The following is a 56684-nucleotide window of genomic DNA, read 5'->3' as shown; positions in this document are numbered from 1 at the left end:
GACGTACTTCCTCAGCTCGCGCGGACAGGGCTGCCAGTCGCACTCGGCGGGCAGCAGGGTGGTCGACAGCTGGGCTTCACCGGTCATGGCGGCAGGACGCGCCCCGTTTGGAAATGGCACCGTGCGGCCGCTGGCTGCGGCCAATCCGATATGGTGCCCGAGCGGCCTTTCGAAAACGTGGACGCCGGCCGGCCTCGGACGGCGGCAACCGTGGGTCGTTGCCCACAGGCGGACGGAAACCGTTGACTCCGTCGCCGAGCGCGGCTCGAATGGCGAGCAGAGCTGCGGACGATCCGCGGCCAAAAGCCTTTTGAAGGGCACAACTCAAAGGGAGCCTTACGATGAAACGGACCATTGCAGCGCTCGCTGCCTCGGCGGTTCTCGCCGCCACCGGCCTCGCTTCAGCGCAAGACCAGCAGTTCATCTCCATCGGCACCGGCGGCGTCACCGGCGTCTACTATCCGACCGGCGGCGCCATCTGCCGGCTGGTCAACCGCGACCGCAAGGAACACGGCATCCGCTGCTCGGCGGAATCGACCGGCGGCTCGGTCTACAACATCAACACCGTGCGCTCGGGCGAGCTGGAGTTCGGCGTCGCCCAGTCCGACTGGCAGTACCACGCCTACAACGGCACCTCGACGTTCGCCGACCAGGGGGCGTTCGAGAAGGAGCGCGCGGTGTTCTCCGTGCATCCCGAGCCGTTCACGCTGCTGGTGCGCGGCGATTCCGGCATCGGGTCGTTCGAGGACCTGAAGGGCAAGCGCGTCAACGTCGGCAATCCCGGCTCCGGCCAGCGCGCCACCATGGAAGTCGTCATGGATGCCTACGGCATCGAGATGGGCGACTTCGCGCTGGCGACCGAGCTGAAGGGCTCGGAGATGGCCCAGGCGCTCTGCGACGGCAACATCGACGCGATGATCTACACCGTGGGTCATCCGGCCGCCGCCATCCAGGAAGCCGTCAACTCCTGCGACGTCAAGCTCGTCGACGTGAAGGGCGAGGCCATCGACAAGCTCGTCGCCGACAACCCCTACTACCGCGTCGCGACCATCCCGGGCGGCATGTACAAGGGCAACGATCAGGACACCACCACGTTCGGCGTCGGCGCCACCTTCATCACCTCCGCCGATGTGTCCGATGATGTCGTCTACGTCGTCGTCAAGGCGGTGTTCGACAACTTCGACCAGTTCAAGCAGCTCCACCCGGCCTTCGCCAACCTGAAGGAGGAGGAGATGATCAAGGACGGCCTCTCCGCGCCGCTGCATCCGGGCGCCGAGAAGTACTACAAGGAACGCGGCTGGATGTAAGTCGCCTGAGCGACGGGCGCGGTCCGGAGGGGATCGCGCCCGTCGTCGTCTGGGGGCCGCCGGCGCGCGGCCTGTCAGCCTGATATCCATCGTTTCTGAGGGGGCGCGGCGATGACGGTCGAGCACACCACCCACCGCGTCGACGCGGAGTCGCTGGTCGCCGCGACCGATACCGGGGCGCGCTCGCCGGAAGGCTGGCAGCGCTGGGTGATCCCGGGCATCGCCTTCGTCTGGGGGCTGTTCCAGCTCTACGTGGCCTCGCCGGTCCCCTACATCGTCTCCCAGGCGACGGGCCTCGCCCTCGTCTACAACAACACCGAAATCCGCATCATCCATCTCACCTTCGCGCTGGTGCTGGCGGCCTTCGCCTTCCCGCTCCTGAAGGCGAGCTCGCGGCGCAGGATCCCCTGGTACGACTGGCTGCTGGCGGCGCTCGGCGCCAGCGCCTGCCTCTATCTGCTGGTCTTCAAGAACCAGATCTCCGACCGCGCCGGCCTGCCCACCGACTGGGACCTGATCATGTCGACCATCGGCATGGTGGTGCTCGGCATCTCGGTGTTCCGCTCGCTCGGCCTGCCGCTCTTGATCGTCGCCTCGGTGTTCGTCCTCTACGTCTTCTTCGGCTCGGCCGACTGGATCCCCGGCACGCTGCAGTGGAAGGGCGCCTCCTACGGCAAGGCGATGTGGCACTTCTGGATGCAGACCGAGGGCGTCTTCGGCGTAGCACTCGGCGTGTCGGCCACGATGATCTTCCTGTTCGTGCTGTTCGGCTCGATCCTGGAGAAGGCCGGCGCCGGCAACTTCTTCATTAAGATCGCCTTCGCGCTGCTCGGCCACCTGCGCGGCGGCCCGGCCAAGGCCGCCGTCGTCGCCTCGGCCATGAGCGGGCTCTATTCCGGCTCCTCCATCGCCAACACGGTGACCACCGGCACCTTCACCATCCCGCTGATGAAGCGCACCGGCTTTTCCGCCGAGAAGGCCGGTGCCGTCGAGGTGGCGTCCTCCACCAACGGCCAGCTGATGCCGCCGGTGATGGGCGCGGCCGCGTTCCTGATCGCCGAGTTCACCGGCACGCCCTACACCGACCTCATCAAGGCGGCGATCCTGCCGGCGCTGATCTCCTACATCGCGCTCGTCTACATCGTGCACCTGGAGGCGCTGAAGCTCGACCTGAAGGGCATGCAGCGCCCGCCGAGCCATCTCCGGCTGATGACCAAGGTCATCGGCTTCCTCACCGGCTTCATCGGCCTCGCCGTGCTGGCCGGCCTCGTCTACTACGGCCTCGGCTGGATCCGCGTGGTCTTCCCCGGCATGACCATGTGGGCGGCCGCCCTGATGGTCGCCGTCGCCTACCTGGTGCTGCTGTGGATCGCCGCGCAGCGGCCCGACCTGGAGGTCGACGACCCCAACGCGCCGATCGACGAGCTGCCGCCGGCCGGCGCCACCGCGCTCACCGGCCTCTACTACCTGCTGCCGATCGTCGTGCTGATCTGGTGCATCATGATCGAGCGGCTGTCGCCGGCGACGTCCGCCTTCTACGCGACGGTGGCGATGATCGGCATCGCGCTCACCCAGCGGCCGCTGAAGGCGCTGTTCCGCGGCACCGGCAACTTCGGCCGCGAGACCCTCGCCGGCGTCCACGACTGGATCGCCGGCATGATCGCCGGCGCCCGCAACATGATCGCCATCGCCGTGGCCACCGGTGCCGCCGGCGTCATCGTCGGCACGGTGTCGCTCACCGGCGCCCACCAGGTGATCGGCGAGTTCGTCGAGTTCGTCTCCGGCGGCAACCTGATGCTCATGCTGGTGCTGGTCGCCGTCATGAGCCTGATCCTCGGCATGGGCCTGCCGACCACCGCCAACTACATCGTGGTGTCGTCGCTGATGGCGCCGGTGATCGTCTCGCTCGGCGCCCAGCAGGGCCTGATCGTGCCGCTGCTCGCCGTCCACCTGTTCGTCTTCTATTTCGGCATCCTCGCCGACGACACGCCACCCGTGGGTCTGGCGGCCTTTGCCGCCGCCGCCATTTCCGGCGGCGACCCCATCAAGACCGGTATCCAGGGCTTCACCTACGACATCCGCACGGCGCTGCTGCCGTTCCTGTTCCTGTTCAACACCGAGCTCCTGCTGATGGACGTCGGGCCGCTGAAGGCGATCTTCGTGTTCGTCGTGGCGGTCACGGCAATGCTCCTGTTCGCGGCCGCCACCCAGCGCTACTTCCTGGCCCCCACCCGCTGGTGGGAGGTGATCGCGCTGCTTCTGGTGTCGTTCACCCTGTTCCGGCCGGGCTTCTGGCTGGACCAGGTCGAGCCGCCCTACGAGGTCGAGCCGGGGATCCAGATCGAGGAGGTGGCGGCGTCGCTGCCCGAGGGTGCGCTGCTCAGGGTGACCATCGAGGGCACCGACTTCAACAACCCCGACGACCGACCGAAGAAGACCTTCATGGTGCCGATGGGTCCCCCGGCCGACGGCGCGGACCGGATCGAGGCGGCCGGGCTGACGCTGATCCCCGACGGCGACCGCATGACCCTCGACGAGCCGTTCCCGGGCACCCGCTTCGCCCGTCTCGGCCAGGAGTTCGACTTCTACGCCGCCGAACCGGTGGTGGTGGAGAGCGTCGCCGTGCCGGCCACCCGCATGCCCAAGGAGATCTTCTACATCCCGGCGCTGCTGCTGCTCGCCGTCGTCGTCTGGTCCCAGCGCCGCCGCCAGACGAAGCCGGCGTTCTAAACATCTCGCCCACTCCAGGAGGAGGCCGGCATGTACAGGAAGATCCTGCTGCCCATCGACCTGAACGACGTGACCACCGGCAGGAAGGGGCTGGCGACGGCAGCCGCGCTGGCCCGCACGTTCGAAGCCGAGCTGCACGTGCTCAGCGTCGTGCCCACCGTCGGCATGTCGATCGTCGGCGGCTTCTTCCCCGAGGGCTTTGAGGAGAAGGCGCTGGCCAAGGTCAAGCTGGCGCTGGGCGCCTTCATGGACGCGGAACTCCCGGCCGACATCGCGGCGGTCGGCCACGTCGCCCACGGCTCCATCTACGAGGAGATCCTGCACGCGGCGAAGGCGCTCGGCTGCGACCTCATCGTCGTCGGCGCCCACCGGCCGGAGCTCAGCGACTACCTCCTCGGCCCCAACGCCGCCCGCGTCGTCCGCCACGCCGCCCAGTCGGTGATGGTGGTCAGGGAGTGAGGCCGGGGTCTGCCATCGCCCCCCTCACGCGGAAAAGATCAATCGGACCACGGTACGGTCTGCGGACGTCCGGGTTTCCAGCCGGTCGGGGTAGATTCCCGTCAGGAACACCGAGATGCCGCTGGCGAACGCCTGTTCTTCGTCCGGGTGCCGGCGGCTGATCCGGGATTCGGCGATCCGGATGAGCGGTCCCGCATAGATCAGCTCGACCACCAGGTCGACGGCGTCGAACGTCAGCGTGCAGCCGTCGAACCGATCCACGTCTCCGGATGCCCGCAGCTGCGCGAAGGCTTCTGCCGCCGTCGCCTGGCAGGTCTGGGCGACGTCCGGGGGGACCTTCCAGGCTGCGCAGCGGGCGGGAATGCTCTCCAGGAAGCTCTCGACCGAACTTGCGTCGCCGCCGGTGGCCGTCGCGCTCCGGCGCGTTCCGATGCGGAAGAGCATCGTCAGCACGAGCGCCGAGAGCACGCAGAGCGAGAGCGACCCGCCCGTGAAGGTCTGCAGCGCCTTCGGCAGGTGCGCGAAGTAGTCCGGGAAGACCTGGTGGCTCATGCCGAGCAGCAGGGAGATGCCGATGGTGAACGTCGCCCGCGAATCCAGGTCGCGCGACAGCATGATGCCGACGCCGCCGGCGATCATCATCGAGCCGGTGAAAACCAGCATGGCGCCGGCAACCGGCAGCGGCAGGGCGAGGAACAGCGTGCCGACCTTCGGGATCAGGGCGAAGGCCACGAGGATGACGGCCGCCGAATAGGCGATGTAGCGGCTCGTGGCGCGCGCGGAATTGGAGACGCCGACGAGGCTCGGCGCGGTGTTGAGGCCGATCGCGCCGAGCAGGCCGGCCAGCGCGCAGCCGATGCCGTCGGCGAAGGTGCCGCGTTGAAGCGCCCCGATCGAGGGCCGCTTCCAGTCGGCGTCGTTGATCTTCTCGCAGGTGGTGATCACGCCGATGGTGCGCAGGGTGGCGGCAATGGCCGCGGCCAGATAGGCCGGGACGAGGTCGAGATCGAAGGCCAGCCCGAGATGCGTGACATCGGGAATGCCGATCCAGGGAGACCGCACGATCGACGCCACCTGGGACGGTTCGATCAGGTTGCCGGCGATGGCGATCGCCGTGCCCAGGACGAGGCCGGCCAGCGACGCGAGCAGCCGGACGATCCCCTTGCCCCAGATGCTGATTCCGATCGCCGCGGCGAGCGTCGCGACCGCGGCGGCGATCTGGGCGATCGAGATGTCGTGATGCCGGGTGAACTCGGGAACGGCAAGCACGTGCGACATGCCGACGAGGCCCAGGTCGATCCCGACGACGGTGACGATCAGTCCGGAGACCGCAGGCGGAAACAGCCAGCGCAGATCCCTCAGGCCAAACGAGAGACCGGCCTGGACCAGGCCGGCAAACACCGTCATCCCGAACACGAGGGGAAGGCCGCCGGTCTGGGCGGCCAGGACCGAAGGGGCGAGATAGATCGCCGAATAGACCGGGATCGCGAGATAGCCGGAGCCGACGGGCGAGGCCTGAAGCGCCGACGAGATCGCCAGCGCCACCAGCGCCAGCGAGACCATAGCCAGGGCGGTCTGGTTCGATGCGCCCGCGGCATTGGCCACGATCACGACGAGCACCAGATACACGGAGGCCAGTGCCGCATGCTGCAGGCCGAGCGCGAGCAGCGGACCGAACGGCGGTCGATCGTCGACCGAATAGATCAGGTCGGCAGGACGCCGAGCCATATGTCCCCCTTCGTGCCTTCTCGATCCGGCAGATCGGCCCGAAGGCCGGGCAGAATCAGGCACTCCGCATCCGAGTGGCTCCCCGTCTGGCTTCGTCGGACCGGGCGGGGAACCCACCAGCTCCCAGAGCTTGAGAAAGAGCACGCAGGTCCGGCCGCTTCAAGTCCGCGGTCGCCGCGGCTCCGGGGGCTGGCCAACCGCGCCGGGGCCCGGGCAGCGGCGGCCCCTGGCGCAGCAGTGGACGTTCCCCTTCAGGCTCCCCATAGTCGCGTGTGCGACCAGCAATGAGGCCCGCCATGCCGTCCCCCCACGTCTTTCCCCGCCACACCAAGGCCGAGATGCCCGTCGCGGTGGCCGGCGACGGCTGCTTCCTGATCGACCGGGAGGGCCGGCGCTATCTGGACGGCTGCGGCGGGGCTGCGGTGTCGTGCCTCGGCCATTCCGACAAGGTCGTCGTCGAGGCGATCAAGGCCCAGCTCGACGCGCTGCCCTATGCCCACACTGGCTTCTTCACCACCGAGGCGGCCGAGGACCTGGCGGCGGCGCTCGCGGCGCGGGCGCCGGCCGGGCTCGACCGGGTCTATTTCGTCTCCGGCGGCTCGGAGGCGGCGGAGGCGGCGATCAAGCTCGCGCGCCAGTATTTCCTGGAGAAGGGCGAGCCGAAGCGCGCCAACGTGATTGCCCGCTGGCAGAGCTATCACGGCAACACGCTGGGGGCGCTGGCGGCCGGCGGCAACCAGTGGCGCCGCCAGCAGTTCGAGCCGCTGCTCACCGGCGCCATGCACCATGTCGACGCCTGCCATTTCTGGCGCTGGGCGGAGCCGGGCGAGAGCGCGGAGGCATACGGCCGCCGCGCCGCCGACGCGCTGGAGGCGAAGATCCTCGCCCTCGGGCCGGAGACGGTCGCCGCCTTCATGGCCGAGCCGGTGGTGGGCGCCACCATGGGCGCGGTGCCGCCGGTGCCGGGCTATTTCAGGCGCATCCGCGAGATCTGCGACCGCTACGGCGTGCTCCTGATCCTCGACGAGGTGATGTGCGGCATGGGCCGCACCGGCACGCTGTTCGCCTGCGAGCAGGACGGGGTGGTGCCCGACATGATCCTGATCGCCAAGGGGCTCGGCGCCGGCTACCAGCCGATCGGCGCGACGCTGGTCGCCCGTCCCATCTACGAGGCGATCGAGGCCGGCTCCGGCTTCTTCCAGCACGGCCACACCTACGGCGGCCACCCGACGGCGTGTGCGGCCGGCGGCGCGGTGCTCGCCGAGATCGAGCGGCGCGATCTGCTCGCCAACGTGAATGCCGTCGGCGCCCATCTCCGCGCCGGCCTGGAGGAGCGCTTCGGCCAGCATGCCCACGTCGGCGACATCCGCGGCCGCGGCCTGTTCCTCGGCATGGAGTTCGTCGCCGACCGCGACACGAAGGCGCCGTTCGATCCGAACCTGAAGCTCAACGCGGTGCTCAAGAAGGCGGCGATGGCGAACGGGCTGATGGTCTATCCGATGGGCGGCACCATCGACGGCCGCCTCGGCGACCACGTCCTCATCGCGCCGCCGTTCATCCTCACCGAGGGCGAGGCCGACCAGCTCGTCGACCGGCTGGCGACGGCACTGGATGAGGCGCTGAAGACGGTCGGTGCCTGAGCGGCACGGGCGCCTGGAGCATTTCCCGTTCGGATCCAAGCGATCTGAACGAAAAGGAATTGCTCAAGGAATTGAATCTGGAGCCATTTCTTGTCGATCAGGGGGTTCCACCCGATCGGAAAAGGCTCTGGGAACAACGATGCCCGGCAGCTGGGTCCGGCCGGCTCAGAACGGCCAGTGCCAGACCAGCAGGACGATGGCGCCGGCGATGACGACCGCCTCCAGCGCCGGCGCGATCGACGGCCAGCGCGACCACGTCATCTGCGGGATCGCCGCCTGGGCGGCGCCGCCGCCGACGATCATGCAGCCGAGCGGCCAGTACCACTTCAGCACCGTGAAGCCCCAGATCAGCAGGGCGATCGTGGCGAGGTTGGCGAGATAGCCGATGACGGCGCTCACCGGCCCGCGGGCGAACGCGCCGTCGGCCATGCCGGCCACCGACAGCCGGCTGCAGAAGGTGCCCAGCAGAAACACCACGACAAACAGTCCGGTCATCGCAACCATCTCGTCCCTCCCCGTTGGGGGGCGAGCATAGCGCATTTCCGGGTCGGGACGAGCGGCTCCGATCTGCAATCTAAGGCTGCATAGTGCGCAAGGCCGTGCGCACCGGAAGGTCGCCCTCCGGTGCGCACGCAAAAGCGCAAAAAAGCGCAGCCAGACCCCCCGATAGCGCAGTTTGGTGCACGCGCACTCAGACCCTGCGCGTGCGCACCACGAACGCCAGCGTCAGGGCGAACAGCAGGTGGCCGGCGAGCGACGCCCAGGTCAGCGGGATGAAGCCGAGAAACGGCGGCTGGCCGGCAAAAAGATGCGCCATGATGTAGAGCGCGAAGATCCACAAACCGACCCCGTAGGCGAGGGCCGTGAGCCACCACGGCAGCCCCGGGAGGATCGCCCGCTGCAGCGGCCGCGCGATGAACAGGTAGCCGAGCGGATAGAAGACGACGCCGACGACGGCATGGATCACCTCGGCGATCGCCCGGCTCTGCAGGCCGAACACGCCCTGCACGAGCGCCGCCGGTTCCAGCGGTCCGCCGACCAGGAACGGCGTGATGCCGCGCGCCCAAATCTCCCAGACAATGTCGGCGGCGATGCCGGCGAGGATCGCGGTGACGAAGGTGGCGGCGGTGAGCGCCGGGAACAGGCCCGGCCCGGGATGAAGAGACGACGTTGCGCTGTGGGACGCCATCGGGCGGGTTCCTCTGGTGGAGCGGTTCCAGGCGGCGGGAAGACCGGTGCGCCGTCCGGAAACGATGCCGTTCTGCGGGACCGTGACAGGCGGAGCGGTGCTGAACGGCAGGGGTGGAAGGAAGCCGGGGCGTCCGTCGGGCGTCCGGGCGGATCAGACGGAAGAGCAACGCGAACACGGCCCGACCCTATCATGGACCGGCACCCCGGAAGAGCCGTCGCATCAGTCGGCACGGCCGCCCGAAGCCGGACTGCGCGTGCCGGATAAGTCCTCTCAACCAGTTGATTTCGAAACCGTTTCGGTAACATCGGCCTGGTCCGGGGAGACGATGGCATCGCGGATTGACGGGAAAGTTACGGCCCGTGAGGGACGGCCTGCGGCAGGGCGAGCCCGGCCGCCCAGCCGTCGGCGGGCCAGACGGGGCGGCCGGGACGGCGCGGGCGCCGGGCGATGCCGTGATGCGTCTTCGACCAGTGGTGCGGCCGGCGGACGAGCTCGACCATGGCCAGGGCGAGGGCGGCGGCCATCACCAGCCAGTAGGCGGGAAGCTCGATGAGCCGCCACCGTGCGATCGCAAGCCCGCGCCGCCGGATCGCCCTCAGGGAGAGGGCGGCGGTGGCGGAGTAGCCGAGCGCGAACACGGCGGCGTTGAAGGCGCCGAGGGCGGTGGTCCAGGCTCCTCCGTCGCCGACGAGCGGCAGGACGCCCGCCAGGTGGGCGGCGATGAAGCAGAGACAGAGCGGGAAGGCGAGAATGGCGAGCAGGCTGCCCAGGATCAGCGCCTGGAAGACCGCCATCTTGGCAAGCGCCCGACGCTGGCCGAAGTGGCCTGGACGCCGCATGTGCACCAGCCACGTCTGCATCCAGCCCTTCAGCCATCGGGTCCGTTGTCGCAGCCACGCGCGCATGTGGAGCGGGGCCTCCTCGTAGGTCGTCGAGGCGAGCACGCCCATCTCGTAGTCGAACCGGGTGAGGCGGACGCCGAGGTCCGCGTCTTCGGTGACGTTGTACGGATCCCACGCGCCGAGGCGCAGAAGGATGTCCCGCTTGAAATGGTTGGAGGTGCCGCCCAGCGGAAAGAACAGCCCGCGGGCGGCCAGCCACGGCAGCAGCACGTCGAACAGGCACGCGTACTCGATGGCGAACATGCTGTAGCGCGCAACTTCGGTTGGCAGCGGCGCGCAAGTTTGGTTGGCAGCAACTTTTCAGCTTTCGGGGTGCGTTCGAAGGCCGTTTGAAGGGCTTGGCCGGTACCCCAGGTTTGCGTGGAGGGTGAGGCCGACCTCCCGGCCGCCGCAGTCACGGCAGCGCAACTTGGGGACTAGGTCAGGGGCAAGATAGGAGTGCCCCGGACCCAGGCGGCTGATCAGGGCATCGAGGTCGAGCTGGACGTGCCGGCCGCAGTCACGCCGGCCACAGTGGGCGGAGAGCCCGCAGCCCTGCTCACGGAGGTCCCCCAGCGTTGCCAGTCTGATTGACCTGGACATCGGCTTCCCTCTCCAGGCGTTCACATCCGAGGCGATGGTACGCCTCGATCAGCTCGCAGCCAACGAACTCACGGTTGGACCGGAGGGCGGCCACGCCTGTGGTCGCTGAACCGGCGAAGGGATCGAGGACAGGTCCGGCCGGACAGACCTTGAGCAGTTCCTCCATCAGCGGCAGAGGCTTGCCGGTGGTGTGGAGCTTCTTGCCGCCGGCCGTCACGCCAAAGGTGAAGACCCCGGGTCGGGTCGGTCCCTTCCGGTCGTGCCACTTTCCCTTTGACCCCCAGATGACGAATTCGGCCTGTTGCCGGAATTTGCCCATCTGAGGACGTCCCGCGAGTGTCTTGTCCCAGGCGACGATCCCGCGCCAGGTGAAGCCGGCGGCCTGCATCGCGCTGGTGAGAACGGGAAGCTGCCGCCAGTCGCTGAACAGAAGTGCCGGCGCCGAGGGCTGCAGGGTGCGGTAGGCTTCGGAGAGCCAGAGCACCGTCCACCGCAGGTAAGAATATTGATCCCGGCTTTCACCTGCGAACTCGGGGTAGAGCCACGGCTTCTTGATGTATTTCGAGTTGGCGCTGTTGGCGGTTCGAGCGCCGATGTGCACTCCGCCGGAGCAATAAGGCGGGTCCGTCACCAGTGATCCGAACTGTTCGGGTGGCTGCTCGGCGAGCCAGGCAAGTGCGTCGGTATTGTGAAGCTGCCAGCGCATTTCGCGTCTCCATCCGGGAAGACGCTCTTGGCGTTCGGGTCGGGCTCACTGGCCCTTGGAAATCCTGAAAGTTCGATCGTGCCTCAACTGGCGACCTTGCTGATCACCAACTCATTGCCAGTCGAACCCCTCGGGGCCACGTGATAGGTGACCTGGAGGGGCTCCATATCGAAGGCGGAGAAGATATCCCTCACTTCGGGGCGGTCGTTCAACGAGAGCAAAACCGATCCTTTGAGCGACGCAAAGAGCTCGGCCATCTCCCCGTATTCCTCGCGCCGAAAGGCGCCGCGGCCGTACTCATATTCGATCCCGTAGTAAGGCGGGTCGAGATAGAAGAGCATCCCCGGCCGATCATAGCGGCGCATGAACTCTTGCCACGGCAGGCGCTCGACAACCACGCTGGCGAGGCGCTCGTGAATCGCCTCCAGGGTTGAAGCAAGGTCGAGCACGTTGAACCTGGCACTCTGATTATTCCGGGCTGCAAAGGAGCGGTTGATGACCTTCCCTCCGTATGCGAGCCGCTGCAGATACAAGAACCGGGCGGCGCGCTCCAGATCCGTGAGGGTATCGGGATCCGTCTTCATCAGGCGCTCAAACTCGCGCCGTGACGTCACCTGAAACCGCAGCATCTCCAGAAAATGCGTGTAGTGCCGCTGCAGCACGCGAAAGAACGTGGCGACGTCTCCCGACGCATCGTTGATCGCCTCAAACCGCGGCACGAGCCGGCGGCGGAGAAACACGCCGCCCATGCCGACGAACGGCTCGGCGTAGCCGGTGTGCGGAAGAGCCTCCATCCGCTTGATCAGGCGGTTGGCAACGTAGCGCTTGCCACCAAAATACCCGGCGGCTGGTGCCACCGGCTCGACGTCGCGGAATTGATCGTTGAGATCTTGAGTCATTATCGCCCGTCCTGAAGCTCGCGGCTTTCGGGTGTGGGCTCGACTGGCCTCAAGTGGGTGACCGTGCCGCATCGGCGGCACTTGATTTCTACGGCTGCGCGGACGTCCCCGTCCACACGAAACAGCAGCGCGGCGCAGCGGCCGCATCGTACATCCTTCAACGGAACCTTCAGAGATTGCGGTCACCTTCGCCCGGCTGCCTAGCAGCAGCGGGAGGGTGGCGTTATCTCGTATCGCGTCAGGCGGGGTTCAGACGGCCAAGTTGAGGCCCCGCAGCCGGGTTTACGCCCGGCCCCTCCCACCTACTCACATGGGCCTCATGAGGCCTCCCTCGTCTGGCATTCGATGGTCATCGACCAGCCGTCACCGGCCGGATCGACGTCGTGCATCACGGTCGACGCCTCCCAGGCGATCGCGTCCACCACGGGTCCATAGCCGGAGGGCTCAACCGGCGCGCCGGCGACGGCCGCGGGGTCGCCGGGCGCTTCGAAGCTCGCCGTTCCGGAGTACCGGCCGAGCTCCTGCGCAAGCGCGCGCGCCCCGAGCTCGGCTTCTCCCCTGGACGCGAACGGGTGCATGGGCAGCGCCAGGCCGGCACCACGGCCGGTCTCGAACGGCGCCTGAACGAGCTTTCCAGTTGCCGGATCGAACCATCCGCCCTCGGTGGTCTTCACGGCGCGGCGCTCCTCGATGTCGCAGTCCCAGCCGAAGGACGGCCCGCGCGTGACACGGATCGGCGGCAGCGCGGCCTCCGATGCCGCTTTGCCGGCCCCCCGCTTGAGGACGACGAGCCGTCCCGCCTGGGGCTTCATCACGGCGCCAATGTCGTCTGCGAGGTCGGTGCCGAAGTCGAGCGCCGTCTGGTTCCAGCGCAGTCGATATGGGATCTCGATCTGGTCGAGCTCGGGCGCGATCGCCGCAGGCACGCCGGCCTCGGCCGCCAGCGCCCGGAAGATCGCGCCGGCCGTCCCCAGACCGCCGGCCGCGTCATAGTGCTTCGAGCGCGTTCGCTTCATCTTGTCGACGAAGTCCGCAGCGCGGCACACGATGAACATTTCCTCGCCTGAGTCCGGATCGCCGCCGCCGCCGAACCGGCTGACGGTGTAGCGGCCGATCATCGGTGCGCCATCGTTCCAGCCGACATGGATCACATACGGCGCGCCCTTCGGCGGCGGGTTCTCCAGGCCCCCCGAGAAGCGGATCACCGCCTCGTCCGATTCATAGCCGGCGCTGTCGGTGATCGAGACGCCCAGGAGCGTGCGGCCCCACTGCGGCACGAGATCATTGCCGCTGGCTCCGTAGACCTTGAGGACCGGCTTGCGGATCATTCCCAGGGCCTGACGATCGTCGACGGCACCAACGCAGGCGGCTCGGGCACCCGGATGAACGTGCCGCGCGGGATCGACGGACCCAGATCGGCCAAGCCCGGAGTTGCTTCCAGGAGCGCCTCGACCACGCCACCGGCTTCCGAGCCGTAGAGCGCGCGTGCGATCCGATCGAGCCGCTCGAAGTCCTCCACGACGACGTAGTAGCCGAGATCTGCCATGACGCCCTCAGATGTGCAGGAACTCGACATAGGCGGAGACCTTCCGCCCGATGCCGGTCCACGGGTGGAAGCGTTCCTCGTCGCTGGATACCGACGTCAGGCAGACCTGGCCGACCAGGCGGCCCAGATAGTTCGCCTCCATCCTGAAATAGTTGACCGTGTCCTGCTGCTGGAGGTGCAGCTTCAGCCACTCCAGCGCATCCAGGCCGCCGAAGACGAGGGGCACGGTCACGACTTCCAGACTGACGATCGTGTCCCCTGGACCGGTCTTCTGATGATCCATCCCCTCGAAAGTCGGGCGGGAAACCACGCGGGCCTCGCGTTCGTCCGTGAGGCGCTGGGGGGTGAGGCCGATCACCTTCAGCTTGGCTTTGCCGAGCGAAATCCGGGCGGTCATGCGAGCCTCCCGGTGTCATGAAGCGCCCCGGCGCGCGCTGAACGGATGGCGCGGTTCTGCTCCCGTACGGTCGCCCGAGCCGTCTTCATCGGCGAGCCGGAGCCGTCGATCCGGTTGTGGATGGTCGTCGGCCCCTGGATGGGCGGCCGCCCAGCGGGCGCCGAGATCGGAGACGGACCGGCGTTCCCGGAATAGCTGGGTGTGATCGTAGGTCCGGCCGAGAAGGAGAAGATGGAGGCCAGCTCGTTGGCGATCCGTCGGGCGATCGACACCGACTCCTTGCCGCCGGCGTCGAGTTCGGCGTTGTAGGCGTTCATGGCTTCCCGCCCGGCCGGTCCGATGCTCCCCTGGAGGGCGGCGGCCGTTGGCTTCGCTCGCGGCATCGGAAAGGCGGGCTTCGGCGGGTCGATCCCCGAGATCGGGGGCGCGGGCCCGTCGCTCGGCGGGACGCCCCGGGCGGGGCCAGACGGCGTGTCGGGGCCAAACGCCCAATCGAGGACGCTCATCGCCGGGTCGGTCCAGAGCCGCCGATAGGTGTTCGACCAGGCATCGGTCGTCGCGCCCACCGGACCTTTCTGCGCGTAGAGGTCGAGCACGCCGGCCGTGGTGTTCAGTGTATCGGTCACGCCCATGCGGTCGAGGAACGCGCCGAAGGCGTATGCCGCGTTCGAGGCGGCGTTGCCAAGGCGGCCGATCGCCGACGTGGCATCCTCGGTCACGATCTGGAAGCGCTTTTCGGTGGACCCTCCTGCCGCCGACATCTGCCCCATGAGGACCGATCTCTGGTCGCCGGCCGTGGCAAGTGCCTGGCCCGCCTGACGCGAATCCTGCTCGGTGAAAATGCGAGGGAGGATTGTCGGATCCTTGGCAATCGCCTTGCGCACCACGCCTACCGCCGCCTCGACTGGATCGCCGCCAGTCTTCACGGCGTGGTTTACCGCGCCCCGAAGGTCGAGGCCCTCGTCCTTGAAGGCATCCTGCGTCGAGGTTGAAAAAATCTTGGTGTAGAAGTCCTTGAGCCGGGTGTAGGCCTCTTCGGACGTGCCGGACTGCGCCCTGACAATTTGCAGATCCGCGGCCACCTTCTGGAGCCCCTCAATGCCGGTGTAACCGAGATTGAACCCGGCCTGCGGCAAGAGAGACGGCAAGTACCGCGCCATGTCGGCGATCTCGAACTTGCCAAGGTCGCCAGCGCCGATCACGGTGTCCGCGATCGCCATCGTCTGGCTCGGATCGATCTTCATCGCGACCGTCGCCGATTCGATTGTCTTTGCCATGTCGGCGGATGGCGCGCCGGAGGCGATCGTCGATTTCAAGGCGGATGGGAGAAGGCTCAGGGCCTTGGGCATCGTCTGCCCGGCCGCCACAATCTCCTCCAGGGCCGCGACCGCTTCGTCGAACTTGATCCCCAGCTGCAGGGCCATCGCCCGCACCTGGCGGGTCGCCGCTTCGGTTTCGCTTTGGGTCGCCCCGGCGTTGAACCCCAGGTAGGTCATCCGGCGCTCAGCCTCGGCATAGTGCTCGTAGGATCGACCGGCGACGATCGCCCCGCCGGCAACCGCCGCACCCGCGACCACCGGCGCGCCGCCGGCAATTGGCACGAGAGCGCCGATCGGAGACCGGTCGTAGGCGGCCTCCGCAGCGCGTGCAGCCGAACTCGGCCCCGCCTTCACCTTTCGGCGGGGTCCGTTGTTCGTGTATTCGTCACCGCCGACACCGCGCGCGCGCCGGGCCCTATCCAGCCGGTCCCCGACCCCGTCGGCGGCTTTCCCGAGGGACTTCAGCTCCGCTTCAGCCTCGTTCAGCTTCAGCTTGTTGAGTGCCTTGAAGCCGCTCGACGTGCCGTCGAGCTTGGTGCCGACCTGCTCCAGGGCGCCCCTGAGCGAGTCGACCTCGCCCTCGATCCGGTCGGTCTTCAGGCGGTTGAAGGCTTTGAAGTCGGAGCTGGTGACCTTGATCTTGCCGCTGACCTGCTGGGCGGCCGTGCGAAGCGAAGCCAGCTCGCCGGCGACGCGATCGGTCTTGAGGCGATCGAGGGCCTTGATCTTTTCTGCCGGATCGCGGAGCGCGGCCGCCGCCTGTTTGGCCTCGCCGGAGACCTTCGACAGATCGTCCTGAAGGCCGCGCGCCCGGCTGCGGGCGAGCCGGTCGGCCGCCTTCTGGACATCCTTGAGGTCGCGTTCCAGGCGGGCGGCGTCGCGGCCCTCATAGTCCAGCCGAAGGCGCAGCGCGACGTCGAGATCACTCATGGCTCAAGTCTCATCCCGCCGGCGAAGCAGCCCCCAGGTTTCACGGTCAACCTCGCGGGCCTGGTGAAACCACATGAGCAGTTCGTCCCAGGGCATGGCGAGGCAGCGATCCAGGCCGGTGTTGAGCGTGGAGGAGACCCGCGCGACCACCCCGCGCCACTCGTTCAGGCTGACGAAGAGGCGCTCTCCGTCGGGCGGAATACGCGGGGCAAAAAATCGTAACAGGCTCCCGTCACCGCATCGCCGTCCTCGTCGTCGAGACCGCGCAGCACCGATGCCGGCAGCCCGGTCATCTGGGAATAGATCTCATAGCGGGACACGTTGCCGCCGGCCGAGCGGGCCAGCAGATCGGCAACCTCATCGGTGACCAGACGCCGCACTGTGACCGACGTTACGACCGCGCCGTCCCACCGGAAGGTGTGCACGATCGGGATCACCTTCTCGCGCTTGGTGGCATCGACGAAGTCGAGCCTCGCCACGTCCGCGTCGGCCGGCTTCGCCTCTGATGTCTCGCCACCGCCGGCGTTCTCCAGATCCGGCCAGAGTTCCTCCGGCGGCAGCGGGATCTCGCCCACGTCCACCGTCGGCGGCGCCGGTGGCTCCTTCGGCTCGATGATCTGCTTCGGCTTGTCGCTCACGGTGCCCCCTTTGGGTGGTCCAGAGCGTTTCCAGGCGAAGTGGGAACCGGTTCGCCGTCCGGAAACGCGACAGAAAATGAGTTATGGCGTCTGGGTTTTCGGGCCGTATCAGGCGGCCGTCAGGCGGTTGTGGTCGGCCGTGTAGTCGAGGCCGTTCATGATCAGCGTGTTCGTCTCGATGTCGAAGCGATGGATCACCTTGCCGTCGACCAGGTCCTGGTACTGCCACATGGAACTGACGGAATATTCGGTCTCTCCGCCGCGCTTGCCCCGGATCTGCGGCTGGCGGACGGTGCCGACCAGCCCTTTCAGGATGACCACGCGGCCGCGATTGACGCCCTTGGTGATGTCGCGAAGGCGCTCATAGTAGTAGAACGTCGTCCAGTCGCCCGGCTCGCGGCCGAACAGCGAGCGGACGTCCTCGTGGGCGCCGGTCAGGGTGAAGCGGGCCTCAAGCCCCTCGATCTCGCCCGGATTGTCGAAGGCGAACCAGCCGCCGCCGGTGACGATCGTCTCCTTCGCCCGCGACAGTTCGGGCAACTGGACCGCTGCCAGGCGGAGACGCTGGTTGATGGTGTCGACGTACCAGTTGGCACCGTAGATCATCCGGTCCATGGCCGGTCTCCTTCCAGGTTAGGCGACGACGCGGATGTTCGGATCGCCGAGCGCCTCGAGGGCGGCGGCGATGTTGTCGGCCAGGATGTCGAAGGCTTCCGGCATCGGCTCGGTGTAGATACCAAGGTCGATCAGCTCCGGCGTCTCCTCGAAGCGGAGCTTGATCCGGAGCCCGCCGTCGCGCAGGAGCGTGTTCGGATTGAGCGACCGGTCCCAGATCACCTCGTAGCCGATGATCGCGGTGATCGCCTGGCGCTCGGCGCAGGCCTCCGAGGCCGCCTGGAAAAGCAGCGTCGCGAGATGCGGCCCCAGATCCATGGCGTTGTAGCCGCGAAGAGACCGGATAAAGGCCTTCTCGATGGAACGGCGGGTGCGGATCCGCTTGAGCGACCGGTAGCCGACGACGGTCGGATCGGTCGCGGTCGTGAACGGCGCCCACAGCAGCTTGTTCTCGATGACGGTGCCGACGCCTGCCTGGGCGAGGACGTTGGATTCCGAGGTCGGGTCGCCGTCCCGGTGGCCGATCTTCTGGGACGTGCCCCGGATGCCCCGCAGCGGGCGGTTCCACGCGGCCTTGTAGGGGTTCCCGACCTCCGCGTCCCGGCGCATGATCGCAGCCGCCCAGTGTGGCGACAGCGGCCTCACGACATCGCCGCCGAGCCACACCTTGGCCTGCGGATAGATCATGCCGACGTTGAGGGAGGTCGCGAAGTCCTCGGCCGCCTGCATCGCTGCTTCCCGCGTGGTGCCGTCGGTGTCGCCGAGCGCGAAGCAGTCGATGATCTTGGCCGAAATCGCGTCGAGGGCGGTCATCACCGGGTTCGCGGCATCACCTGGCCGCTGGGAGGTGTAGCCGGGCGAGATTGCGAGAGCCGGTTCGATCCCAAGTTCCGACTTCGCCTCCAGGAGCGCCCAGGCGCCGGTCTTCAGCGCGGCGTCGCCGACGATGTGGGTGAGCTGGGCCTCTTCGTCCAGATCGTCATCGGCGCGCACGAAGATGATGTCGGTGTTGATCCCCTCCGAGGCGATCTGGGTGATCGTGTCCTTCGCGACGCCTTCGCCCAGGAGCGCGATTGTCTCGCTGTCGGAGGTCGAAATTGCGTAAGGCCGGTGCTTCTCGATCGAATTATCGGCATGCGGCGCCGGCAGGCACATGCCGGTGTAGGTCACGCGCGCGTCGATCGAGGCGACCGTTCCGGTCAGATCCGAAAAGACGCGTGTGCCGACGTTCGGGGTGGTAGCGGCCATGATGAGATCCCGACGGGTGGAAACAGGTCGGGATCACTGTCGCCGGGCGCGGTGCCGGCGGCGGGGCTGACGGCTGTCAGCCGCTCATTGCCAGCGGACGAAGTCGCATTCCAGCAGGTTGAATTCCCCCGCCGGCTGCACCTTCGCCTCAACGGAGCCAAGCCGAGTGTGTCCACCGCCAGAGCTTGCCGCAACCTGGAACAAGCCCTCCATCGTTTTCGTCACGTAGTCGGGATGAAGAACGTCTTCGGTAAGTCCGGCAAGGATGCCCAGGCAAATACGAAAATAGGTGTCGGGATCGACACGGCTAGAGACCGTCGTGCGGATGGAATGACCCCTAGCCTGGACGAAAACGTATTCCGCAGCTTCCGCCTGGCACGTGACATCATCGTAGCAGAACGTCTTCTCGTCGCTCTCTCCGGGATCCACAAACGGGCCCGCTGGCGTCAACGGCTCCCCGAGCACGGTTTCAACACCCTTCGAAGCCGCGAGGATGTTCTCCCGCGCGCCCGCAAGGGCGGGCTGCACGATCAGCAGCAGGGCGAGAACGACGATTGCGCGCATTGAATCCTCTGCCAAAGCTGAAGCACGACCAGAGCACCATCACAACGGCTCTGAGCAATGTCCCGCCGATCACCGCACCTTGCCCGAAGAATGTCTTCTACGGAATTCCAATGATGCCGCGCGCCGCACCAACCGCAATTCCAAAAATTTGACCAACAGTCTGGTTTATTGTGGCGGTCTCAGTAGTCGCTTTCAAGCGTTCTCCGAGTGACGTCGTGGGGCCGCGAATGCCCTCTGGCACGACCTGAAGAATTAGCAGCGTTTTTGTCGTCAACTGCGCACCATGGGACAGATCGAAGGGGTCTCCTGAGAGAAATCCTTCGCGATTGAGGAACTCCCCCGCCTCGATCACGAATTCTTCCTGATCCTGTGTCAGCACTTCGTCGAGCCCAAGCGCCGGGAAGGCCGCTCTGATTGCATCATCCAACTCAAGCGGGCCGGGTACTGGAAACGCTTCCAATAGACGCGTGAAAATGTGAGCAACGACTAGATTAAAACGGTCAATGTTCGTCAGCTTATCGACCAAATTCATACCCCCGCGCACATCGCCGCCCGCCCCAAAACACTGCTCAAACTCACTCAACCATTTTTCCAGGGGCGCTTTTCCAGCTCGGTGATCCGAAGCAATTGGTCCACGACAAAATAAAGTTTCGGATCGCTCTGATGCCACTGTCGGTAAAGATCCAGCGTCTGTTGGATCTCAGGCTTCGACCGAATGGCTTCCGGGATGCAAGCGTCAACGTCGTCGAAAGTGGCTATCTTGTCCTTGTTTTTTTGGCATTCCGATAGGAGATGCTTGAGGCGCTGGCTGCCGGAGCCGGCCCCACCATCTGAGTCTCCAACTGAAGCCAGGACGAGTGACAGAAGGCGCCCGCCCATGAAGGAATTGTCGGACTCCGTAACCTCCGAAACAAAATCTTTTTCTGCGTTAAGTTGCCGAAGGCGCTTAGCAACGGCGATCCTGAGCTCATCATCTTGGGACCATGTCCCTCCATCGAGATGACCACTGGGTTTAGTCGCAAGATGAAACGCTGCCTCTGCCGTAAGGGCCGCCAAACCCCTAGCCTCTTCAGACAATGCACGCGCCTTTTCCAAGGTCCTAAACACAGTTTCAAACCGGCCATCCGACATACCCACCGAGAGTTTCTCAATGCGGTCGCGACCGAGAACCACCAGGACAAGAACGCTTAGAGTGATACCGAAAATGGGTCCGCCAAGCTGGTTGCCAAGCAACGCGATCGAGACAATGGCGAGAATGGCGAGAACAGTGAGAGCGCTTTCTAAATGAGTGTCGAACCACGTCTTCATGCTGAGCCTCTTCACGCGCCGTATGGAATCGCTTGGCGTACAGCTCCGCAGCAGGTCGGTGCTGCGCTGACTGGCTGACGGCACTAGAATGCGTTGATGGTGGCGGGTCGATCAAGACCAACGGTCGTCATCGGCGAAGTCGACCGGGATCGGGTCCTCGGCGAGAACGGCGTCGCAGGCGGTGCGGATCGCCGAGCGATGGGCAAGGATCTCCGGCGGCACCGGCGTCCCGTCCGACGGATCGGCGGCCCGGGTCACGTACCAGTCGGTCAAAGCGAGGCGACGGCGGGCCTCCTCGCGGACGTGGTTGGCGGTGACAGTCGGCTGCGGCGGCACGTAGTCGCCCACACCGGAGCCATCCCACATCTTGCCTGGCTGAAGAAGCGCCTGCCACTGGGCCTCGGTGATCTCCGTGCAGCCGTCCGGTTGATGGCTGTCGTTGACGCCTTCGAGCCAGAAGCCGCTTGGCCGGCCATCCTCGAAGAACTTCGCATAGATCCTCATCAGCTATGCCCCACTGCAAGCCAGTAGACGGGATCTCCCGCGCCTCCGATCGAGCTGCCGTTGTCGTGCAGACGGGCGACCTGAAAGCTGCCGCCGCCGACGCCGTACGGCGTAGCGGTGACCTGCGCGTTTGTCACCGCGATGGGGAAAACACCCAAGACGGCGGCAAGGGCGAAGGGAAAGGCGAAGGCGTCCGCCGCGCCATATCCCCAGAAGATGGTGAAGCCATTGGCGAACTTGATGCCGCCAGGGTGTCCGGGCGAGTACCATACCGGGTTGCCGAACTTGCCGGCCAGGACAGTGGACATCCAGCCTAGGCCCGACGCATAGATGTCGCCGCCTGCGTTGATCTGGAAGTTGTGGCCGGTGCCCTGATGGGCGAAGATTTGCGTGCCGTCGCCGCCGATATAGCGGTTCCAGACCGCAACACCGGTCTTGTGCAGGGTGTCGACCGGATTGGCGCTCTGAATGGCGAAGTTGCCGGTCAGGGTGCCGCCGGCCAGGGGGAGCCTCGCCGCGATAGCCGAGTTTGCCGAAGCGAGTGCCGTCGTCACGGTCGCGGCGAAGTTCTCGTCGTCGCCAAGCGCTGCCGCGAGCTCGTTGAGTGTATCGAGCGCGCCAGGCGCGCCACCCAGCAGCGCATCGACCGCCGACTGGATCGCCGCCTCGATCTCCAGCGTCGTCATCGTGCCGATGATCGCCGGGGTGATCGCATGCGGGTTGTCCAGATCGGCCAGGTGGTCGGCGAGCCCGGCTGCCGTGGCGAAATACGCGGCGGCATGACCCTCGAGCTTCAGGGCGTTTGGCGCCACGCCGTCCTGGACGATCGTCTCTATCTGGTCCTGGGCTGTCGCAATGTCCGCCTGCAGGTTGGCGAGATGCGGGGCCACCGTCGCCTGGATGTAGTCGAGCGAGGCCTGGATGCCCTGGGCGACGAGAGCTGAGAACGAGGCCTCCAGCTGCTCGCGCGCGCGCAGCCGGGAACCGATATCCCCGATTACGCCGTTCCAGACGTCCGGGGAGAGTTCCAGGTCGCCGCCGGCGTGATAGTCGTCTTCCTTACTCGGGATCGCAGCGGTCAAAGGCTTCCTCCCCATAGGCGTCGAGGATCTTCTGGACGACGGTCCCCTTCATGCGGATCTCGTTCAGCGGGCGGTGCCTGACCGGCCCCACCTCACAGACGCGCATGAGCTTGACCAGGTAGTAGGTGCCGGGATCGATCTGCATGGGGTCCCCTAAAGCGCTGCGATGAAGGCGTCCTGGACGAACGGGACGATCACCGGGTTGTCGGTTGTTGACTGGAACACCATCCGCGCGGCGGCCGTGGAGGCGACGGTGTAGGTGGAGAGGTAGCGCCGTCGCTCCGGTCGGTCGGGATCGATGCGGATCTCGGTGGTGTCGGGATCCACCTCGACGCCGGCGACCATGATCTTCGGCACAAATGTGTGGTGCGCCGGGTCGAAGGCGTCGACCGTGTAGAGAGTCTGGATCGTCGTGGTGCTGAGGCCGAACGCGAACTCTTCGGAGATCGCCTTCATATCTCCCCGGTTGCGGGAGGCGGTCCACCGGCACCACGCGTCGACCTGGATCATCGGCGCCAGGTCCTGGGTGCCCACCATCACCAGCCGGATTTCGGTCGACGCCGGCAGGCCGACCAGCGCGTTTGCCGCCGGATTGCCGTCCTCCAGCACCCGCCATTCGCTCTGGCCCGCCGGCTTGATCTCCCACTGGAGCTTTGTTCCGCCCGGTTCCCAGCCGCTGTGGAGCAGGTCGAGCTCGGTCATGCCGTCGGTGAGCACAACCGGGTTGAACGGCACGACGGTGCGCGGAGAGCGGAAGCGCGCGGCGTAGAGGATGAAGGCGAAGTCCTGCTCCAGATCGCCCTGGGCGAATGCACCGTCCGTCAACCGGAAGAGCGTGCCGTTGGCGAACTTGTTGCCGGTGGAGACGCCGAGGGAATGGGCGCCGGTGGTGACCGTCACCCAGGCGTATCGCTTGCCCGCCTCCAGCATGGTGAGTGCCAGAGGGATGTTGTTCCAGCCCTGGACGATGGTCCCGTGTGCGAGCGTCGCCGTGGCGATCACCTTGTCGACTTGGGGCGCGGCACTCGGCGTCGTCTCGACCAGCAGGAGATGGACGTCGCCGTCGGCCGCCACGCGCGAAAAGTAGAGCGACAGGGACGTCGCGATCATCGGTTGGGCGACCAGGAACGTCTGGCTGAAAATCGAGCCGTTCACGCCGACGGCGACTGTCTTGTATTCCCAGTAGGCCTCTTCGATCACCTCGCGGCGGATCTGCCGGATGCCGTAGAGCGAATGGTCCGGCAGCCCTTCCCAGTCGCCGTAGTACTCGACGACCTCGAATTCCTCGCCGTCGTGGCGAAGCATGGTGCCGATCTGGGCATCGGCAAGCGCTGCCCAGCCCGCGGTGTTCTCGCAGACCTGGACGGTCGGACCGTAGGTCACGCGGATGCGCGGCACGGTCTTCATGATCGCCTCGACCTCAGTGTGGGCGAGCTGCGAGATGGCGATGGTGGTGTCGATCGATCCGTTCGCGATCCGGGCGACCTGGTCGAAGGCCGGCATCATCCGCTCGCCGGTCCACATGATGTCGGCCGAGGACGGCGCGGTCGGCACCAGCTGACCGGTGTTCGTCTGGCTGAAGCCGTAGCGAATGCCCTCGCTCACCCGCGCCAACCAGCTGCCGTGCCCAGTGTCCCAGCGGTCCGGAACCAGGCCGTTGTCGTAGACGTAGGACCGCATCTCGTCGGGCAGGTCTAGCAGCAGCCGCGCGGCGCCGATGTCGCGTTGCATCTGCCGGATCGTCTCGCGGCGCGGGATCTCCGTCACCTTGTCGTTAAGGTTGGTGATCTGGGTTTCGATCACGGCCGTGCGCAGGAAGAGCGCGTCCAGATCCACTTCCAGCGTCGTCAGCCGCCCCTCGACCTCATAGAGCGTCTTGACCCGGGTGGAGGCGCCCGGCTCGATGCCGCCGTCGTCGGGGATGCCCGTCGCTTTCAGAAGCACGTAGGCAATGCAGGCGTCGGTTTCCGCCACGGCCGGCTTGACCGGCACCGGGTTGATCTCGCCTGCCTGCACGACGACGGTTACGCGCCGGCGGATCCGCTTCGGCGTCGGTCGCATGACCACCACGGAGTTCTCCGGGTCCTCGCTGGTCTGAAACGGCCGGTTCTCGTTCTCCGTCACCTCCTCGCCGCGCAGCAGGATCGCGACCCAGCGCTGATCGGACGTCGCAATCGGGATGTGGAGCTGCAGGTTGAGGGTGAGTGCCTCCTCCTGGGCGTAGACCTCCCGGCCGGCGACGTAGCGCCCCGGCGAGATTGTCACCTCCTGGGCGCTCGCCTTGGCGACGGTGAAGGCCGCCCAATGGTTCGGGTAGCCGATCGCGTCGGCGACCAGGTCGTCGATCGCCCCCTGTGCGAAGAGACCGACACCCGTAAAGTCGGTGTGAGAGGCAATCTCGGCGTCGTCGAAGTTCATGCGGCTGGACATGTGGCGCGTCCTCTACAGTCGCGTGCGATCGACGAAGCCGCCGACGTGGTGGCCTCCATCGAGCGGGATGGCATCGGAAAGCTGGATGCGGCGGCGCCAGGCGAAGGAGACCGAGTAAAGGGTCTCCGGAGCCTTCGAGATCGTCATGGCGAGCTTGGCGCGCCGGATCGGCTCAAGGTCGACGGAGCGCAGGGAAGCCCGCCCAATCGCCGCCCTGTTGATCTCGAAGGGGTGTGGAGGCCGCTTCAAAGGCAGCTTCACGAGGTAGTGGGCGGTGAACGGCGGGTGCGCGATCGGGCACCAACCGATGCCGGACCGACCGATCGCGAACCGCGTCGGATGCGACACCACCCGGACGATCTCGGCGTCGACGAACGACAGATAGCGCTTCAGTCCCTCGCGCGTGCCCTTGAGGTCGGCCAGCCGCTCGCCCGGATAGACCACGGACCGGCCGCCGCACTGGGCGATCATCTCGCGCTTACTTTCCTCGGGCCAGTCGTCGAACCAGAGGTCGACCGAATAGTGCGCGGCCAGGAACGGCAGGAACGCGGCCGGCGTCTGATACGGATCGAGGATCTCGCGGATCGGCACGTCAATCCGGTCGGTGAGCGCCTCGCCGAACGCGATCTCGAAGGGTCCCGGATCCGGGATCTCGTCCTGGACGAACTCGCCGTCGATCGGGCCATAGGGTGGCCCGAAGTCGATCGGCTCGCCCGCCTCGTCGGTGAGGTTGAGGTAGCCGATCATGCGAGAACCGTTCCCGCCGCGTCCCGCCAGTCAGACCCGTCCGACCAGAAGGGCCTGGCGCCGGCCGAGGCGTCGGTCACGTAGATCATTGCTCCCGCACCGGATGCGGTAGCATCGGGAACCGTCGCCACCGTATACGGACGCGTGCGGATGGCTCCGAGCGCGTCGATAGCGGCGGTCGGTGTGATGTTCCCCACGGAGAGCTGGGGACCTGCGGCGGAGTTCCACGCCGAAACAGCGGGGCCACCCACCCACCCAGAACCATCGTGGTAGCTGCCGCTCATGCGGAATTCCGCCACACCACTGGCGACCGCGCCCCGGAACCCGAGTAGGGTCTCCGTCCCGCTGAACGGCATGTAGTAGGCGAGGCCGAACGAACTTGCGGCGCCGATCTGCTTTGCGTCCGGCAGGGTGATGCCTTCCACCGCCCCTAGCGGCTGCCCGGCCTGAATACGAAGCACATGGTCCGCATTAATTGAGCCGCCGGCCGCGAATATGAGCACGTCGCCTGAGTAGTTGCCGGGGTAGCCAGGCCCGATCGACCACAGCTTGCCGGGGTCGCCCGAGTTTTCGAGGACAATGGCACCCTCGCTCGACGGGCTCGCTTTGATGTGGAGGGGCCCATCAGGCGTGGCGCCCGACAGACCAATCCCGCAGTAGCCGGTCTCGGGGTCGATGAAGAACGAGCTCGTCCACGCGACGTCGTAGTCGTCGCCTGAAGCCTTTACGGGGACCGAGCCCGTAGCGCCGGCGGCGGGCAAGCCCGGGCCGGCCGGACCGATCGCGCCGTCGGCGCCGGGCGCACCCTGCGCACCGACCAGGGTTTCCAGCCACTCGGCCTCGGTCCCTTCGTAGCCATTGTCGACGGCGACGCGGTACGCCGACTTGCCCTCTGCGACCATCTCGGAGATCTGCGCCACCGCCACCCGACCGGTCTCGCCGTCCAGGATGCCGATGAGCTCGGCCGTCGCGGGCGCGTCGATCAACGGCAGCTCGCTCGCCTTGGTGGGCCGATGGATTTCGCTCACGCGCGCACCTCCGCAGCGACGTCGATCCCGGTCAGCACCGGGACGGTGTAGGGATCGGCCGCGATCACGACCGGCGCGTTGTCCCGCACCCGGATCACGTTTTGACCGTAAGCGGCGCCCGCCATGAGCCCGTCCGGCACCTCGCCCCCGATGAGCGTGCGGGCGTCACCGGCGGCGCGGACGCGGGCGATCGCCTCATTGCGAACCACCTCGGCATCGGGCCCGATCGGCGGGACCTCGATCACCTGGTCCACCGAGTACTCGCGCCGGGTGGCGCTGATCACGGCCACGCCCATAGCTTCCGGCTTGACGTTCGGTGCCCGCACCGCCGCCGTGACCAGGGCAAGCTCGACCGGCGTCGGGTCACGGCCGCCCGGGCCGGTGATGACGACGTCGCTGTCGCCGAGACGGCCATGGACGGCGCGACCGTTGACGACGGCGTGGCCCATTCCGGGCCAGACCGTCCACGCTTCCAGGAGGTAGCGCCCGATCGAGCCGACCGACGCGCGATCGAAGGAGAGGAGATAGCGCCGCAGGAGTCCCTCGTCGGTCTCCATCACGGCCGGCGCATTCTCGGTCGCCGGCGTCACCGTCAGACGCGCGAGGCTCTGCGATGCGACGACGTTCTCAAGATCGGAGCCGGTCGATAGCGGGGCCAGGACAGCTTTGACGCCGTCGTTGAAGCGGCCACGCTCGTAGAGCCGCAGCCACGACCAGGCGCGGGCCCCGGCGATCACCACCGGATCAGTCTCGATCGTCTCCACGTCGTATTGCGGCAAGTTCGGGTCGGCGATGCGACGGTCTGCCCAGGCCTCCAGGTAGCGGCCGATGAACTCCGCTTTCAGCGTCTGGAAGTCGAGCTCGAGGATCGCGTTGGGAAACGGCACGCGCGACAGGTCGATCGAGGTCGGCGACGTCGTCATGCGGCCGCTCCCAGGCTCGATCGATAGAGGGAAAGGGGAACGTTCGCGGTCTGCTCGAATGCAAGCGTGTAATTGCCGAGCCGGCCTTCCGGATAGTAGGTGCCGATGTGGCGGATCCCCAGCCCGCCTGTCCGGGTCAGCGAGACGAGCTGAAGGCTGGCGATCCGATACTCAGGCTCCCAGCGGTGCGCGGCCGTCGCGAGATCGTCGTAGAGCTGGAGCGCCAGCTCCGGCGTGATGTCCTCCGACAACCGGGAAAAATGCTCCGATCCGAATTCCAGGAGCATCACCATCTTGTTGGTCCGCGTCCGCCAGATCCGCTCCAGGCTTTCGGCGCAGTGCGGCCAGCCACGGAGGATGCCTCCGTTCTTGCCAACGCCGGTGCGGTAGCGGATCGCACGCATGGTCAGGAGGCCTCGTCCTCAGCAGCGGATGTGGTCTTTCCGGAGCGCTTCCGAAGCGGCTTCAAGGTGGTCTCGACGGTCTCGGGTTCAGCCGCATCCCCGGCATTCGGCGCCGGCTTCAGCGAGCCGGCGATCACCTCGGCCCGCGCCTGGTGTTCGGTGAGCTCGATCGTCTCGCCCTTCGTCACCGATCGGCCGGCCACCTGTGGCCCGGCGTTCTCCGTCACAATCCAGCGCTTTGCGTCCATCGCTTTGCCTCCTAATCCACGGCGCGAACGCGCGAGGACCCCTGGACGATTGGCCAGAGGCCGGTCGACGAGCCGCTTCCGACGTTGACCAGGTCGCCGATCCGGGCCACGGGCTTGCCGCCGTCCGCTCCGAGCTGAATGTCTTCGCTCTCGACGATGACCGTCGGCGACGACACGCGGGCCTGGTCGCCTCGAAAGGTCAGCCGGGTGTCACCGAACGTCAGGACCGCTTCGTCGCCCGCGCTCGAGGGCGGGGCGTGATCGTCGTCGTAGGTTCCCCAGACCGCCTCACTGCCATCGCCGATCGTTCCGGAGGGGCTGAGCAGGGTCATCTGTTCGTGGTCCGCCGGCACCGCGTGAACCTTGAAGGTCCCGGCGCCGGGTTCTTGCCAGCGCACCGGCGGCGACAGGATGTCCTCGCCGTCGTCGTTCCGCCCGAGCACGAGACGCACGGTGCGCTTGGCGAGGTCCTGCGAACCCGGCTGCACTTTGCCCGTCAGCACGGACCGTGCGAGCCGGCCCTCGGCCTGGTGGACCTTGCGATGAAGCGTGCGAAGCTCGGAGGCGACGAGCGAGCGGGTGGTGCCGGAGCGCATCATGCGTCGTCACCTTCTGAAATCATCGCGCGGACCTCGGGTGGGAGATCGAAGTCTTCCTCGAACCGGACGCCGGGCAGCGCTTCGTCGGTTGCGGGGGTCGGCCCGTCCATGATCGCCGCGCCCAGGTCGACGATCGACTGGCGCCAGGTCACCGCGTAGTAGGCCGTGCCGGCCTCGGCATCCTTGGCCGTGAACAGTGGCTTGAACTCCGGCTCCGGATCGAGCAGCGGCAGCGTCACGCCTTCCAGCCCCCAGGCGGCGAGGTCGGAATCGGAAAGAATATTGAGCAGGCGGCCGCCGATCGCGTGGGCGACGACGTCTCGGGCGATGCGCCGCTTCGCCGCGCGATCCACGTAATCCTCGACGACGACATAGGCCGCGAACGACACCGACAGCAGGTAGGTGCCGACGATCTGCCGGTCCCGCTTGATCGAGGACCAGCCGACCGCGACACCAGGCGCCCGCACGACGCTGCGCTTCACCACGTCGGCGATGTCGAGCTTCCCGGGATGGCCGGTGACTGTCACATCGGGCATGAGGTCGGCGAACGTCCGTACCGCTGCCGCCGTCACCGGTTCGATCCGGGTCTCCTGGATCATGTCGAGAAGGCTTTGCGGTTCCATCATCGGGCCAGGCCCCAGATGTCCGTCACCAGTGCGATGATCTCCTCTTCGTTCTCGGCCGAGATCCCGACGAAGGGACGCGCCGGAATGGTGACCTTCTTCGGTGTCACGAATCTCGATCCGAGAAAGAAGGCGAGCCGGTCGCCCTTGACCGGCACGATCTCCATGCCGTCCTGGTGGACATGCGCGAACTCCCAGCTCGCACCCCATTCGGCGACATCGGATGAGGCCGACGAGGCGACGGAGTCCAGCAGGTTCCGGCCGGTCTCGTGCAGGATCGACGAGCCTTTCCAGTTCGGCGGCCAGGGCGTCCCGTCGGGTGCGGTCTTCTCGTCGGTGATCCGACGGCGGGTCTGGCTTTCGCCGAGTGCGGCGATGTCCTCCATCATGCCGGCAGGCTCGAAGTCGAGGATCGGCTTCAGACGGACAAGCGCCTCGTCGATTTCGCTGGCGTGGAGCGTGAGGGAGACCGACACGTCAGAAGCCCCATGTCCGGTCGCGGGTGAAGATGCGCTCCGGCGCGTCGATCAGCACCTCGTTGGGAGATGCCGCCTCATTGGCGGTCTCGTCGCTGCCCTCCGAGCCGGAGAACGTCAGCGCGGCCTTGCCGGCGGCGATCGCCTCCAGCCGCTTGATGGCGGACTTGTAGCGCTCCTCGATCCGCTCGTTGGACCGGGAGAACGAGAGCGCGACCCGGTAGAGCGCGATGTCAATCGCGTAGATCTTGAGGGTCTCGCGGCTGTCGCCGTCGATGCGGCCGAGTTCGTCCGCCGAATACCGCGCCTTGAGGATCGCCCGGATCTCGGCGCCGGCGTCGGCGATCGCCAGTTCGATACGGACATCGTCGCGCACGCCGGTCTGCTCATCGGCGGCAAGCGTGATGAGCTCGGCCGGGTGGCGGGCGTCGAGATCGGCAAGGGTGACGAACGGGATCATCCGGCCCCTCCGGCCGCGCGGCTTCCCCAGAACACCATTTCCTGCAGGCGCCGCTGCGCGAGCTTGGCGTCGGCCTTGACCGGGAGCTCGTCCAGGAGATCCCAGAGGCTCTCTGCGGCATAGGTGAGGCCGTAGACTGCGAAGGCGGCGCTATCGCCCTCTGCGGGCGGCACCGCCGGGAGCAGCGCGGAAAAGGGATTTTCGCCCGCCATGCCTAGGCCTCCATTCCGGCCAGGCGCGAGCGCAGGAGGTAGCCCTCCAGCGACCAGATCTTATTGCGGGCATTGTCGCGCGCGATCTTGCGGCCGAGCTCGGCGTCGAAGTTCTCGGAGCTCGCGGCCGCGCTCTCCCCGGTGACGTGATAGCCATTGCGCAGGGTGAGCGCGCAGATCGTCAGCGTCGTGCCCGGGAAGACATGGAACGCCTCGGCCACGATCTGCTCGTCTATGTGGCGAGGCGAGAGCCGCGGCGCGGTCAGGCCCTTCGCCTGGCTCTCAGCTTCGAATTCGGCCTCGTTCCGGCTCATCTTCATCTCCTGGCGAGCGGACAAGTGGCTGGACGACTCCCGAAGTGGGCGCCGCACCGATAAGCGCGACGCCCGGCTTCGCGGGAGGAGATCGTGCGGGTGGCGGGCTGAACCCCATGTCGGCCGGCTGGCCTCAATCCTCCGAAAGCCCGTCTGGCGCGGAAGATGCCGGGTGCCTCGCGAGCAGTACCGGACCACCCTCTGGGTATTCTGGTTGCGGAGGCCGGGATCGAACCGGCGACCTCCGGGTTATGAGCCAAGTGAAGGCCATTTTTGGCACAATTTTCCAACAGGCATCAATCATTATGCCGATGTAATATCACATCTTTATTGGCATAGAGCGCTTGGTTATTGTTGGGGGTTTTTGATTTTCACTGTGCCAAAAGTGTGCCAAAAAATTCGTCGAAGCGCGTTGCGCCCGATACCGCGAGGACGCCCATGGCCACGATACAGAAGCGTGAAGGAAAGAGAGGGCCATCCTATCGGGTTATGGTCCGGATGAAGGGCTTTCCAGATCAGGTCCGAACCTTCAAGCGGCTAACCGATGCCAAGCAATGGGCTCAGGAAACCGAAAGCGGCATTCGCAAAGGCGAATTCAAGAACGTCGTTCGGACGGCAGCGGCGAAAACGCTGCAGGACGTGATCGACCGGTTCCGTGCCGAGATCTTCGTTCATCGCGCGGAGAGCACCAAGCGGGCCGAAGCCTCGTTCCTGAACTATTGGGAGCGGGAGCTCGGGCAATATTCTCTCGCCTACATCACGTCGGATCTGGTGAGCGAGAAAATGCGCGCACTCGCCGCTGCTGGCGATACGCGGCGCAGGCCGAAGGAAGGCAACAAGGCTCGGAAACCACAGAAGCCAAAGAGCCCGAAAACGCTGAAGCACTACCGGGATGAACTCGCCCTGCTCTTCAAATACGCCATCCAGTGGGGCTGGACGGCCTCCAGCCCGCTCGACGGTGTGAACAAAATCACAAAGATCAGAAACGAGCGGACGCGCTATCTGGACGATGACGAGCGGGCCGTACTGCTCAAGGCCTGTCAGGAGAGCGATAATCTGCAGCTTTATCCGGTCGTGCTGCTTGCGGTCAGCACCGGTGCGCGCCGCAGCGAGATTCTCGGCCTGAAACTGGCCGACGTGAATCTGGAGCGCGGGACCGCTATCCTGCGTAATACGAAAAATGGTGACACCCGCGTCGCGTACATCGTTCCTCAGATCCTGCCGGCTATCCTTGATCAGGTTGCCTATGCCAAGGCCCTCTATGGCAAGCTGCCCGAACCGCCGGAGACGGAATGGCTGTTCCCTCGTCGAGACGGCCGGGGGCCGATCGACATACGCAAGGCATGGGAGAGCGCGCGCGAAGCCGCGGGACTGGCGGACTTCCGCTTCCACGATCTTCGACACAGCACGGCCAGCTATCTGGCCATGAACGGCGCGAGCCTTGTCGAAATAGCGGAAGTGCTCGGACACCGGACGCTTCAGATGGTCCGCCGTTATGCCCACCTTTCCGACAGTCACATCAAGGATGTGGTCGGACGAATGAATAACCGTTATCTCGGCCCTTCCGAACCCAGCCGGCCGGACAGCTGATCGTCGTTGCGCCGGCCGATTGGTTCGATCCGCATTCGGCTGGCCTGCCAGGATCAGGGAACGGCTACAATCATCCCGCCTCTGCGAAGACGTCAGCATAGATCGCCTCGATCTGCCGGGCCTCTTCGTCGGTGAGCGCGGCGAATTCCTTCTCGCGGGCGCGGTTCGAGAGCATGCCGGCGTTTTGCTTCAGGAAGCGGAAGAGCAGATCGACCATGCGCTCGGGCATGTCGATCATTGCGTCAATCCGGGCGCGGAATGTGTCGTAGCGGCGCAGGAAGTCCGTCTCGTAGGGCAGATCGTGCTCGATCGTCTGGCGGACGCACTCGTAGAGGAATTCCGCGTGCGGGGTCGCGTCGAAGAAGCGGTAGAAATCGCCGGTGTCGTTGAGCACCCGAACGTTGAACTGCTCCGTCGGCTCCCAGCGGATTAGCGGCAGCAGCCGCTCCGAGTAGCTCTCCAGCGTCTCGCGGTACCGTTCGATGCGATCGAGAATGACCGCGGAGACTGGAAAGACCAGGCCCGGCGGGTTGTACCCCCGTTCGGCAAGGACATGGTGGATGAGGTAACGGTGCAGGCGCCCGTTGCCGTCCTCGAATGGATGAACGTAGACGAAGCCGAACGCCAGTATCGCCGCCGCGATGACGGCGTCCATCTGGCGGGCGGGGCCGCGGTCGTAAGCCGTCATGCCGTCGATGAGCATCGACAGGTCTTCGGCGCGCGCGCTGATGTGCTCGGGCAGCGGCATGCGGGTCTCGCGATCATGCTCGCCGACGAAGCCGCCTTCCCGACGCAGGCCGAGATGGACAAAGCGGCTATCGCCAATGACGATGCGCTGCAGGCGCAGAAGCTCGTCGCGGTCAAGCTGCGTGCGGCCGGCTTCTCCGATGGCCCGGCCCCAGCGCTGGATGCGATCCTGGGGCGGGCGCTCGCCTTCGATCGCGTAGCTCGACTTCGAATCCTTCAGAAGCAGGAATGCTGCCGTCCGCGCGAGGATGTCGCGCGGGACGTCCGCGACGATGTCCTTTGCCTTGCGGGCCAGGTCGAGCGCAACGAATTCCTCAAGCGCCTTGGTGCGAAAGACCAGCGGGCAGAATTCCGGCGTGCCGGGCAGGTTGTCCTTGACCCGGTAGCGCGGAGCGGTCCGTTCTTCGGTGCCCCACTGCAATTCGGGATCGAGGACCGGGACGTAGCGTCCGGTCTTCGCATCCGGCAGGTCGAGCTGTTCACCTGTCAACCATTCGTAGAGGAACCAGATGCGCCGGGCATAGCTTCCGGTCGGCTTGCCGCGCACGATCGCCTCGATCGGCGCGGGTCCTGTTCTTTGGAACAGGCGCTTGAGCGTGGCGAGATCGAGCCCTTCATATTTGAGGGCGAAGGTCAGGTGACCTTCCAGCGTCGCTTCGGGCGCGTGTCGCGGCGTCGTCAGCCGCCAACCGTTCTTTTCGATGATACGATGATGGGTGCCGATCGCCGAGAGCGTCCGCGGCAGCGGCACGTTCAGCCCATAGGTATCGATCAGGGCGCTATAGCCCGCAGGCGTAGCCGGCTCGGCGAGCCTCCTTTCCTGAAAAACGGTTATGGGGCCTGAAAATTGGGTCTGGTCTGCTGCTGACATGAGATCTGTGCATTTTTCTTTTGTTTCGGTTCCAGCACAGGCTGTCTGTGAATTTTGATACTAACACATGAAATATGATACTGGAAGTAGAGATTTATGAAATTTAGCGATGGCGCGACTCGATCCAGTCAGATGAAACGCTACCGCCCACGGAAGGCTACAGGCGTCTTGCGGCCTGCCTCTGAGTGCTCCCGATCGCCGTTGCCGGTGCTCCCCGTGATTGCGGATCGTGTTTGTTCTGGATTTCGGGACGGCAGTTGGCGGAGGTTGGCCCGAAGCAAAATGTCATTCTGTCGTGTTCACGACGAATCGTGGTGTCTTCTCCGCTTCACCCTGGCTGACCTGCTGCCGGCTGTGGTCATTCAGCCAAACTGGCGTCAGCTCGGTCGCCTGCGGGCGAGCATGTCCGGATGACGTCCGTTCCCCATAGACGATCTGGTAGCAACGTAATCACCCATGTTGCCGCAAATTTCCAGAAATCGAGCCTCGAGCACACACGTGCATCTGCACCTGTGGGATGAGGCACGTCGAGCCGATAGACAACTACGTTTCCAGGGACGGCACGATCGAACGCCAACGAAGCGCGCGTCATGTGGCAACTGGATGTGATAAGGGCGACTTCTTTGATTTCCGGCCTTTGCGCAAGCCAGCAGGATGTTTCGACTGCGTTCTCCAATGTTGTGTTGGCATCGGGAGCTAGGACAATGCGGCCCGCGCTCTCGGCGGCTTGTAGTCTCTGCGAGAGATGGAACTGGTTGGCGAACGTCTCCGGATTTAGCCCTGCGCCACGGTTAACTCCAGAGATGAAAAGCCGATCGACCGCGCCGGTCTCCATCAAATGCAGACCGAAGCGAATCCGATCGTATTGCCCCGTGAATACGACCGCCGTGTGAGGAGGAGACAATTGATTTGTCGTGGAATGGGAGCGCTCACGGTATTCACTCAGCAGAAATTCGCCAAAGAACAAGGTGGCCCCAATGAGAATACAGCAGAACAGAAAAAAATGCTTCATGTGCGCCGCCAAAACCAAATTACCGTTCTCGGGTTGAGAAATAGGGTTTTCTTAAATTATTGCGGATTGAGAGTCCGTCTCGAAACTGGATTGGGAGGTGGATAGCCGGGGCCCGAATGTGATTCCAAGCGGTTGTCGAAGCCAGCTTGGAGAACGTCATGTGGACCCCGACTACCCGGCGGCACCATAATCGCAGGCGCCTTCGCTATGGAAGTGACCTGACGGACGCGGAATGGGCGATCGTCGAGCCGTATCTTCCGCGGCCAAGCCACACCGGCAGGCCACGGCGCTGGCCGATGCGCGAGATCGTCAACGCGATCTTCTACGTCCTGCGCTCGGGCTGCCCATGGCACATGGTGCCGGACTGTTTCCCGCCGGCGAGCACAGTCTATCGCTGGTTCATGCGGCTACGCGACGAGGGCATCTTCAAGACGATGAACCACGACCTGATGATGCGCGATCGTGAGCGAACGGGCCGTGAAGCGAGCCCTTCGGCGGCCGTAATCGATAGCCAGAGCGTCAAGACGACGGAGGCCGGGGGGCCTCGCGGCTACGACGCCGGCAAGAAGATCAAGGGACGCAAACGGCACGCCATGGTCGACACCGACGGCCGTCCACTCGTGCTGCAGGCCCACACCGCTGCGGTGCAGGATCGCGATGGCGCGGTGCCCCTGCTGAAGGCTTCGCGGAAGTCTTTCCCGTTCGTCGAGCGTGCCTTCGCAGACAGCGCCTACAGCAGCGCCCGCGTCGCCGAAGCGACCTCCATCACCATTGAGATCGTGCGCAAACATCCCGAGCAGGTCGGCTTTGCGGTCCACCCGCGGCGCTGGGTCGTGGAACGCCTGTTCGCCTGGCTCAACCGAAACCGCCGCCTCGCCAAGGACTTTGAGGCGTCCATCGCCTCGGCCGAGGCCTTCCTTCACACCGCCTCCGTCATGCTCCTCGCACGGCGGATGGCACGGGCGCCATGAGTTTCGAGACCGACTCTGAGATTGCCACTAGAATAGTGGGCTCCTTCCCCGCGCACCGTCAGCGCCTGTCTCAGGATGACCGGGCGCGCTGAGGCGATGAACTTCTCCAGCTGTCATCAGCTTCTCAACCGTGCCCGCTGGGATTTCCGCGCCATCGCACGTCGCCTGCCCGTCAGGTTACCTTTGCCGTCGGCTCAAGCATCCAACCGGGATTTGATACAATCGGTCCTTCGCCGATGCCGGTAAACTGAGCCGGCAAAACACCGCGCCGCCCCTCGCGACGGTTTCATGAATGATAACCCAACATCCGGCCCAGGGATGCCAAGGGTAAAGAAGCTCGCGAACCTCCATCGTCGGTCTTCCAACGTCGTGTTTACAACGAGGAGCGCCCGCATGAGGCCATCGGTAACACGGCCCAATTGCTTGATGAATACCGGTGCCGCGGCCCATCGTCATGTGAAGCCCGGAAACTTCCCCCTCGGGCGGTCCAGCAAATGGTAGCGGATAAAGTAGCCCAAGGATTTCTTTTGCCCTGCAAGGAAAATAAGTTCGGGCATAGGTCAGCCGATGATGGATCCTTCCTACGTAGACATGACCGCGCGTGAAAAGGAGGAGGGAAGTCGCGAGCCTACCGATTCTGACGGTTGTTGCCTCAATCGGTCCAAGTTGTCGAGGGCCGGAATTGCGGTGGCCGTGGCGGGCCGCCGGATTCGGATGGAGATGACTTGGAACGCGGCGTGCGGCCGGATGGGCGACCGGCGCTTGTAGCCTTGCGCGGCTTTCGCCCGTTCCCGGTTTGAGGTGGCTCGTTGAGAGGTCGCACCAACAGCGCGCAGGAGAAGGCGAACGCCGCCTGAACCGCGAGTGTCCGGAGCGGATAGTCGACCAGGGAATGAAGGAGTAGGATCAGCACCGAGATTGCTGCGGCGCGCACCAGCTTGAGATCCAGCGACGTGTCCTCGGTTGAGGGGGCGCGCAATGCCCACCGGGCGTGGCGCAGAAACCACCAAAGAAACGCGAGGACGAGCATGACCGCCGGGAGGCCGGCTTCGAGCACTAGCTCCAGCCAGTCGTTGTGAGCATGGTTGACGAATGCACCGGCGATGAGGGTCTCGGGTCGGTCGAACCAACCGTAGACGGTCTGGAAGGTGCCCAGTCCGGAGCCCGCGGGAAACATCGCTCCCGCGCCAGCCTCGGTGACATGCCAGATCTGCGGCCGGATGGTCGCACCAAGCTTCGAGGCAAACGCATGGAACACTCCGGCAAGCGCGTAGTTCGCGACCAACACCAGAGCGATCAGACCGACCAGGGCGAGCAGCCACTTTCCGGCCGTGCGCGATGTGCGCGTTTTCTTCAGGTCGATGAGCAAGATGCTCGCGGCGAAAGCAAAAACGGAAAGGAGAAAGCCGGCCCGGGAGAAAGACAGGGTGATGCCGAGAATCAGGAGCACCGCGACGAGCCCCGCGATCAGAGAGCGGACACGCCAGCCTTGCCCGCCCGTCTCGGCGAGGGAGATGGCCCAGGCAAGGGCGAAGGGAACAGCCGCGCAAAGCAACGCCGCGTAGTGGTTGCGATTGGCAAAAAAACCGACAGATGAGGTCGGATTGGTGATTTCGTAGAAGCGAAGCGGACTCTGACCGCCCTGAACCACCTGGAGCAGTCCGAGCAGAACGCTGCCGGCGGCGACCGCCACAAAGCCGAGGCTCAACAACCGCCGCTGCGGGAGGTCGATCGTCAGCATCGCAAGGAAGAGAGCAGCGGCGGGGAGGGTCGATACGAAGGCCCGCACGGTGGCTTCCGGCACGAGCGACAGGGGCCACCAAGGCAGCTCCTGGCCGAGGAGACTGTAGGTGGCGGCCAGTTTCTCCCGGCCGGGGAGCAGCATCCAAACGTCGGGCGGCAATGGCACGACCTGCAAAAGAGGCAGGAGCAGGATGGCGGCGAGAATCGCAAGTGTAAGAGAGGCGTGGCGACAGTGCGGCGCTGCAGCTGCCCGCATGATGGCCCACCCCAGGAGCGGCAGGCTCACGAGCTCGACGACTGCATCGGAAGCCTGACCTGGAAGCGTCCCGCCGCCCAGCACAAGAGCGAGACAAAATACGCCGCTTGCCAATACAAAGAACGCGGTCGCTTTATGGAAGCGACAAATCACAGCTGACGACCTCAGGATCATCGACTTCCCTTGACTAACGCGACCGTCGTGCAGGATGCCATACTCGAGACCAAGATCCGGGGCAGCCACGGCACCGCGGTCGACTTCAGGGGAATACCTAGCGGCATCGGCTGAGATGCGGGCGCCAGGCCCCATGTGGAATTGGAAATCGGTCCCAGGATCGGTACAAGTTACATAGGCCGAATTTCGGCGAAACTCGTCATAGAAACAAAGCGCCGGCAGATCCCACTGGCGCTACTCGCAGAATTCCGAAGGGCGGGCGTCGGGGCGTTAGAGACGGACTCGAAACTCATGACGCCCGTGCCATCCGTTGTGCGAGGAGCATGACGGAGGCGGCGTGAAGGAAGGCTTTTGCCGAGGCGATGGACGCCTCAAAGTCCTTCGCAAGGCGGCGGTTTCGGTTGAGCCAGGCGAACAGGCGCTCCACGACCCAGCGCCGCGGGTGGACGGCAAAGCCGACCTGCTCTGGATGTTTGCGCACGATTTCAATGGTGATGGAGGCCGCTTCGGCGACGCGGTCACCGCTGTAGGCACTGTCTGCGAAGGCATGCGCGACGAACGGGAAGGACTTTCTGGAGGCTTTCAGCAGAGGCACCGCTCCATTGCGATCCTGGGTTGCGGCGGCGTGGGCCTGCAGCACCAGCGGGCGCCCGTGGGTATCGACCATGGCGTGCCGTTTGCGGCCCTTGATCTTCTTGCCGGCATCATAACCGCGAGGGCCGCCCGCCTCCGTCGTCTTCACGCTCTGGCTGTCGATCACGGCTGCGGAGGGGCTCGCTTCACGGCCCGTTCGCTCACGATCGCGCGTGATCAGGTGGTGGTTCATCGTCTCGAAGACGCCATCGTCGCGTAGCCGGATGAACCAGCGATAGACCGGACCGTGCTCGCCGGCGGGAAACAGTCCGGCACCATGTGCCACGGGCAGCCTGAGCGCAGCACATAGAAGATCGCGCTGACGATCTCGCGCATCGGCCTGCCGGTGTGGCTTGGCCGCGGAAGATACGGCTCGACGATCGCCCATTCCGCGTCCGTCAGATCACTTCCGTAGCGAAGGCGCCTGCGATTATGTTGCCGCCGGGTAGTCGGGGTCCACATGACGTTCTCCAAGCTGGCTTCGACAACCGCTTGGATCACATCCGGGCCCCGGCTATCCACTGATCTCACCTGTTTCGAGACGGCCTCCTAGGGACTGACCGGCTCGTCATTATTGTTGTTTGAGACTACTGCGGCGGTAACCCCGACGATGGCGGCAGTCGCACCGATACCAACGGCGGCGAGGGCACCGGTCGAAACGCCCAAACTTGCCGCTGTGGAGCCTAGTACACCGCCACCAGCCGCACCAATTCCGCCTGCGCCGGCACCACCGCCAGCTGCGCCCGCACCTCCACCTGCGCCGGTACCTGTACCTCCGCCTGCGTTCGCGCCGCCCGCCGACTGAGCGAAGGTGCGGACCCCAGATTGGACAGTCAGGCAGCCACATCCGCTAACCGAGGAGGCGTCGACGATGGCCGGAGCCGCAATTTCCTCACTGGGAAACGGACCAGACCGCAGAGTTGCCTTGGCCCCATCGGTCACGATCACGCGGTCGCCGATCTTCAGGGTCACGTCGGATCGAACTGGCGTGAAGCCTTCCGCGGCGGACGCGAGTACTCGGCCTTCGATGCCGGAGAGGTCGCCAATCGGATCATCCGCGTCGTTGGGCAAAGACGTCGCGAATACGCAGGTGCCCTGTTGCACTAGGGCCTCGCAGGCATTAGCAGCCAACGCCGCGTTGCCACCCGCCGCAACTGGTCCCAAAAGTAAAAATGAACACGCCGTCAAAAATTTCATCGCTCGCTCCTCGGAGGATGCCTCTGAGCATTCATAAAAGCCAGGGAATTGAATATCAATTCTGGGTTGCCGGTTCAAGCATGATCTACTGCCCCCTTGGCGAGCACCTACCCAGACAATCTAGAGGATTCTGGACCGTCTTGCTGGCTGAGCATCTCTTTCGATAGAGTTGAATTCCTAACAAATCTTGAAGGACTGGGCATTCCGAAGATGATGGGACGATCATATGAGAGACAGATTTAATCTCAGCAGAGAGCAGCCAACGGCGCTTTTTGCGTCGCGTGACAAATTGGCAACAATCGTGCGGCCGCGGTCGATCGTGCGGCCGTGGTCGAAAGTCGCCGACCCAGCACATGGGCACATTCGGCCTTCCCTCGATCCGCGCCACGAGTAGTCTGGTTCCTTGCTGAGAACCGGTACGATGCGCTGGCGTGTCGCACCGAAGGTTGCTACAAGCAAGGCTGTACCGGGGGCTATAAATTGTATAGGAACCGCCCCGCTCCCAAGCGTATGGGGCCTTTTCGGATTGTTGCCCAATCGCGGAACGGTGACGGTGTCGATCAGCATATATCAAATTTTCCAGCATGAGTGCAATCGAAGGTCGAAGCCAAATCTTTAGATCATCATCACCAAGAATGCGAAGCTGGACGACTTTATTGCGCGGCAGCAGCGAGGCGAGGCCCTTTAGCGCTTCCGCGCATGCCAACCCAACCCTCAAAGGAAAGCTGGTCTTGGTGATGCTTCGGCTTCGCTATCAGCTAGTCCTCGGCGTCCTCGTGGCGTCCATCCTGCCCGCAGCGATTCGGAACGAAGGGTTTCTCCTCACCTATTGGGACGGCTCCAGCGGTCGGAATACCATGCTCGGAACCGCGATCGCGGTTTGTCTTGGAATATATTTTTTCCGTCAGCTTTCTCGCTTTCCGGGGGTGAGCGATACTTATCACGTTCTGCCCAGTTTCTTTCTGTCTTATACGGCCGTGATCCTTATATTCTTTCTGTTTCGGTTAGAATATAGCCGCAGTCAATTCGTTGTTAGCTTCGCGATTTCATGCGTATGGTATTTTTTGATCTATCTGGTCGCACGCCGTTATGAGATCTATCGGATTGCGGTGCTGCCCAATGTGTCTCTCGAGGAGCGCGACCGGGTGCTTCGGGTCGAATGGGTTGAGCTAACGCGGCCAGAACTTCCCGATCGCCGCTTTTTGGGAGTCGTTGCCGATCTCAGGCACGACGTTCCAGAAGAGTGGGAGCGCTTTGTCGCCGACTGCGCCCTGGCCGACATACCGGTCTTTCACGTTAAGCAGGCGATGGAATCGCTCACCGGCCGGGTCCAAATCGAGCATCTGTCGGAGAACACACTCGGGTCACTGGTGCCGAACCGCGCCTATCTGCGGATCAAGGGATTTGCCGATTGGATTGCGGCACTCGCGGCCCTTTTGCCGATCGGGGCGATGCTATTGGTGTTCGGTGTGCTAATCCGTTTGGAAACGCGCGGCCCGGCGCTGTTTCGTCAGACACGCACCGGTTACCGGGCGAAGCCGTTCACCGTCTACAAACTCCGTACAATGGTCGACGCGGGGCCGGCGGCGGCTAATCCTGACGCGGCGCTGACGCGGGACAGCGACCCGCGTATCACGCGGCTAGGACGCTTCCTGCGCCGGACCCGTATCGACGAGCTTCCCCAGATCATCAACGTCTTGCGGGGTGAGATGAGCTGGATCGGGCCACGTCCGGAAGCCAAGGTGCTGTCCGATCAGTTCGAGACATCGCTACCTTTTTATCGCTACCGATATATCGTGAGGCCAGGAATTACCGGTTGGGCTCAAGTCAACCAGGGGCATGTTACCGCTGCGGATCAGATGCTCGAGAAGCTCCACTACGATTTCTTCTACATTAAGAACTTCTCATTATGGCTCGACGTCTTGATCGTCTTTCGAACGATCAAGACGATTTGGACCGGCTTTGGGGCGAGGTAGTGGTGCCAGGCGGTCTGGCGCGCAAGGCCCCGCAGGCGGGGGGGGGGCGTGGTGCTTGCATTGGGTTCCCGGATGACGGTAGGAGGTGCCCGGGATTGGTGGGGGCACTCGAGTGGCGTTAAGCCGATGATTGACCTTCATTGTCATTTGTTGCCCGGGATCGACGACGGGGCGAAGGATCTCGCTCAATCGATCGAGATGGCGAAGATGGCCGTTGCGGACGGTATCCGCATCACCGCTTGCACGCCTCACATCACTCCGGGCGTCTACGACAATGACGGGCCGGGCATTCGATCCGCGGTGGAAGCGTTGGCTGCTGCCCTTTTTGAGCGGGGCATCGACCTCTACGTCCTGACGGGCGCCGACGTACACCTTACGCCGCGGATGGTTGATGGGCTGCGGTCCGGCCGTCTTCTGACGATCGCCGACAGCCGATACTTCCTTTTCGAGCCGCCCCATCACGTGGCGCCGCCGCGGATGGAGGAGGTTCTGGCGGAACTTGGCAAGGCCGGCTACGTCCCAATTTTGACCCATCCTGAGCGACTATCCTGGATCGAGAGTCACTATGAAAGTATAAGGCGGCTGTTCAACGCTGGTGTTTGGATGCAAATCACGGGAAATTCGATCACGGGGACATTTGGAAAAGGCGCCCAATACTGGGCTGAGCGGATGCTTGACGAAGGAATGGTTCACATCATCGCCACGGACGCGCACGCTACAGGCCACCGCCGGCCGAACTTGAGCGATGCCCGGGCGGCAGTCGCGGCGCGCCTTGGCGAAGACGAGGCGGAGAACGTCTGCGAGACGCGGCCACTGGGGATCGTGAAGAACCTCGCCCCTTCCGATATCATTCCGCCGCCCGCGCTCGTCAGCGCGGGTGCACTCGGTACATGATAGGGGAGGTTGTAGTGCGACTTCCGACCGCTCTAGTCCTGATTATGCTCGCGCTTGCCGGGGGACTGGCCGGTTGTCAGTCGAGTTCGACCGGGGCAGGGTCGACGTCGACGTCACCGCCTGAGGCGACGGGTACCAGGGCGCGGCAGTCGAGTGGAGCCTTCGGACCCGCGCCTGCGTCTCCATCGGGGGCCGCGGTGCGCCCGTCGGCCGCTTCGGGCTCGGGCGTCCCCTCCTCCTCCGATTCCACCAACGCGTTCGGCAAGACGGAATATCGCGTCTCGCCGCAAGACGTGATCGAAGTCTCGGTCTTTCAGGTTCCTGATTTGACAAGGACCGTCGAGGTTGATTCCAAGGGGGCGATCGATCTGCCCCTGATCGGAACGGTGCAAGCCGGCGGGCAGACCCCGGAAGAGCTGGAAAATGACATCGAGACGAAGCTCTCGCAGAGCTATCTCCAGTCTCCGCAAGTCAGCGTACTGGTGAAGGAGTACAACAGCCAGAAGGTGACGGTGGACGGGGCTGTCGGAAAGCCCGGCGTTTACGAGGTGCCTGGTGGTGCTTCACTGCTGCGGGTCCTGGCGATGGCTGGCGGCGTTGACCGGGTGGCGGATCGTGGGAACGTGAAGGTCTTCCGCAACCAGGACGGACGGAGACTATCTGCGGCGTTCGATATTGAAGCGATCCGGGACGGTAAGGCCCTGGACCCGATGGTGCGCGGAGGGGACACGATCGTGGTCGCCGAATCGGATTCGAAGGTCGCATGGCGTAACGTGCGCGAAAGCCTCGGCGTCGCTGGCTTCGTTGCCGGATTGGTTCCTTGATCAGTTCGTGCGGTAACATGAGGGTCGGGAATGCAAGTTTGGGATGATAAGGATGGCTCTCAGTCATCGTCCCAGTCGACGCCAGATTCCGATTCGGCGCCCGGCGCGGATAAGGCGGGGGAGCCCGAGACTCGCGCGTCACGCGCACTTCAGGAACAGCAAGGCGGGCGATCGGGCTATGTCGAATCGGGCAATTCCGATGGCGGCGGCCCGTCGAAAGAGCCGAGACACAACGGCCACCGTCGTCGCCTTGCGATGGCCCCGACGAAAGATTTGTCGCCCGCTTACATGGGCAGCGGAACGCCGCTTCGCGAGCCCGTAAGCGACCAAGAACCTCTCGATCTCAAGAAGTACCTGCGTGTACTGATCAAGCAACGCTGGCTGATCGTTGGCATTGCCGCATTCGCGCTGTGCATCGGGCTGATTTATACACTGCTGCAAACTCCGATTTACCGCGGAAGCGCTACGATCGAGATCCGGCGCGAGGTCGCGAACCTTAGCGGAGTTGCGGGGATCGATGAGGTCGATTCCGGGCCGTCGGGTGAGTTCTACCAGACTCAGTATGAACTCTTAAAAAGCCGGGCTCTGGCGGAACGCATCGTCGCGAAACTCAGGCTTGGCGAACGGCCGGATTTCCTCCAAAGTCGCAAGTCGCCCCTGTCCCAGCTCAAGGGGCTGTTGATCGGAGCGAGACAGGCGGGCAACCCCGATCCGAAGCCCAACCAAGACCGCGCCATCGGTATGGTTCAGTCGGGCCTCAGGGTGGAGCCGGTGCGCAGTTCCCGCGTGGTGAGGGTCAGCTACGACAGCCCGAGCCCGAAGTTCGCACAGGAAGTTGCAAACGGCGCTGTCAATGCCTTCGTCGAGATGAGCCTGGAGCGCAGCTACGAGGCGTCGGGACATGCGCGGCGGTTTCTCCAGGATCGGCTGGAAGACCTGAAGCTGAAGCTGGAGGATTCGGAGCGCAAGCTCGTCGACTATGCAAAGCAGAAGGATATCCTGACGACCGGCGACGACAGCACGCTCACGCTCGCCAATCTAGAAGAGACGAATTCAGCCCTGAGCGCGGCTTCGAAGAAGAGGCTCAAGAACGAGCTGATCTGGAAGCAGATGGAAGGCTCCGATGCACTGCCACAGTCATTGGAGAGCGAAGCGGTCGCCGCCCTCCGCGCCAAACGCGCCGATCTCTTGATAGACTACCAGGAAAAACTGAAGGTCTTCAAATCCGGCTATCCAGATATGTTGAAGCTTCGGGCGCAGATCTCTGAAATCGAGCAACAGATCCAGAACGAAGTCGAGCGCATAAAAGAGTCTATGCAAATGGAATACGCCGCCGCGCGTGAAGAAGAGGATTCGCTCGTGGCACAGTTGGTGAGAATTAAGCAGGAAGTCTCCGATTACCAGGAGCGAAATATCGACTACACAATCTTGAAACGGGAAGTCGATACAAACCGGACTCTCTACGATGGCCTTCTCCAGCGCTACAAGGAGCTGAGCGTTGCGGGCGGTGGCGGCAATCCGTCCAACATCTCAATCTTGGATAAGGCGCAACGCCCGGGTGGCCCCTACAAGCCGGACCTCAAGACGAATCTGGCGTTCGCTTTGTTCTTCGGCGTCGTCTCGGGTGGGCTCGCCGCCTTCGGGCGTGAGTTCATCGACGACAGCTTTACCGCGCCGGAGGAGGTGGAGCAGGAGCTCGGCCTGCCAGTGCTCGGCGTCATTCCGCGGGTCGACGAGGGGGATCTGGAGAAGCAGTTCGCCGATCCCCGATCCGCTCTCAACGAGGCTTATCGGTCCTTACGCACAGCGCTCCAGTTTACGGCCGCGAACGGTGTTCCGCGGACACTGCTTGTGACCAGTAGTCGGCCTTCGGAGGGCAAATCGTCGACCGCCATTGGCATCGCGCGGCATTTCGCACTCTTGGGCATGAGAGTTCTTTTGATCGATGCCGATTTGCGCAAACCGAGCCTCCACATACGCCTCGGCTGCGTTGGGTATCGAGGTCTTTCTAATTGTCTTGTGGGCAATGCCAGCCCCCCCGACGTGCTACAGCGGACCGATTATCCGAACCTCGAGTTCATGCCAGCTGGACCGGTGCCTCCCGACCCCACCGAGCTCTTGGCAAGCTCGCAAATGGCAACCTTGCTCGCAATTGCGTCGGAGAAGTACGACTTGGTCGTCGTCGATTCCGCTCCGGTGGGCGGCATGGCTGACGCTCCGGTTCTCTCGAACTATACGGACGGTACCATTCTGGTGGTGGAGGCGCACGGCGCACTGCGGGGCGGAGTGGTAAACGCATTGAAACGGCTCCATTTTTCACGGGCCGATGTGTTGGGTGTTGTATTGAATAAGTTCAGCGCTAAGTTTTCGAGCTACGGTTATGGATATGGAGCGGGAGAATACTACAATTATGGTGGCAATGCGGACGTGAGCGAACTTGATCGCTCAGTGACAGAAGCTCTCGATCACGAGAATCCCGGGAGCTAGTCGATGCGGGAGCGCGCCCCACGGAGTCTGATTACGGCGCTGTTGCTCATGCAAACACCGGCGCTGGCCGACGTGCTCCGGCAACGCTTGGCACTGCCGGGCGATCTCTCTGACCTTATTCGGATTGCGGGCGGATGCGAAAAAACAACAGGCAACGCTGCTGCAGCACTCGGCAGGTCGCAACCGGAATTGGTTGCGGCTGCCAGGTTTTATCTCGAACAGGTTTTATTCTGCGTAGAGACAGATAGCTACCGCGTTCTCGGTCTGACGCCTGATGCTCCGCAATGGCTGGTAGCGGAGCATGGCAGGTGGCTTATGCGGTGGCTGCATCCGGACACAAGTGCAGCCGATTGGGAGATGGGGTTCGGTCGTAGAGTGGTTTCCGCCTGGAACGATCTGAAGACGTCTTCCCGCAGGGCTGCTTACGATCGGGCCGTGACATCGGAGCGCAGCCGCCCCTTCCGTCGCCGGCCGCCGGTAAATTTGGGATCTCCAGTCAGTCCGGCATTTTCTCTCAGGCGAGGCAGACCGATGCGAGGCAGGGCCGCCACAAGAACGGTCGTCGCTCTCGGCGTCTTCTTGTGTGTCTGGCTGGTTCCCTTCACTGCTGCCGCGCCGGTCTGGGATCTGGAGCGGGCCTGCGCCAGTGGCGAAGGGGAGGATGCCCGGCCTTGTCCGAAGGCAGGTGTGTCGACCGATGCCAGCGTGACGGTTTACGAGACTATTCCATTCTGGAGCCTTGCGGCGGACGACGTTTTCCGATCGCCCCAACAGAGGTAACCGTCCAGTGGGCAATTGTCGATGAACCGCATACTTCGACCCAGTTCGTGCCGATGCTTGCCCTATGCGACCGATGGCTAGATCGAAGCCGTCCGGCTACCCATCGGGCCGGCCCTATCGGCGTATCTTGACAGGCGTTGTTGTTGTTAGCGCTTTGATCCTGGCATGGACGATCGTATCGTCCGTCGAACGCGACCGAGGTTCCGAGCTGCCACTCGATCTGGTTCAGTCGTCGGCGGCCAGTCCGTCTGTAAGAGTCGATGCGGCCAGCGAGAGCGTCGCCAAGGGCGGGGATGCCCTCGACTGGCACGCTGTTGCGCGGGCGATGAGGGAGGTCCTCGTCAAGGACCCGCTGAACGAACGGGCGCTCGCCCTCTACGCGCTCAGCCTTGAGGCAGAAGGTCAGGTGAGCGCGGCGACGAAAGCGATGAGCCAGGCCTCCGGCAGAAGCTTGCGCGATCCCCTGCCGCATCTCTGGCTCTACAGTCACTTGGTTCGGAAGGGCGAGTTCGGTCTTGCATTGAATCATGCGGATGTCGTGCTGCGCGCGCAGGGCCAGTTGACCCAGAAAATCTTCGGCTCCTTTCGGGAGCTCATTAGACATCCCGTGGCGGCGGATGCGCTTGCGGACCAACTGGCGTACGGTCCGCCTTGGCGCACACGCTTCCTGGCCTGGATTGCCGGGGATCAGGACTCGATGGTGGAAGCAGTCGAGTTAACGGCCAAGCTGCAGCAGGGGCCGCGGCCACCAACTAACGACGAGCTCGTCCCCCTCCTTGAGCGCCTCGTCGCGGCGGGAGAGTACGAACAGGCGCTTTTCTTGTGGCTACGCGGGCTGCCAAACGACAAGTTCGCTAACATGGACTACCTGATGAACGGAGATTTCCGCTTTCCGATCACAGGGCTTCCGTTCGATTGGTCCATCACGCCCATCGCCGGCGCGGACATCTCGATCAACAACACTGCCGGCGCCGAAGATGCCCTCCACGTCCAGTTTTATCGGGGCCGCGTCCCCTTCCGTAACGTCAAGAAGCTGCTCGTCCTGCCGCCCGGTCGCTACCAGCTCCGCGGTCGGGAAATGGCGGAGAATCTCGACGCCAAACGAGGTATGGTTTGGAAGCTCTACTGTGCCGATTCCAGTGCGAAGCCGCTTGGTCAATCCGACGCGCTCAAGGGGACGACCGAATGGCGATACTTTGAGGTTCTCTTCGAAGTGCCCCCGAGTAAGGGATGTGAGGCGCAGTGGCTGAGGTTGGAGCTCGATGCCCGCGTGGCGCTTGAGCAGGACGTGGGCGCGGGTGGCGTGTGGTATGACGACCTGCGAATAACCCGCCTCGATGAGAGCGCAGCACATTGAGGTGGCAAGTGTGAACCGGCGTGGAAAAGTGGTTCTGGCGCATTTGTGGTGCAGGCTTCACGGCATCAGCCTGGCCATGAGAGTCTGTTCAAGAAAGCGGATATCGGGCGAGCCAGGCTGTGCGATCCGCTCCACGTTCGGAGCCGGCAAATAGCCACGAGCGACGGCCAAGTGCGAGACCCACGCCGGGGGCCTCGTTCGCTCTCGGCAATGATCGGAAGCTTGGCTTCATCCGTCCATCGACGGCGGCGACCAGTCTCGACCACCTCCAGCCGGGACACTTCGTGAGTATGCATATCCATACGCACAATCTCTTGGCCGTCTTCCAACCACACAAGGCGTCCCACGCCGAAGGGTTACGATGAAGCCGTGGCGGCGGTCGATGCAGGCGTGGCTCTTGTAACCGAAGACGGGGATGGCGATGTCGGCGTGCTTCGTGCCGTCCTCGCGCGTCCGGGCCTTCCCGAAGACCAGCGTTCAGCGCCCGTCGCGGTCCTTCTGGCGCAGCTTCGCGGGCTGGCCCTCCCACGCCTGGGGGACGCGCCCCGCCTTGATGTCGGCCTTCTCGGCCTCGGTGTTCCGCTGCCGGGGCGCCGAGACGAGGCTCGCGTCCACGATCTGCCCTGTCATGGGGACGTAGCCGGCCTCGCGGATCGCCCGGTCGAAGCGGGCGAACAGCGCCTCGATGGTGCCGGCCTTTGTCAGCCGCTCGCGGAGCGCCCAGATGGTTTTGGCGTCCGGGACCTTGTCCGTCAGCCCCAAGCCGAGGAAGCGCATGAAGGACAGCCAGTCGTTGATCAGGAACTCCGCACGGTCGTCGGAGAGGTTGTTCTGCGCCTGGATCACCAGGATCTTGAACATCATCACCGGATCGAACGGCGGCCGCCCGCCCTTGGCGCCGTCGCTATAGCCGAGGACGGCGTCCAACTCCGGGCGGAACATCTCGAAGTCCACCACCGCCGCGAAAGCCTCCAGCTGGTCGCCGATGTCGCTCAGCCGCTGGAGCCGCTCATCCACATCGAACAAGTCGGGCGTTCTCGCTATGCCTGCCTCCGATCACTCCTCGCAAGGCAGTCAATCACGACGAGGCCAATCTGGCGAGGTTGATAGAGGCGCACAGCTGAGGTAATTTCAGCCGAAAGAGAGAGCGTGCTTCTTGTAGCGCATCGTGTATGCGACACTGATTGAATACTACTAGACGCGCGAAATTTGACCTCTGTTTGCTGAAATCGGGCCACGAGCCGCATCGGCTGATATCATCTGCTATCCGAGTCCAGCCGCCTTCATCGATGAATTTGACGAGCTTGATCTGTCTTTTGTCTTAATCCCGGAAGTTTATCCGCCTGAGTACTTGTGGAGGTGTGTAGGTGATGTGCCGACTTTCAGGTAGGGAAAAATGATGATGCGGCTGATGATTGCAGCCATTTCATGTGTTATCGCGTTCGCAGCCTATGCGGCCTTTGCGCTGTCAGTGGACAACCGGCTTACCGAAGATGACATTGAGGCAATAAAGACGCTTGGCATAGAGAGGGATTGCGAAGAAATAGGCGGTAAGTTCGATAAGGAGATCGCTTGCCTGAAGTCGGTTCAGCATGCAGTACAAAGTATCGGCAGTACCGAATGCGCCTCGAAATCCGATCTGATCGAACCGGCAGAATTTTTAGAGAGAAACCACGGGTGCTGCTTTGATCGTGCACGATTCATCGAAAAGGCGGCTCGATATTTTGGTTTTCAGACGCGGCATGTTTTTTTGATTGCTCCATCACACGGCTTTTCGATAACCAATGCGCTTCCGTTGGGACAAAATTCACATGCAACGTCGGAAGTCTTGACAAGTAGGGGTTGGCTGGGTGTCGATTCTAATGAGCCGTTTATCTTGTTAAATGCTGATGCTAACCCGATGACCTACCGGGAGGCCGTGAGTTCGGAGCAAGGGCTTCGGATCATGGAGCCCAAAGAATTCTTCTCGCAAGGCCTCGATATTGTCTACGGCCTTTACTCACGTCACGGTTTCTTCCACGGGAAGAATTTACCCGGCCCTGAGTTCGTATTGTCGGAACTCATGCACAACTTCTGATCGGATGTGCCGGACGCAGGTCATCTATCCACGGCCAAACGACAAATATAATCCCGCCAACCTCGGGGGGAGTTTTGTCCAGTTAACCGTAAGCGCTGGCTCCGTACCATTGGCTTTGCGCTTTCGGCGACGTGCCGGTTCAGCGAGTCTGCCACCCTTTCTCTGGATTGGAGGGCGGGATGGACGAGCAGGGCTGCCTCGACGGCTTCGTTGGCCGGATGGAAGTCGTGTCGGGCCGGACCGGCCGGCGCAACTGGCCGGATGATGTGAAGGCGCGAATTGTCAGCGAGAGCTTCAGGCCGGGCACCGTCGTTAATGACGTGGCGCGCCGACATGGGCTGACGCCGCAGCAACTGACGCACTGGCGCCGGGCGACGCGTGACGGGTTTTTGGTGCTGCCGGATGCGAGCCAGATCCTCATGAGCATTCCGGGTGTCGGGGCGCAGACCGCGGCGAAGGCTGCCGCGGCGGTCGACGACGTCGGCCGCTTCAAAAGCTCTCGCTCCGTCGGCGCCTATTTCGGCCTAGTGCCCAAACGCCACCAGACCGGGGAACTGGACTGGGTCGGCCGCATCACTACGCAGGGCGACGTGATGGTGCGCAAGCTCCTCTATGAGGCCGTCAACGCCATCATCACCCGCCGCCTCGGGGTGATAATGCACGCGATGCTGCGCGACGGCACCCTGTTCGAAGCGTAAGACCAGGTAGTCTGAGGTGGCCAGAGGGACTCGGCGTTCGCTGACCCGATGGCGGTGTCCCGAGAGGGGACGCAGGGACGGATGAGTTGCGAAGGTACCGGAGGGCCTGGCCCGCCAGAGCCCGTTTCGAGTCATCGCATCCGGCATTGTGAGACCCGATAGCGCACGGCGTCCAACATTTCGCGGATCGCCAGCGCGGACAGAGCAATGAAACCCTCGACGGCACACCATAACGGTAGAGCGAATTACAGATCGGTTAATTAATCGATTTGAAATAGGGCAATGATAAGGTTTTTCAACCTTTCTGGTTAAGAGGCCGTCTCGAAACTGGCGCGGGAGGTGGATAGCCGGGGCCAGAATGTGATGCCAAGCTTTTGTCAAAGCCAGCTTGGAGAAGGTCATGTGGACCCCGACCACCCGGCGCCACCATAATCGCAGACGTCTTCGCTACGGAAGCGACCTGACGGACGCGGAGTGTGCGATCGTGAAGCCGCATCTTCCGCCGCCGAGCCGCACCGGGAGGCCGCGCCGCTGGCCGATGCGGGAGATCGTCAACGCCATCTTCTATGTGCTGCGCTCCGGCTGCCCTTGGCACATGCGGATCGGCACCAACATCTGCACAGGCAATGGCCGCAAAGCCAATCATGCATTAAGACTGAAACTGGACCACCTCATGGGGGCAGACCACCATCCGCGCGCACCCTCATCAGCGGACCCGAGGCGAGGGCCGCCAGCGCAGGGACGAGGAAGAAAAGCCAGTAGGGCAACATCTAAACTATAATTTCATATAAAAGCAGGTAGAAAGTCGGCCGACCTCGCACGCACAACGTCATGACGATAGTGCCTCAACCAGTGTAGCAACATCAGGATCGTCCAAAGCTTGGTACCGTTATTTGCGTCGCCGGACTGATGGAGATCCCACAGTTCACGAATTGCGATGGGTTCCAGACCAGCCAGATCAGCAAGCTCATCATCAGACAAGAGGCTCTCGCCCCATTCCCTTAAGGCACCTCGCAACCACCGGTCCAACGGGACTGCAAAGCCCTGCTTCGGACGTTCGAAAAGATCGCAAGGCACATGCCGATTGAGGATTGATCTCAGGGCCTGTTTGCCCTTGCCCTCATTGATTTTCATTTCAAGCGGCAGTCCCCAGGCGGCGCTTACGACGCGCGCATCTAGAAACGGCGCCCGGGTTTCTAGCGACGCAGCCATTGCAGCGCGATCCACCTTCACCAGAATATCGCCCGGCAGATAAGACACACTGTCCATTGCCATCATCCATTCCGCACCTCCAACCGGAAAAGTCGGTTCCGAACCCGCAAAGGAGGTGGCTCCTCGTATCAGGGCTTCTGGATTTTGGATTCCTCGGGTGAAATGTTGATAGAGAGTTGGCAGGTCATCAATATTGTTCAGGTGCGGAGCAAGTTTTATAGCCTTGTCCAGGGTTGTTATCGGCAGACGCATCCTTGTTACGAAACGACGCGGCCATCCATTCTCCTGCGCAATTGCGGGGGCACAAGCCGAAACAATGCGCCCGGCGGAGCGCCGCAGGCCACGAGGAATGCGCTGCAACCTTGACAAGAGGCGCGGGCCTATAATGTGGCGATTGTAGCCCCCGAACACTTCGTCGCCTCCGTCTCCCGTCAGGGCAACCTTAACCGAATGGCGTGCCTCGCGGCAAAGTAGAACCGTGGGTATCTGCGAGGAATCGGCAAATGGTTCATCGTAAACTTGCGGCAGCTCGGGAATAACCGAAAGTGCATCCTGTTCGCTCAAAATAAATTCTGTGTGCTCGGTTCCGAGGTGCGCCGCCACCGCAGCGGCGTGCGGCGCCTCGTTGAAGCGAGGAACATCGAAGCCGATCGAGAATGTACGAATGGGCCTGTCTCGCAACGATTGCATAAGGCTGGCGATGAGCGATGAGTCGATACCGCCGGAGAGGAAGCAACCGAGCGGAACATCACTGAGCATCTGTTCGTCAACGACTTGCAGTAGCTGTTTTTCCAGCGCAGCTACGGACTTTTCAGCTGAAATCGTCAAGGCCTTTTCGCGACGCTCTAAGCCAGAGTTCATAAGTTCGTCGAAATTCTGAAAAACAATGGACTTGAAAGAATCGCTGAATGAGCTTTTGGACAACTCGAGGTGGAATAGGTGACCTGGCGACACTTTGACGACATCTTCGAAAACGCACAGATTGTCGGGCACATAACCAAGGCCAAGATACGACGTAATCGCTGCTTGGTTAAGTCGGGGGCGGAAATCGGGCAAGGCCAGCAGCGGCTTAAGTTCTGACGCGAAAGCCCACCCCCTGTTTATTCGCGCGCAATAAAGTGGTTTTTCGCCCATTCGGTCGCGCGCCAGATAAAGGCGGGCTTCCTTGCGATCCCACAGGGCGAGCGCAAACATGCCTTGTGCTCGACGAAGGCTCTCGATCACACCGTTAGTGGCAATGAACGCAAGTAGCGTTTCAGTATCGGAAGTGCCTTGCCAGTCGGGGGCCCTGCCAGTCTCTTCGAGTTCGCTGCGCAGTGTCGGATGGTTGTATATCTCGCCGTTAAAAACGATCTGCCATCGTCCGCAGACCGACGCCATCGGCTGCCGGCCCGCTTCGCTGATATCTAGGATCGAAAGCCGTCGGTGTCCGAGTGATATCCCGGCGGTTGGATCGGCCCAGACGCCCGAAGCGTCAGGGCCGCGATGCCGAATGTTGTCCGCCATTTTATGGGTGAGCGGAATCAGATCACTCATTCGTTCGGGGTCATATATTCCGCAGATGCCGCACATGGAGAGGGTCCCTTCGCGATCTGTGTGGGTAACCGGGCCCACCGAGGCTTGAGCGGGTCGTACATTTTGTGCGTCCGGTAGGGCTATTGCCCTATCACCTTGCTGACCCGGATCGTTTCAAGGCAGGGATTGAAGCGGTTCACGCGCATCGAAAAAGGTGCCCGTTACGGAACATTGCGTTGCGCCAGCTACGCAGAGTGGGGCTCGCGCTGACTTGGCTGCGCAGCTTGGAGAGGACGGTCTCTTTGCGGTGCCGCTTCCATTCCGCACTGTCTTTGGTGTCGGTCCACATTTCGGTGTAGTCGAGTTGTTGTGGCGATAAAAACTCACCTTTACCGTTGGCAGCCTTCACCGTTTTTACTAGGATGTGTATACGGAAACTCGAAAAAAAATTTCCGCGCCCACCATGAGCAAGGGCGTGCAGTCGGAACCAGCGCTTCGGATCGTTAAGCTTGGCAAGGTAGATTTCGGTATCACGAAAGCCGTTGGCCTTGGAATAAAGGCCCAAAAACAGTTCGGGCGAAAATTGCCAGAAGCCATGACCACAAAAATTGTTCGCGGGCAGAATATGAACGATCATGCCCTCTGGCCGGCACAGATCGCGTGCATTGGCGAGTGCCGTGGTAACAGAAAAAATATGCTCAGTCGTGCCAGCATCGATCACAGTATCGAATTGCGGCATATCCTTACCGAGCGGCACGTTCAGGTCGTGGATTATCGACGCGCCTTCATAGTCCGAGTAATCCATCGAGGCGACCGCACTGCTACCAAAAACTCTTTTTAGTGTCTCGTCGATGAAATACTCACCTTCCGCTTCGGATTTGTCGACAATTCTCTTACTGAAGTCATCGTCTGCGATCGCTTTCGTGACATGCAGCCCTTGGCGCGCCAGCGTCACAGTCGCACCGAAATCGCCGTGGCTTTTGTGACAAAAGCGTAGGAAGTTGAGCGAATGAAGGTCAATACCCATGTCTTCGTTCCCGTCTCCGGTTAGCAATCCAACCGAATGAGCTCTGCCGGATATAGCTGACGTTTATATAATTGAAATCGCGTAGGGAAGCGCTCAAGGTCTTGTTCCCGAGCGCCCAACAAGCTCGGACAGATGTCACCGGATAAGCTTTGCGGGCACCCCCGCCACGACCGATTCGCTTGGGAAGGACTTCGTCACGACGGAGTTCGCGCCGACCACTACATCGTCACCGAGGGTGATACCTTCGCGTAAGAATACATTGTCGCCGATCCAGCAGCGATCTCCGATTGTTATAGGGGCGCATTTGTGCGCGATCGCGCCGGTGGCATCGGGGGCCGGGTATCTCGGGTCATGGGTTACTGCCTTAATTGAAACACGGTATCCGATGGCGCATCGTTCGCCGATGCGCACATGGCAGTCGGCGGAAGCGGACAAGATGGCGTCGTTTATATAGGTGCCCATCCCAATCGAAACGCTGCCGGGCGGCGCAATAATTTCGACATTGGGACCGAAGTACACTGAGCGGTCGATGTCGGGGAAGGTAGCGGCATGGCGCCGTACATGTCGTTGCCTCAATCGTAGAGCCACGTTGACCGTGAGTGTTGCTAGCCAATTTAAAAGATAATCAAACATGCGTCTCGCCGGGTTTGTTTAGTCAAGGGCCTAGCCGTGCTCGCGATAGAAGGAAACAAGCTCCTTCGAAAGCGTGTCGAAGCTGAAATCTTTCACTCGAATACTTCCATAGTCGACCAGCCGCTTTTGTTCATCGTCGGATCGGGCAAGCGTTGCAATCGCACTGGCCATCGCATTGCTGTCGTCATAGGGGAAATAGATGCCCTGATCCTCGCTCAATTCCCGGAACACCGCGATATCGCTAAGCAAAAAGGGTTTCCTAACGGCCATGGCCTCAAGCAGTGGAATGCCGAAACCTTCGTAGGAGGAGGGAAAGATGAACAGGCGACATTTACGATAGAGCCAGCCAATTTGATTATCGTCTAGGTTTCGCAGCAGCACGACCTGCTTTTCGAGACCAGCCTCCGTCACTCTATTATGTAACTCGTCAAATTGACCGCTGTCGTTACCAGCAATCACGAGCGGTATTGACAGGCCTTGATCGTTTAGAAGATCGATGGCGTCTAAGAGACGCGCATAATTTTTGCGGATTTCATAATGGCCGACAGTGAGCAAGAAGTCGGACGGCAATTGCCTGTCACGTATAAAGCGATTTGCTTCGTCATCATCTATTCGTTCGAACATGGCATTGTCGATACCGTTGTAGATTCGGGTGATTTGCGTATCGGGGAAGACGGACTCGATCTCCCGCTTCATCGCGTCTGAGACAGTCAGGATCTTGTCAGATCGGCGTATGCTGTGCTGGACGACCGTGCGGTAAACTGATCTGCGCGAATATTGGATATGCGGGTGGATTCCGCGCAGGTCGTGAATGGTCATGACCATTCTTCCGCTCGGGTTAGACACCGGGGGCAGATGAAAACCCTCGAGCAGGTCGAGCTTGTCCTTGCGCAGTGTCGTCGGCCAATATGCCAGACCGCTGACGATCCTGTTCCATCGCCCCTCGCTGGGGATCGGCGTGCGGCGTATCGACACATTGTCGAAGTTATCGAACCAGCGACCGGCATTGATATCCTTGGCGGAATATACCACAAAATGGACATCGGGCAGCGCAAGGATTGCGGGCAAGTAAAGCCCCAGAAAACGCTGTCTCGCGCCCGACGGCCGCTCGTTGAAGCAAGTTGCGTTAAGACCAATTTTCATGCAGATCGCTTTCTAGTGGTCGTTCTCTAATGGTTGAGTCCTGGTGGGGAATCCGTTGCGAAGCCGCGCGTGCGAGTCTGGGGCATGCGCAGGGGTATCTCCTTCGA

Annotated in this window: 53 protein-coding genes and 5 pseudogenes (1 of these 58 running past the window's edge); 15 read left to right on the top strand and 43 right to left on the bottom strand. The window is 63.4% G+C overall.

What is annotated here, in order from left to right; translation table 11 throughout:
- Positions 1-87, bottom strand: partial view of an MFS transporter gene (locus tag ACSSVZ_RS21605; protein ID WP_453972829.1) — the beginning only. 1839 nt of this gene lie to the left of the window's left edge; 87 of the gene's 1926 nt are visible here — the first part of the coding sequence; its start codon is at positions 85-87; its stop codon lies beyond the left edge, outside the window.
- A gap of 254 nt (positions 88-341) precedes the next feature.
- Between ACSSVZ_RS21605 and ACSSVZ_RS21600 the strand changes: the two genes are divergently transcribed.
- The 3 genes from ACSSVZ_RS21600 to ACSSVZ_RS21590 all read left to right on the top strand — a co-directional run bounded on the left by ACSSVZ_RS21600 (position 342) and on the right by ACSSVZ_RS21590 (position 4496).
- Positions 342-1307: a TAXI family TRAP transporter solute-binding subunit gene (locus tag ACSSVZ_RS21600; RefSeq protein ID WP_453972827.1), complete on the top strand. Its 966-nt coding sequence runs from the start codon at positions 342-344 to the stop codon at positions 1305-1307.
- Between the two features lie 111 nt (positions 1308-1418).
- Positions 1419-4037 (top strand): TRAP transporter permease, encoded by a 2619-nt coding sequence (locus tag ACSSVZ_RS21595; RefSeq protein WP_453972825.1) that lies wholly within the window; start codon positions 1419-1421, stop codon positions 4035-4037.
- A 30-nt stretch (positions 4038-4067) separates the two neighbouring features.
- Entirely contained in the window at positions 4068-4496 is a 429-nt protein-coding gene (locus ACSSVZ_RS21590) for a universal stress protein (protein WP_453972822.1), read from the top strand.
- Between the two features lie 24 nt (positions 4497-4520).
- On the opposite strand, the gene ACSSVZ_RS21585 is transcribed toward ACSSVZ_RS21590, so the two are convergent.
- The gene (locus ACSSVZ_RS21585; RefSeq protein ID WP_453972821.1) at positions 4521-6224 is read right to left on the bottom strand and encodes a uracil-xanthine permease family protein; all 1704 of its coding nucleotides are present in this window, start codon (positions 6222-6224) and stop codon (positions 4521-4523) included.
- A 296-nt stretch (positions 6225-6520) separates the two neighbouring features.
- Here ACSSVZ_RS21585 and ACSSVZ_RS21580 point away from each other — a divergent pair, with 296 nt between their 5' ends.
- A complete protein-coding gene (locus ACSSVZ_RS21580; protein WP_453972819.1) occupies positions 6521-7864 on the top strand; it encodes an aspartate aminotransferase family protein in 1344 nt (447 codons plus the stop codon).
- A 165-nt stretch (positions 7865-8029) separates the two neighbouring features.
- Here the strand turns inward: ACSSVZ_RS21580 and ACSSVZ_RS21575 are convergent, their stop codons facing one another.
- The 31 genes from ACSSVZ_RS21575 to ACSSVZ_RS21425 all read right to left on the bottom strand — a co-directional run bounded on the left by ACSSVZ_RS21575 (position 8030) and on the right by ACSSVZ_RS21425 (position 30760).
- Complete coding sequence (locus ACSSVZ_RS21575) at positions 8030-8359, bottom strand: hypothetical protein (protein WP_453972818.1); 330 nt, start codon at positions 8357-8359, stop codon at positions 8030-8032.
- Between the two features lie 196 nt (positions 8360-8555).
- Positions 8556-9053: a hypothetical protein gene (locus tag ACSSVZ_RS21570; protein ID WP_453972816.1), complete on the bottom strand. Its 498-nt coding sequence runs from the start codon at positions 9051-9053 to the stop codon at positions 8556-8558.
- Between the two features lie 353 nt (positions 9054-9406).
- Positions 9407-10201 carry a glycosyltransferase family 2 protein gene (locus ACSSVZ_RS21565; protein WP_453972814.1) on the bottom strand — a complete coding sequence of 265 codons (795 nt, stop codon included), beginning with the start codon at positions 10199-10201 and terminating at the stop codon, positions 9407-9409.
- Between the two features lie 295 nt (positions 10202-10496).
- Positions 10497-11246: a DNA-methyltransferase gene (locus tag ACSSVZ_RS21560; RefSeq protein WP_453972812.1), complete on the bottom strand. Its 750-nt coding sequence runs from the start codon at positions 11244-11246 to the stop codon at positions 10497-10499.
- An 83-nt stretch (positions 11247-11329) separates the two neighbouring features.
- On the bottom strand, positions 11330-12145 hold the full coding sequence (locus ACSSVZ_RS21555; protein WP_453972811.1) for a DNA adenine methylase: 816 nt from the start codon (positions 12143-12145) through the stop codon (positions 11330-11332).
- Entirely contained in the window at positions 12145-12261 is a 117-nt protein-coding gene (locus ACSSVZ_RS21550; RefSeq protein ID WP_453972899.1) for a Com family DNA-binding transcriptional regulator, read from the bottom strand. Before ACSSVZ_RS21550 ends, ACSSVZ_RS21555 begins: the two co-directional genes overlap by 1 nt.
- Before the next feature lie 201 nt (positions 12262-12462).
- Positions 12463-13473: a phage late control D family protein gene (locus ACSSVZ_RS21545; RefSeq protein WP_453972810.1), complete on the bottom strand. Its 1011-nt coding sequence runs from the start codon at positions 13471-13473 to the stop codon at positions 12463-12465.
- Positions 13470-13691, bottom strand: coding sequence for a tail protein X (locus tag ACSSVZ_RS21540; RefSeq protein WP_453972809.1), 222 nt, complete (start codon positions 13689-13691; stop codon positions 13470-13472). Before ACSSVZ_RS21540 ends, ACSSVZ_RS21545 begins: the two co-directional genes overlap by 4 nt.
- Positions 13692-13698: 7 nt before the next feature.
- A complete protein-coding gene (locus ACSSVZ_RS21535; protein ID WP_453972808.1) occupies positions 13699-14088 on the bottom strand; it encodes a hypothetical protein in 390 nt (129 codons plus the stop codon).
- The gene (locus tag ACSSVZ_RS21530; protein ID WP_453972807.1) at positions 14085-16337 is read right to left on the bottom strand and encodes a phage tail tape measure protein; all 2253 of its coding nucleotides are present in this window, start codon (positions 16335-16337) and stop codon (positions 14085-14087) included. The genes ACSSVZ_RS21535 and ACSSVZ_RS21530 overlap by 4 nt, the downstream gene beginning before the upstream one ends.
- 164 nt (positions 16338-16501) lie before the next feature.
- Positions 16502-16975, bottom strand: a complete 474-nt coding sequence (locus ACSSVZ_RS21525) for a hypothetical protein (RefSeq protein WP_453972806.1) — start codon at positions 16973-16975, stop codon at positions 16502-16504.
- Between the two features lie 108 nt (positions 16976-17083).
- Entirely contained in the window at positions 17084-17590 is a 507-nt protein-coding gene (locus tag ACSSVZ_RS21520; protein WP_453972805.1) for a phage major tail tube protein, read from the bottom strand.
- Positions 17591-17608: 18 nt separating this feature from the next.
- Complete coding sequence (locus tag ACSSVZ_RS21515; RefSeq protein WP_453972804.1) at positions 17609-18838, bottom strand: phage tail sheath family protein; 1230 nt, start codon at positions 18836-18838, stop codon at positions 17609-17611.
- Positions 18839-18922: 84 nt separating this feature from the next.
- Complete coding sequence (locus ACSSVZ_RS21510; protein WP_453972803.1) at positions 18923-19402, bottom strand: hypothetical protein; 480 nt, start codon at positions 19400-19402, stop codon at positions 18923-18925.
- Positions 19403-19499: 97 nt separating this feature from the next.
- Positions 19500-19985: a hypothetical protein gene (locus ACSSVZ_RS21505; RefSeq protein WP_453972802.1), complete on the bottom strand. Its 486-nt coding sequence runs from the start codon at positions 19983-19985 to the stop codon at positions 19500-19502.
- Positions 19982-20710, bottom strand: coding sequence for a hypothetical protein (locus tag ACSSVZ_RS21500; protein WP_453972801.1), 729 nt, complete (start codon positions 20708-20710; stop codon positions 19982-19984). The genes ACSSVZ_RS21505 and ACSSVZ_RS21500 overlap by 4 nt, the downstream gene beginning before the upstream one ends.
- A gap of 111 nt (positions 20711-20821) precedes the next feature.
- Complete coding sequence (locus ACSSVZ_RS21495; protein WP_453972800.1) at positions 20822-21214, bottom strand: hypothetical protein; 393 nt, start codon at positions 21212-21214, stop codon at positions 20822-20824.
- Complete coding sequence (locus ACSSVZ_RS21490) at positions 21214-22296, bottom strand: hypothetical protein (protein WP_453972799.1); 1083 nt, start codon at positions 22294-22296, stop codon at positions 21214-21216. Before ACSSVZ_RS21490 ends, ACSSVZ_RS21495 begins: the two co-directional genes overlap by 1 nt.
- The gene (locus ACSSVZ_RS21485) at positions 22274-22441 is read right to left on the bottom strand and encodes a hypothetical protein (protein WP_453972798.1); all 168 of its coding nucleotides are present in this window, start codon (positions 22439-22441) and stop codon (positions 22274-22276) included. Before ACSSVZ_RS21485 ends, ACSSVZ_RS21490 begins: the two co-directional genes overlap by 23 nt.
- An 8-nt stretch (positions 22442-22449) precedes the next feature.
- Positions 22450-24726: a hypothetical protein gene (locus tag ACSSVZ_RS21480; RefSeq protein WP_453972797.1), complete on the bottom strand. Its 2277-nt coding sequence runs from the start codon at positions 24724-24726 to the stop codon at positions 22450-22452.
- Between the two features lie 12 nt (positions 24727-24738).
- On the bottom strand, positions 24739-25473 hold the full coding sequence (locus ACSSVZ_RS21475) for a phage tail protein I (RefSeq protein WP_453972796.1): 735 nt from the start codon (positions 25471-25473) through the stop codon (positions 24739-24741).
- The gene (locus tag ACSSVZ_RS21470; RefSeq protein ID WP_453972795.1) at positions 25470-26501 is read right to left on the bottom strand and encodes a hypothetical protein; all 1032 of its coding nucleotides are present in this window, start codon (positions 26499-26501) and stop codon (positions 25470-25472) included. Before ACSSVZ_RS21470 ends, ACSSVZ_RS21475 begins: the two co-directional genes overlap by 4 nt.
- Positions 26498-27424, bottom strand: a complete 927-nt coding sequence (locus ACSSVZ_RS21465; protein ID WP_453972794.1) for a baseplate J/gp47 family protein — start codon at positions 27422-27424, stop codon at positions 26498-26500. The genes ACSSVZ_RS21470 and ACSSVZ_RS21465 overlap by 4 nt, the downstream gene beginning before the upstream one ends.
- Positions 27421-27828: a GPW/gp25 family protein gene (locus tag ACSSVZ_RS21460; RefSeq protein WP_453972793.1), complete on the bottom strand. Its 408-nt coding sequence runs from the start codon at positions 27826-27828 to the stop codon at positions 27421-27423. The genes ACSSVZ_RS21465 and ACSSVZ_RS21460 overlap by 4 nt, the downstream gene beginning before the upstream one ends.
- Positions 27829-27830: 2 nt before the next feature.
- Positions 27831-28076 carry a hypothetical protein gene (locus ACSSVZ_RS21455; RefSeq protein ID WP_453972792.1) on the bottom strand — a complete coding sequence of 82 codons (246 nt, stop codon included), beginning with the start codon at positions 28074-28076 and terminating at the stop codon, positions 27831-27833.
- An 11-nt stretch (positions 28077-28087) separates the two neighbouring features.
- Complete coding sequence (locus tag ACSSVZ_RS21450) at positions 28088-28675, bottom strand: phage baseplate protein (RefSeq protein WP_453972791.1); 588 nt, start codon at positions 28673-28675, stop codon at positions 28088-28090.
- Complete coding sequence (locus ACSSVZ_RS21445) at positions 28672-29301, bottom strand: hypothetical protein (RefSeq protein ID WP_453972790.1); 630 nt, start codon at positions 29299-29301, stop codon at positions 28672-28674. Before ACSSVZ_RS21445 ends, ACSSVZ_RS21450 begins: the two co-directional genes overlap by 4 nt.
- Positions 29298-29774, bottom strand: coding sequence for a phage virion morphogenesis protein (locus ACSSVZ_RS21440; protein ID WP_453972789.1), 477 nt, complete (start codon positions 29772-29774; stop codon positions 29298-29300). The genes ACSSVZ_RS21445 and ACSSVZ_RS21440 overlap by 4 nt, the downstream gene beginning before the upstream one ends.
- Position 29775: 1 nt before the next feature.
- On the bottom strand, positions 29776-30234 hold the full coding sequence (locus ACSSVZ_RS21435; protein WP_453972788.1) for a gp436 family protein: 459 nt from the start codon (positions 30232-30234) through the stop codon (positions 29776-29778).
- The gene (locus tag ACSSVZ_RS21430; protein ID WP_453972787.1) at positions 30231-30446 is read right to left on the bottom strand and encodes a hypothetical protein; all 216 of its coding nucleotides are present in this window, start codon (positions 30444-30446) and stop codon (positions 30231-30233) included. Before ACSSVZ_RS21430 ends, ACSSVZ_RS21435 begins: the two co-directional genes overlap by 4 nt.
- A 2-nt stretch (positions 30447-30448) precedes the next feature.
- Positions 30449-30760, bottom strand: a complete 312-nt coding sequence (locus ACSSVZ_RS21425; protein ID WP_453972786.1) for a Gp49 family protein — start codon at positions 30758-30760, stop codon at positions 30449-30451.
- 438 nt (positions 30761-31198) lie between these two features.
- Here ACSSVZ_RS21425 and ACSSVZ_RS21420 point away from each other — a divergent pair, with 438 nt between their 5' ends.
- Entirely contained in the window at positions 31199-32350 is a 1152-nt protein-coding gene (locus ACSSVZ_RS21420; RefSeq protein WP_453972785.1) for a tyrosine-type recombinase/integrase, read from the top strand.
- A gap of 70 nt (positions 32351-32420) precedes the next feature.
- Here the strand turns inward: ACSSVZ_RS21420 and ACSSVZ_RS21415 are convergent, their stop codons facing one another.
- Positions 32421-33968, bottom strand: a complete 1548-nt coding sequence (locus ACSSVZ_RS21415; protein WP_453972784.1) for a Fic family protein — start codon at positions 33966-33968, stop codon at positions 32421-32423.
- A gap of 358 nt (positions 33969-34326) precedes the next feature.
- On the bottom strand, positions 34327-34980 hold the full coding sequence (locus ACSSVZ_RS21410) for a YdcF family protein (RefSeq protein WP_453972783.1): 654 nt from the start codon (positions 34978-34980) through the stop codon (positions 34327-34329).
- A 158-nt stretch (positions 34981-35138) separates the two neighbouring features.
- Here ACSSVZ_RS21410 and ACSSVZ_RS21405 point away from each other — a divergent pair, with 158 nt between their 5' ends.
- A complete protein-coding gene (locus ACSSVZ_RS21405) occupies positions 35139-35951 on the top strand; it encodes an IS5 family transposase (RefSeq protein WP_453972898.1) in 813 nt (270 codons plus the stop codon).
- Between the two features lie 652 nt (positions 35952-36603).
- Here the strand turns inward: ACSSVZ_RS21405 and ACSSVZ_RS21400 are convergent.
- The 3 genes and pseudogenes from ACSSVZ_RS21400 to ACSSVZ_RS21390 form a co-directional block, all read right to left on the bottom strand.
- Positions 36604-38124: an O-antigen ligase family protein gene (locus tag ACSSVZ_RS21400; protein ID WP_453972782.1), complete on the bottom strand. Its 1521-nt coding sequence runs from the start codon at positions 38122-38124 to the stop codon at positions 36604-36606.
- 289 nt (positions 38125-38413) lie between these two features.
- Positions 38414-39219 (bottom strand): annotated as a pseudogene (locus ACSSVZ_RS21395) (IS5 family transposase).
- Positions 39220-39306: 87 nt separating this feature from the next.
- Entirely contained in the window at positions 39307-39954 is a 648-nt protein-coding gene (locus ACSSVZ_RS21390; protein WP_453972781.1) for a hypothetical protein, read from the bottom strand.
- Positions 39955-40610: 656 nt separating this feature from the next.
- Between ACSSVZ_RS21390 and ACSSVZ_RS21385 the strand changes: the two genes are divergently transcribed.
- The 5 genes from ACSSVZ_RS21385 to ACSSVZ_RS21365 all read left to right on the top strand — a co-directional run bounded on the left by ACSSVZ_RS21385 (position 40611) and on the right by ACSSVZ_RS21365 (position 48272).
- Entirely contained in the window at positions 40611-41930 is a 1320-nt protein-coding gene (locus ACSSVZ_RS21385) for a sugar transferase (RefSeq protein ID WP_453972780.1), read from the top strand.
- Between the two features lie 126 nt (positions 41931-42056).
- Positions 42057-42824: a tyrosine-protein phosphatase gene (locus ACSSVZ_RS21380; protein WP_453972779.1), complete on the top strand. Its 768-nt coding sequence runs from the start codon at positions 42057-42059 to the stop codon at positions 42822-42824.
- Between the two features lie 197 nt (positions 42825-43021).
- Positions 43022-43648 (top strand): polysaccharide biosynthesis/export family protein, encoded by a 627-nt coding sequence (locus ACSSVZ_RS21375; RefSeq protein WP_453972778.1) that lies wholly within the window; start codon positions 43022-43024, stop codon positions 43646-43648.
- A 30-nt stretch (positions 43649-43678) separates the two neighbouring features.
- Positions 43679-46135: a GumC family protein gene (locus tag ACSSVZ_RS21370; protein ID WP_453972777.1), complete on the top strand. Its 2457-nt coding sequence runs from the start codon at positions 43679-43681 to the stop codon at positions 46133-46135.
- An 853-nt stretch (positions 46136-46988) separates the two neighbouring features.
- The gene (locus ACSSVZ_RS21365) at positions 46989-48272 is read left to right on the top strand and encodes a hypothetical protein (RefSeq protein WP_453972776.1); all 1284 of its coding nucleotides are present in this window, start codon (positions 46989-46991) and stop codon (positions 48270-48272) included.
- 354 nt (positions 48273-48626) lie between these two features.
- On the opposite strand, the pseudogene ACSSVZ_RS21360 reads toward ACSSVZ_RS21365, so the two are convergent.
- Positions 48627-49316: pseudogene (locus tag ACSSVZ_RS21360) on the bottom strand (transposase); the annotation flags it as partial.
- Between the two features lie 358 nt (positions 49317-49674).
- Here ACSSVZ_RS21360 and ACSSVZ_RS21355 point away from each other — a divergent pair.
- The 4 genes and pseudogenes from ACSSVZ_RS21355 to ACSSVZ_RS21340 form a co-directional block, all read left to right on the top strand.
- Entirely contained in the window at positions 49675-50349 is a 675-nt protein-coding gene (locus tag ACSSVZ_RS21355) for a transglutaminase domain-containing protein (protein ID WP_453972775.1), read from the top strand.
- Positions 50350-50528: 179 nt separating this feature from the next.
- Positions 50529-50699: pseudogene (locus tag ACSSVZ_RS21350) on the top strand (transposase); the annotation flags it as partial.
- 51 nt (positions 50700-50750) lie between these two features.
- Positions 50751-51047: pseudogene (locus ACSSVZ_RS21345) on the top strand (transposase); the annotation flags it as partial.
- Between the two features lie 400 nt (positions 51048-51447).
- Positions 51448-51645, top strand: a pseudogene (locus ACSSVZ_RS21340) (transposase); the annotation flags it as partial.
- A 185-nt stretch (positions 51646-51830) separates the two neighbouring features.
- Here the strand turns inward: ACSSVZ_RS21340 and asnB are convergent.
- The 4 genes from asnB to ACSSVZ_RS21320 form a co-directional block, all read right to left on the bottom strand.
- Positions 51831-53831, bottom strand: a complete 2001-nt coding sequence (gene asnB, locus ACSSVZ_RS21335) for an asparagine synthase (glutamine-hydrolyzing) (protein WP_453972774.1) — start codon at positions 53829-53831, stop codon at positions 51831-51833.
- Positions 53832-53970: 139 nt separating this feature from the next.
- Entirely contained in the window at positions 53971-54801 is an 831-nt protein-coding gene (locus ACSSVZ_RS21330; RefSeq protein ID WP_453972773.1) for a hypothetical protein, read from the bottom strand.
- A 135-nt stretch (positions 54802-54936) separates the two neighbouring features.
- The gene (locus tag ACSSVZ_RS21325) at positions 54937-55434 is read right to left on the bottom strand and encodes an acyltransferase (RefSeq protein ID WP_453972772.1); all 498 of its coding nucleotides are present in this window, start codon (positions 55432-55434) and stop codon (positions 54937-54939) included.
- Positions 55435-55464: 30 nt separating this feature from the next.
- Complete coding sequence (locus ACSSVZ_RS21320; protein ID WP_453972771.1) at positions 55465-56577, bottom strand: glycosyltransferase family 4 protein; 1113 nt, start codon at positions 56575-56577, stop codon at positions 55465-55467.
- Between the last annotated feature and the right edge of the window lie 107 nt (positions 56578-56684).

The sequence above is a fragment of the Amorphus sp. MBR-141 genome (assembly GCF_053628695.1).
The sequence above is the reverse complement of the archived record's forward strand: the minus strand, read 5'-3'. Positions and strand labels throughout refer to the sequence as shown.

Coding starts and splice junctions, on each gene's coding strand:
- ACSSVZ_RS21600 (WP_453972827.1), top strand. CDS start 342: ATGAAACGGACCATTGCAGCGCTCGCTGCCTCGGCGGTTCTCGCCGCC.
- ACSSVZ_RS21595 (WP_453972825.1), top strand. CDS start 1,419: ATGACGGTCGAGCACACCACCCACCGCGTCGACGCGGAGTCGCTGGTC.
- ACSSVZ_RS21590 (WP_453972822.1), top strand. CDS start 4,068: ATGTACAGGAAGATCCTGCTGCCCATCGACCTGAACGACGTGACCACC.
- ACSSVZ_RS21585 (WP_453972821.1), bottom strand. CDS start 6,224: ATGGCTCGGCGTCCTGCCGACCTGATCTATTCGGTCGACGATCGACCG.
- ACSSVZ_RS21580 (WP_453972819.1), top strand. CDS start 6,521: ATGCCGTCCCCCCACGTCTTTCCCCGCCACACCAAGGCCGAGATGCCC.
- ACSSVZ_RS21575 (WP_453972818.1), bottom strand. CDS start 8,359: ATGACCGGACTGTTTGTCGTGGTGTTTCTGCTGGGCACCTTCTGCAGC.
- ACSSVZ_RS21570 (WP_453972816.1), bottom strand. CDS start 9,053: ATGGCGTCCCACAGCGCAACGTCGTCTCTTCATCCCGGGCCGGGCCTG.
- ACSSVZ_RS21565 (WP_453972814.1), bottom strand. CDS start 10,201: ATGTTCGCCATCGAGTACGCGTGCCTGTTCGACGTGCTGCTGCCGTGG.
- ACSSVZ_RS21560 (WP_453972812.1), bottom strand. CDS start 11,246: ATGCGCTGGCAGCTTCACAATACCGACGCACTTGCCTGGCTCGCCGAG.
- ACSSVZ_RS21555 (WP_453972811.1), bottom strand. CDS start 12,145: ATGACTCAAGATCTCAACGATCAATTCCGCGACGTCGAGCCGGTGGCA.
- ACSSVZ_RS21545 (WP_453972810.1), bottom strand. CDS start 13,473: ATGATCCGCAAGCCGGTCCTCAAGGTCTACGGAGCCAGCGGCAATGAT.
- ACSSVZ_RS21540 (WP_453972809.1), bottom strand. CDS start 13,691: ATGGCAGATCTCGGCTACTACGTCGTCGTGGAGGACTTCGAGCGGCTC.
- ACSSVZ_RS21535 (WP_453972808.1), bottom strand. CDS start 14,088: ATGACCGCCCGGATTTCGCTCGGCAAAGCCAAGCTGAAGGTGATCGGC.
- ACSSVZ_RS21530 (WP_453972807.1), bottom strand. CDS start 16,337: ATGAGTGATCTCGACGTCGCGCTGCGCCTTCGGCTGGACTATGAGGGC.
- ACSSVZ_RS21520 (WP_453972805.1), bottom strand. CDS start 17,590: ATGGACCGGATGATCTACGGTGCCAACTGGTACGTCGACACCATCAAC.
- ACSSVZ_RS21515 (WP_453972804.1), bottom strand. CDS start 18,838: ATGGCCGCTACCACCCCGAACGTCGGCACACGCGTCTTTTCGGATCTG.
- ACSSVZ_RS21510 (WP_453972803.1), bottom strand. CDS start 19,402: ATGCGCGCAATCGTCGTTCTCGCCCTGCTGCTGATCGTGCAGCCCGCC.
- ACSSVZ_RS21500 (WP_453972801.1), bottom strand. CDS start 20,710: ATGAAGACGTGGTTCGACACTCATTTAGAAAGCGCTCTCACTGTTCTC.
- ACSSVZ_RS21495 (WP_453972800.1), bottom strand. CDS start 21,214: ATGAGGATCTATGCGAAGTTCTTCGAGGATGGCCGGCCAAGCGGCTTC.
- ACSSVZ_RS21485 (WP_453972798.1), bottom strand. CDS start 22,441: ATGCAGATCGATCCCGGCACCTACTACCTGGTCAAGCTCATGCGCGTC.
- ACSSVZ_RS21480 (WP_453972797.1), bottom strand. CDS start 24,726: ATGTCCAGCCGCATGAACTTCGACGACGCCGAGATTGCCTCTCACACC.
- ACSSVZ_RS21475 (WP_453972796.1), bottom strand. CDS start 25,473: ATGATCGGCTACCTCAACCTCACCGACGAGGCGGGCGAGCCGATCGAC.
- ACSSVZ_RS21465 (WP_453972794.1), bottom strand. CDS start 27,424: ATGACGACGTCGCCGACCTCGATCGACCTGTCGCGCGTGCCGTTTCCC.
- ACSSVZ_RS21460 (WP_453972793.1), bottom strand. CDS start 27,828: ATGCGTGCGATCCGCTACCGCACCGGCGTTGGCAAGAACGGAGGCATC.
- ACSSVZ_RS21455 (WP_453972792.1), bottom strand. CDS start 28,076: ATGGACGCAAAGCGCTGGATTGTGACGGAGAACGCCGGGCCACAGGTG.
- ACSSVZ_RS21450 (WP_453972791.1), bottom strand. CDS start 28,675: ATGATGCGCTCCGGCACCACCCGCTCGCTCGTCGCCTCCGAGCTTCGC.
- ACSSVZ_RS21445 (WP_453972790.1), bottom strand. CDS start 29,301: ATGATGGAACCGCAAAGCCTTCTCGACATGATCCAGGAGACCCGGATC.
- ACSSVZ_RS21435 (WP_453972788.1), bottom strand. CDS start 30,234: ATGATCCCGTTCGTCACCCTTGCCGATCTCGACGCCCGCCACCCGGCC.
- ACSSVZ_RS21430 (WP_453972787.1), bottom strand. CDS start 30,446: ATGGCGGGCGAAAATCCCTTTTCCGCGCTGCTCCCGGCGGTGCCGCCC.
- ACSSVZ_RS21425 (WP_453972786.1), bottom strand. CDS start 30,760: ATGAGCCGGAACGAGGCCGAATTCGAAGCTGAGAGCCAGGCGAAGGGC.
- ACSSVZ_RS21420 (WP_453972785.1), top strand. CDS start 31,199: ATGGCCACGATACAGAAGCGTGAAGGAAAGAGAGGGCCATCCTATCGG.
- ACSSVZ_RS21415 (WP_453972784.1), bottom strand. CDS start 33,968: ATGTCAGCAGCAGACCAGACCCAATTTTCAGGCCCCATAACCGTTTTT.
- ACSSVZ_RS21410 (WP_453972783.1), bottom strand. CDS start 34,980: ATGAAGCATTTTTTTCTGTTCTGCTGTATTCTCATTGGGGCCACCTTG.
- ACSSVZ_RS21405 (WP_453972898.1), top strand. CDS start 35,139: ATGTGGACCCCGACTACCCGGCGGCACCATAATCGCAGGCGCCTTCGC.
- ACSSVZ_RS21400 (WP_453972782.1), bottom strand. CDS start 38,124: ATGATCCTGAGGTCGTCAGCTGTGATTTGTCGCTTCCATAAAGCGACC.
- ACSSVZ_RS21390 (WP_453972781.1), bottom strand. CDS start 39,954: ATGAAATTTTTGACGGCGTGTTCATTTTTACTTTTGGGACCAGTTGCG.
- ACSSVZ_RS21380 (WP_453972779.1), top strand. CDS start 42,057: ATGATTGACCTTCATTGTCATTTGTTGCCCGGGATCGACGACGGGGCG.
- ACSSVZ_RS21370 (WP_453972777.1), top strand. CDS start 43,679: ATGCAAGTTTGGGATGATAAGGATGGCTCTCAGTCATCGTCCCAGTCG.
- ACSSVZ_RS21365 (WP_453972776.1), top strand. CDS start 46,989: ATGGCTAGATCGAAGCCGTCCGGCTACCCATCGGGCCGGCCCTATCGG.
- ACSSVZ_RS21355 (WP_453972775.1), top strand. CDS start 49,675: ATGCGGCTGATGATTGCAGCCATTTCATGTGTTATCGCGTTCGCAGCC.
- asnB (WP_453972774.1), bottom strand. CDS start 53,831: ATGTGCGGCATCTGCGGAATATATGACCCCGAACGAATGAGTGATCTG.
- ACSSVZ_RS21330 (WP_453972773.1), bottom strand. CDS start 54,801: ATGGGTATTGACCTTCATTCGCTCAACTTCCTACGCTTTTGTCACAAA.
- ACSSVZ_RS21325 (WP_453972772.1), bottom strand. CDS start 55,434: ATGTTTGATTATCTTTTAAATTGGCTAGCAACACTCACGGTCAACGTG.
- ACSSVZ_RS21320 (WP_453972771.1), bottom strand. CDS start 56,577: ATGAAAATTGGTCTTAACGCAACTTGCTTCAACGAGCGGCCGTCGGGC.